Source organism: Cutibacterium avidum ATCC 25577, assembly GCF_000227295.1.
Classification (GTDB): Bacteria; Actinomycetota; Actinomycetes; order Propionibacteriales; family Propionibacteriaceae; genus Cutibacterium; species Cutibacterium avidum.
Genome location: NZ_JH165054.1, coordinates 572775 through 619995, shown reverse-complemented (window position 1 = coordinate 619995; position 47221 = coordinate 572775). Strand labels below are relative to the sequence as shown.

43 protein-coding genes and 1 tRNA gene are annotated in these 47221 nt (G+C 63.7%); 27 read left to right on the top strand and 17 right to left on the bottom strand.

The window, feature by feature from the left end; genetic code table 11:
• Positions 1–540: SH3 domain-containing protein (locus tag HMPREF9153_RS02815; RefSeq protein ID WP_004809154.1), on the bottom strand; the 540-nt coding region annotated here is incomplete at its 3' end.
• 466 nt (positions 541–1006) lie between these two features.
• On the opposite strand from HMPREF9153_RS02815, the gene HMPREF9153_RS02810 reads away from it, so the two are divergent.
• Positions 1007–1080: transfer RNA gene (locus HMPREF9153_RS02810), tRNA-Lys, on the top strand.
• Positions 1081–1211: 131 nt separating this feature from the next.
• The gene (locus HMPREF9153_RS02805) at positions 1212–1991 is read left to right on the top strand and encodes an HAD-IIA family hydrolase (protein ID WP_004809151.1); all 780 of its coding nucleotides are present in this window, start codon (positions 1212–1214) and stop codon (positions 1989–1991) included.
• 69 nt (positions 1992–2060) lie between these two features.
• Here the strand turns inward: HMPREF9153_RS02805 and HMPREF9153_RS02800 are convergent, their stop codons facing one another.
• The 3 genes from HMPREF9153_RS02800 to HMPREF9153_RS02790 form a co-directional block, all read right to left on the bottom strand.
• Positions 2061–3563: a patatin-like phospholipase family protein gene (locus HMPREF9153_RS02800; protein WP_004809150.1), complete on the bottom strand. Its 1503-nt coding sequence runs from the start codon at positions 3561–3563 to the stop codon at positions 2061–2063.
• A gap of 50 nt (positions 3564–3613) precedes the next feature.
• Positions 3614–4579 (bottom strand): L-lactate dehydrogenase, encoded by a 966-nt coding sequence (locus tag HMPREF9153_RS02795; RefSeq protein WP_004809149.1) that lies wholly within the window; start codon positions 4577–4579, stop codon positions 3614–3616.
• Positions 4580–4712: 133 nt separating this feature from the next.
• Positions 4713–5678 carry a lactate/malate family dehydrogenase gene (locus HMPREF9153_RS02790; protein WP_004809148.1) on the bottom strand — a complete coding sequence of 322 codons (966 nt, stop codon included), beginning with the start codon at positions 5676–5678 and terminating at the stop codon, positions 4713–4715.
• A gap of 147 nt (positions 5679–5825) precedes the next feature.
• Between HMPREF9153_RS02790 and HMPREF9153_RS02785 the strand changes: the two genes are divergently transcribed.
• Positions 5826–6761 (top strand): cation diffusion facilitator family transporter, encoded by a 936-nt coding sequence (locus HMPREF9153_RS02785; RefSeq protein WP_004809147.1) that lies wholly within the window; start codon positions 5826–5828, stop codon positions 6759–6761.
• A gap of 96 nt (positions 6762–6857) precedes the next feature.
• Entirely contained in the window at positions 6858–7316 is a 459-nt protein-coding gene (locus HMPREF9153_RS02780; protein ID WP_004809146.1) for a deoxycytidylate deaminase, read from the top strand.
• A 124-nt stretch (positions 7317–7440) separates the two neighbouring features.
• On the opposite strand, the gene dhaM is transcribed toward HMPREF9153_RS02780, so the two are convergent.
• From dhaM to HMPREF9153_RS02760, 4 genes are all read right to left on the bottom strand, one after another.
• Positions 7441–7872 carry a dihydroxyacetone kinase phosphoryl donor subunit DhaM gene (dhaM, locus tag HMPREF9153_RS02775; RefSeq protein ID WP_004809145.1) on the bottom strand — a complete coding sequence of 144 codons (432 nt, stop codon included), beginning with the start codon at positions 7870–7872 and terminating at the stop codon, positions 7441–7443.
• A complete protein-coding gene (dhaL, locus tag HMPREF9153_RS02770) occupies positions 7869–8522 on the bottom strand; it encodes a dihydroxyacetone kinase subunit DhaL (protein WP_004809144.1) in 654 nt (217 codons plus the stop codon). Before dhaL ends, dhaM begins: the two co-directional genes overlap by 4 nt.
• Positions 8510–9511 carry a dihydroxyacetone kinase subunit DhaK gene (gene dhaK, locus HMPREF9153_RS02765; RefSeq protein ID WP_004809143.1) on the bottom strand — a complete coding sequence of 334 codons (1002 nt, stop codon included), beginning with the start codon at positions 9509–9511 and terminating at the stop codon, positions 8510–8512. The genes dhaL and dhaK overlap by 13 nt, the downstream gene beginning before the upstream one ends.
• A gap of 91 nt (positions 9512–9602) precedes the next feature.
• The gene (locus tag HMPREF9153_RS02760; protein WP_036979564.1) at positions 9603–10880 is read right to left on the bottom strand and encodes an MFS transporter; all 1278 of its coding nucleotides are present in this window, start codon (positions 10878–10880) and stop codon (positions 9603–9605) included.
• A 203-nt stretch (positions 10881–11083) separates the two neighbouring features.
• Here HMPREF9153_RS02760 and HMPREF9153_RS02755 point away from each other — a divergent pair, with 203 nt between their 5' ends.
• The 3 genes from HMPREF9153_RS02755 (at position 11084) to HMPREF9153_RS02745 (ending at position 15131) form a co-directional block, all read left to right on the top strand.
• Complete coding sequence (locus HMPREF9153_RS02755; protein WP_004809141.1) at positions 11084–11971, top strand: 1,4-dihydroxy-2-naphthoate polyprenyltransferase; 888 nt, start codon at positions 11084–11086, stop codon at positions 11969–11971.
• Positions 11972–12145: 174 nt separating this feature from the next.
• Positions 12146–12844 (top strand): ABC transporter ATP-binding protein, encoded by a 699-nt coding sequence (locus HMPREF9153_RS02750; RefSeq protein ID WP_016666158.1) that lies wholly within the window; start codon positions 12146–12148, stop codon positions 12842–12844.
• A gap of 1 nt (position 12845) precedes the next feature.
• Positions 12846–15131, top strand: a complete 2286-nt coding sequence (locus HMPREF9153_RS02745) for an ABC transporter permease family protein (RefSeq protein ID WP_004809138.1) — start codon at positions 12846–12848, stop codon at positions 15129–15131.
• A gap of 102 nt (positions 15132–15233) precedes the next feature.
• On the opposite strand, the gene HMPREF9153_RS02740 is transcribed toward HMPREF9153_RS02745, so the two are convergent.
• From HMPREF9153_RS02740 to HMPREF9153_RS02730, 3 genes are all read right to left on the bottom strand, one after another.
• Entirely contained in the window at positions 15234–17021 is a 1788-nt protein-coding gene (locus tag HMPREF9153_RS02740; protein WP_004809137.1) for an ABC transporter ATP-binding protein, read from the bottom strand.
• Positions 17022–17164: 143 nt separating this feature from the next.
• Entirely contained in the window at positions 17165–18913 is a 1749-nt protein-coding gene (locus HMPREF9153_RS02735; protein WP_004809136.1) for a TM0106 family RecB-like putative nuclease, read from the bottom strand.
• A 1-nt stretch (position 18914) separates the two neighbouring features.
• Complete coding sequence (locus tag HMPREF9153_RS02730) at positions 18915–19694, bottom strand: demethylmenaquinone methyltransferase (RefSeq protein WP_004809135.1); 780 nt, start codon at positions 19692–19694, stop codon at positions 18915–18917.
• Between HMPREF9153_RS02730 and ccmA the strand changes: the two genes are divergently transcribed.
• Both ccmA and HMPREF9153_RS02720 read left to right on the top strand, forming a co-directional pair.
• Positions 19684–20337: a heme ABC exporter ATP-binding protein CcmA gene (gene ccmA, locus HMPREF9153_RS02725; RefSeq protein WP_171023514.1), complete on the top strand. Its 654-nt coding sequence runs from the start codon at positions 19684–19686 to the stop codon at positions 20335–20337. The genes HMPREF9153_RS02730 and ccmA overlap by 11 nt on opposite strands.
• Positions 20334–22067: a DUF6297 family protein gene (locus HMPREF9153_RS02720; RefSeq protein WP_004809133.1), complete on the top strand. Its 1734-nt coding sequence runs from the start codon at positions 20334–20336 to the stop codon at positions 22065–22067. The genes ccmA and HMPREF9153_RS02720 overlap by 4 nt, the downstream gene beginning before the upstream one ends.
• Before the next feature lie 25 nt (positions 22068–22092).
• Here HMPREF9153_RS02720 and HMPREF9153_RS02715 read toward each other — a convergent pair whose 3' ends face one another.
• Positions 22093–23280: an isochorismate synthase gene (locus HMPREF9153_RS02715; protein ID WP_004809132.1), complete on the bottom strand. Its 1188-nt coding sequence runs from the start codon at positions 23278–23280 to the stop codon at positions 22093–22095.
• Between the two features lie 263 nt (positions 23281–23543).
• On the opposite strand from HMPREF9153_RS02715, the gene HMPREF9153_RS02710 reads away from it, so the two are divergent.
• The 18 genes from HMPREF9153_RS02710 to HMPREF9153_RS02625 all read left to right on the top strand — a co-directional run bounded on the left by HMPREF9153_RS02710 (position 23544) and on the right by HMPREF9153_RS02625 (position 43651).
• On the top strand, positions 23544–24821 hold the full coding sequence (locus HMPREF9153_RS02710) for a geranylgeranyl reductase family protein (protein WP_095666472.1): 1278 nt from the start codon (positions 23544–23546) through the stop codon (positions 24819–24821).
• A 121-nt stretch (positions 24822–24942) separates the two neighbouring features.
• Positions 24943–25302, top strand: a complete 360-nt coding sequence (locus HMPREF9153_RS02705) for an NADH-quinone oxidoreductase subunit A (RefSeq protein ID WP_015582128.1) — start codon at positions 24943–24945, stop codon at positions 25300–25302.
• A gap of 90 nt (positions 25303–25392) precedes the next feature.
• On the top strand, positions 25393–25950 hold the full coding sequence (locus HMPREF9153_RS02700) for a NuoB/complex I 20 kDa subunit family protein (RefSeq protein ID WP_004809129.1): 558 nt from the start codon (positions 25393–25395) through the stop codon (positions 25948–25950).
• Positions 25947–26777 carry an NADH-quinone oxidoreductase subunit C gene (locus HMPREF9153_RS02695; RefSeq protein WP_004809128.1) on the top strand — a complete coding sequence of 277 codons (831 nt, stop codon included), beginning with the start codon at positions 25947–25949 and terminating at the stop codon, positions 26775–26777. The genes HMPREF9153_RS02700 and HMPREF9153_RS02695 overlap by 4 nt, the downstream gene beginning before the upstream one ends.
• Positions 26777–28078 carry an NADH-quinone oxidoreductase subunit D gene (locus HMPREF9153_RS02690; protein ID WP_004809127.1) on the top strand — a complete coding sequence of 434 codons (1302 nt, stop codon included), beginning with the start codon at positions 26777–26779 and terminating at the stop codon, positions 28076–28078. Before HMPREF9153_RS02695 ends, HMPREF9153_RS02690 begins: the two co-directional genes overlap by 1 nt.
• On the top strand, positions 28075–28860 hold the full coding sequence (gene nuoE / locus HMPREF9153_RS02685; RefSeq protein WP_004809126.1) for an NADH-quinone oxidoreductase subunit NuoE: 786 nt from the start codon (positions 28075–28077) through the stop codon (positions 28858–28860). Before HMPREF9153_RS02690 ends, nuoE begins: the two co-directional genes overlap by 4 nt.
• The gene (gene nuoF / locus HMPREF9153_RS02680; protein ID WP_004809125.1) at positions 28857–30191 is read left to right on the top strand and encodes an NADH-quinone oxidoreductase subunit NuoF; all 1335 of its coding nucleotides are present in this window, start codon (positions 28857–28859) and stop codon (positions 30189–30191) included. The genes nuoE and nuoF overlap by 4 nt, the downstream gene beginning before the upstream one ends.
• Positions 30188–32626, top strand: coding sequence for an NADH-quinone oxidoreductase subunit G (locus HMPREF9153_RS02675; protein WP_004809124.1), 2439 nt, complete (start codon positions 30188–30190; stop codon positions 32624–32626). Before nuoF ends, HMPREF9153_RS02675 begins: the two co-directional genes overlap by 4 nt.
• The gene (gene nuoH, locus HMPREF9153_RS02670; protein ID WP_004809123.1) at positions 32623–33945 is read left to right on the top strand and encodes an NADH-quinone oxidoreductase subunit NuoH; all 1323 of its coding nucleotides are present in this window, start codon (positions 32623–32625) and stop codon (positions 33943–33945) included. Before HMPREF9153_RS02675 ends, nuoH begins: the two co-directional genes overlap by 4 nt.
• A complete protein-coding gene (nuoI, locus tag HMPREF9153_RS02665; RefSeq protein ID WP_004809122.1) occupies positions 33945–34520 on the top strand; it encodes an NADH-quinone oxidoreductase subunit NuoI in 576 nt (191 codons plus the stop codon). The genes nuoH and nuoI overlap by 1 nt, the downstream gene beginning before the upstream one ends.
• Positions 34517–35377 (top strand): NADH-quinone oxidoreductase subunit J, encoded by an 861-nt coding sequence (locus tag HMPREF9153_RS02660; protein ID WP_004809121.1) that lies wholly within the window; start codon positions 34517–34519, stop codon positions 35375–35377. Before nuoI ends, HMPREF9153_RS02660 begins: the two co-directional genes overlap by 4 nt.
• Complete coding sequence (gene nuoK, locus HMPREF9153_RS02655; RefSeq protein ID WP_003866464.1) at positions 35374–35673, top strand: NADH-quinone oxidoreductase subunit NuoK; 300 nt, start codon at positions 35374–35376, stop codon at positions 35671–35673. The genes HMPREF9153_RS02660 and nuoK overlap by 4 nt, the downstream gene beginning before the upstream one ends.
• Positions 35674–35683: 10 nt before the next feature.
• Positions 35684–37570 carry an NADH-quinone oxidoreductase subunit L gene (gene nuoL, locus HMPREF9153_RS02650; RefSeq protein ID WP_004809120.1) on the top strand — a complete coding sequence of 629 codons (1887 nt, stop codon included), beginning with the start codon at positions 35684–35686 and terminating at the stop codon, positions 37568–37570.
• Between the two features lie 17 nt (positions 37571–37587).
• A complete protein-coding gene (locus HMPREF9153_RS02645; RefSeq protein ID WP_004809119.1) occupies positions 37588–39081 on the top strand; it encodes an NADH-quinone oxidoreductase subunit M in 1494 nt (497 codons plus the stop codon).
• Positions 39078–40694 (top strand): NADH-quinone oxidoreductase subunit NuoN, encoded by a 1617-nt coding sequence (gene nuoN / locus HMPREF9153_RS02640; RefSeq protein WP_004809118.1) that lies wholly within the window; start codon positions 39078–39080, stop codon positions 40692–40694. The genes HMPREF9153_RS02645 and nuoN overlap by 4 nt, the downstream gene beginning before the upstream one ends.
• Before the next feature lie 191 nt (positions 40695–40885).
• Entirely contained in the window at positions 40886–41860 is a 975-nt protein-coding gene (locus HMPREF9153_RS02635) for a polyprenyl synthetase family protein (protein WP_015582130.1), read from the top strand.
• 38 nt (positions 41861–41898) lie between these two features.
• A complete protein-coding gene (gene cobF, locus HMPREF9153_RS02630; RefSeq protein WP_004809116.1) occupies positions 41899–42681 on the top strand; it encodes a precorrin-6A synthase (deacetylating) in 783 nt (260 codons plus the stop codon).
• 97 nt (positions 42682–42778) lie between these two features.
• A complete protein-coding gene (locus tag HMPREF9153_RS02625) occupies positions 42779–43651 on the top strand; it encodes an HpcH/HpaI aldolase/citrate lyase family protein (RefSeq protein ID WP_004809115.1) in 873 nt (290 codons plus the stop codon).
• Positions 43652–43671: 20 nt separating this feature from the next.
• On the opposite strand, the gene HMPREF9153_RS02620 is transcribed toward HMPREF9153_RS02625, so the two are convergent.
• The 5 genes from HMPREF9153_RS02620 to HMPREF9153_RS02600 all read right to left on the bottom strand — a co-directional run bounded on the left by HMPREF9153_RS02620 (position 43672) and on the right by HMPREF9153_RS02600 (position 47061).
• Entirely contained in the window at positions 43672–44163 is a 492-nt protein-coding gene (locus tag HMPREF9153_RS02620) for a hypothetical protein (RefSeq protein WP_004809114.1), read from the bottom strand.
• Between the two features lie 19 nt (positions 44164–44182).
• On the bottom strand, positions 44183–44488 hold the full coding sequence (locus tag HMPREF9153_RS02615) for a hypothetical protein (RefSeq protein ID WP_004809113.1): 306 nt from the start codon (positions 44486–44488) through the stop codon (positions 44183–44185).
• The gene (locus tag HMPREF9153_RS02610) at positions 44485–45879 is read right to left on the bottom strand and encodes an ABC transporter permease (protein WP_171023515.1); all 1395 of its coding nucleotides are present in this window, start codon (positions 45877–45879) and stop codon (positions 44485–44487) included. The genes HMPREF9153_RS02615 and HMPREF9153_RS02610 overlap by 4 nt, the downstream gene beginning before the upstream one ends.
• A gap of 97 nt (positions 45880–45976) precedes the next feature.
• Complete coding sequence (locus tag HMPREF9153_RS02605) at positions 45977–46819, bottom strand: ABC transporter ATP-binding protein (RefSeq protein WP_016666142.1); 843 nt, start codon at positions 46817–46819, stop codon at positions 45977–45979.
• Positions 46819–47061, bottom strand: coding sequence for a hypothetical protein (locus HMPREF9153_RS02600; RefSeq protein ID WP_004809110.1), 243 nt, complete (start codon positions 47059–47061; stop codon positions 46819–46821). Before HMPREF9153_RS02600 ends, HMPREF9153_RS02605 begins: the two co-directional genes overlap by 1 nt.
• Positions 47062–47221 lie beyond the last annotated feature (160 nt).

Genomic DNA, 47221 nt, shown 5'->3' with positions numbered 1-47221 from the left:
CTTGACGGTGGTGGTGCTCAGGTAGCGGGAAGCCACCCAGCGATGGACGCCGTTGTAAACGACCTCGCTGAATCCCTGGGAGGTCCGACCGGTGAGGCCGACCTTCTCGCCGGGGGAGAGTATCCCCACCTTGGTGGTCTGCATGGAGTGCCCTGCTCGGACATTGACGTACGTCGTCGCCTGGGCGAACCCAACCGGAGAGCTGGATGCGGAGGGGTTCGAGGTCGAAGGGCGCCAGGCGACCGATGACAGGTAGTGATGGTCAACGTAAGCCGTGTGGCCGCGGTAGGCGACCGGGACCCACCCATTTACGGGCGTGCCGGTTTGATTAAGCTGCTGGCCTCTCTCGAGCACGCCCAGGATCCTTCCGTGGACGCCTGCCTGGGACCTGATGTTGACGGCGGTGCGAGCCGACACACGGGCCATGACCGCGGTCTTGGAGGCTTGTGCCTGGGGGGCGAAGAACTGACTGCCGCTGATGGCGAGACCAGCGGTGGCCAGAGTCGCGACCCCGGCCCGAAGTGGGCGCACTACACCCATGGAACTGACTCCTTTCGGCGTGTGGACCCGCCTCCATTCGAGGAGCTCCTGACTCTTCCCCGGATCCGTCCACCGATCCAGTCAGGAACGCCTCTCGTGACAAGGACATTCAAGGTGGCGAAAACGGTTTCGTCCACTCAGTTGGGGGGCTTATATGTCCACGTCAACGCGACACGCCGAGGAAGGGCTGAGAATCTCAAAGATGTTATTCAGGATTCGAGAGAACTGCCGAAGGTTTTCTAATCTGCATTGACTAGGGGCGATACCGTTGGCATTAGTAAGGGTGTCGGGAGGCGGCGTCGTCAGAATGGCGAGTCTAAGGACCTTCTGCCAACTCTGAAGTAACGGTTGACACTTGTGGGTAGGCATCGTCAGGCCTCGTGGAAGGCATGTTGGACAGACCGTGGACAGCGGCAGGTTCCTCGGCCACCTCGCACCGACATGGGCGTGTCGCTACACTAGGGGAGCCCCCGTAGCTCAGTTGGTTAGAGCAGCGGACTTTTAATCCGCGGGTCCTGGGTTCGAGTCCCAGTGGGGGCACTGGACCACAGCGAATCTGATGGCTGCCATGTGGTGGGCATCGTGTCGCACCCATGGCGCCTCTCTGCACAGAGGTTCTCTTTACCACGCATCCTTCCTGTGCAAGCCCTCCCCCCGATAGTCTTGGCCTCATGAGAGATCCTGCAGACATCGAGTGCTGGCTGACCGACATGGACGGCGTGCTCGTCCACGAGAACCATGAGGTGCCTGGCGCCAGCGATCTCATCAATCGATGGGTCGACACCTCGAAGCGATTCTTGGTTCTGACCAACAATTCCATCTTCACTCCGCGGGACCTGGCTGCTCGGATGCAGGCTTCGGGCCTGACGGTGCCGGAGGACAACATCTGGACCTCTGCGCTCGCGACCGCGCATTTCCTGGCTGACCAGCATCCCGGTGCCCGCCTCTACGTCATTGGTGAGGCAGGGTTGACGACGGCTCTGCATGAGGCCGGGTTCATTCTCACCGACACCGACCCCGACTATGTCGTCCTCGGAGAGACCCGTACCTACTCCTTCGAGGCGATCACCAAGGCCGTCCGGTTCATCGTCGACGGTGCACGGTTCATCTGCACCAACCCGGATGCCACTGGACCGACCAAGGAAGGCCCACTGCCCGCCACCGGCGCGGTCGCGTCGATGATCGAGGCTGCCTCGAAGCACAAGCCGTACATCGTCGGAAAGCCGAACCCGATGATGTTCCGCTCTGCCCTGAACCGTATCGAGGCTCACTCCGAGACCACCGCCATGATCGGTGACCGTATGGATACCGACATGGTTGCCGGTATGGAGGCTGGTCTGCTGACGGTCTTGGTGCTCTCGGGCATCACCAGGCGTGAGGACGTTGACCACTACCCCTACCGCCCGAACATCATCCTCGACTCGGTGGCGGACCTTAACGAGCTCATCTGAGCTGGTCATCTGACACTGCGATGGCGGTGAACCGCAGGTTCGCTGCCGCGTCGTTCGTGCCGAACGTCCTCACACCTGCCAGGGGATGACGACGTCCTCCGGAGCTGCCGGGTGCCCGTGGCCCTCGAGGACGTATCCCCATGTCTCGATCTCCTCGGGGGCCAGGTCGATGGACATTCGAGCCGCGACGTCGCGCAGATGATCCTTGACGCGCTGCAACTCGTTCATCTCGTCGCGGGTCGACTCCTCCTTGAGCCAGGCCTGCTCCAACTCCCAACCACGTACGCGAGTGCGAACCGCATCCTTGATGAGCTCGTGGTCATCAGAGCTGGCCTTGACGTGCTTCTCGGCCGAGCACATCCAGCCGTAATCCCGGTTGATGCGTAGCAAACCAGGATCAACCGTCATGGAGTCGTGAACGGAGAATTCCGGGCCGATGACGACGGCACCGGCGTTGAGGGCATAAGCGACCTCGTCGCGTTCGGTCTCGTCGGTGAGAATCGACACCGATCTGGTCACCAGGTCAAGCATGTTGCGCGAGCCGTAATCAGACTCCCTGCTCGCTCCCTGTGGCGAACAAGTGATGACATATGGGTTCGTGACGCCAAGGTGACCGATGGCCATCTCAGCGGGCACGTTCTCCCGCAGACCGCCGTCGACGTAGTGTTCTCCGTCGAGGTCGACCGGACGGAACACCCCAGGAATCGAGCACGATGCGAGCACGCCACGGGAGACGTCGAAGGTCGAGGAACCGATGGGGTTGTTGTCCCGGTCGACGAGCTCTCCGGACTCGGTCATGTAGCGCAGTTCCCCGGACTCCAAGGCGACGGTGGCAATGCGGACCGACATCCCTGAGGTGGTCAGCAACTCTGATTTGAAGAAGTCCCGATCGAGAAGCTTGGCGAGGATGGGGCCGGCGCGGTAGGTCGACGCGGAGGTCTCGGCGCCCCGGACGATGGTGGAAATGTCGCCGCCGTCCAGGCTCAGCCGCGACAGGGTGGACAACAACTGCAGGATGACCCCCGGCGTCCAGGAGTCGGCAGGGATGGGGTCGTCACGGGTGGCGATCTCCAGAGTCCACGCCTGGCCGGTGAGCCGGTCGTCGTCGCGGCCCGCGACCGGCTCTGCCGGGTCGGGGACCCTCGTCTGCTCCCCACCTCGGTGGAAGGACAGGCTCATCCATGGGCGCGGGCCCTTGGCCTTGGCGGCCTCACGATTGAGCAGGGTCATCCATTCCGGGCCCTTCTCCAACAGCTTCGCGAACCACGCCCGCGGGGTGAACATGTCGGACTGGTCGGTCATCTCCAGCCACATCGCTTCCAAATGACGCAGTGCAGCCGCCTGCTTGGCAGGATCCGTCCATTGAGCCAGGGTGCAGGCCACGATCGATCCGGCCGAGGTCGCCACCATTGCGGTGGGGGCGATGCCGACGACGTCATAGAGATGTCGCAGTGCCCCCATCTGGAAGGAGGCCTTGGACCCGCCCCCAGCGAGGACGAGCCCCTGCTGGGGGGACCGGCTTCCGAGCCCGAAGGCGAGAGTGGGAATGCCGAGCCATGAGGGGAATTCCATGGTTCGATCCTATGGGCCGCAGCCAATATTCACGGCACGAACGGTCACCCTTAGGAGGCGGCTGCGATGGTCTCCTGAATGGCTGTGATCGTGGCGTTCAGATGCTCCTGTTCCCAGTCGTCCAGCGGTACCTCGAGGATTCTCTCGACACCCTTGACACCGATGACGCAGGGCACGCTCATGGAGACGTCGCCGTCGTGGCCGTACTGACCGTGCAGGGTGGTGCAGACCGGGTAGACGGCGTGCTCGTCGAGGAGGATGGACCGGGCGATTGTCAGTGCCGACTGACCGATGCCGGCGCTCGTCCAACCCTTGAGGTTGAATACGTCGGTTCCGGCGTCGTTGATGCGTTCGGTGAGCTCGTCACGGTCCATTGGGTCGGAGTCGAAGAGCTCCGCCAGGCCGTCGAAACCGACACCACCGACGTTGACCCCGGAGAACATCGGGAAGCCCGAAGGTCCGTGCTCGCCGATCATGTAACCGCGCACGTAGTCAGGATCGACCCCGAGGTGGTCGGCGACGACCCGACACATGCGGGCCGAGTCGAGGATCGTCCCGGTACCCAGCACGAGGCCCCGGGGATGGTCGAACTCGGTGCTGGCGATGTGGACCACGGCGTCCAGCGGGTTGGAGCAGATGATGATGGCCGCGTCGTGGTTGCGGCGGGTGATCTCCGCCATGGTGGCGCGGATGATCTTGCCGTTGGTGGCGGCCAGCTCGCGGCGCGCGGCGCTGGTGGCACCGCCCTTTCCGGCAGTGATGGAAGGGCCGGCGGTGATGATGATGACGTCCGCGTCGGCCAGGTCGTCGTAGCCGCCGGCATGGACGTCAACATTGGTGACATTCGGGAGCGCGGTGGCGTGGTGCTGGTCGAGAGCCTGCCCGGCAGCCATGTCCTCGTTGACGTCGATGACGCAGATCTCACCGAAGAGGCCGCTCATCATGGCGTCGGAGAGCACGGCGTCACCGACCCGGCCGACCCCGATGATCCCGAGCTTGTGTGGCTTGATGGGCATGGATACCTCCTGAAGTCGTCGCGAAGTGCAATACGCACCAACGCTCCCATCATTCACCCGGGAGGTTTCAATCTCGTGACGGCCTGGCGCGTTGCGGTGACCACAGTGGTCCCTGTGTGGTGCTCCACCGGCGTCAGGACGCAATGGCCACGGTGTCCTGAATGGCCTTGACAGTCGTCGCCAGATGTTCCTGCTCCCATTCGCTGAGGGGCACCTCGATGATCTGCTCGACGCCGTGGGCTCCGATGATGCACGGGGTGCTCATGGAGACGTCGCCGTCGTGGCCGTACTGGCCGTGCAGGGTGGTGCAGACCGGGTAAAGGGACCGCTCGTCACGTACGATGGCTTGCGCGATCGTCATCGCGGCCTGCCCGACTCCGGCATTCGTCCAGCCCTTGAGGTTGAATACGTCGGTTCCGGCATTGTTGGTGCGGGTGGCGATGTCGTCGGGATCCAGCGGAGTGACGCCGAAGACCTGCGGCAGGTCGTCGAAGCTCACGCCACCGGCATTGACCCCGCTGACGAGCGGGAATCCCGAAGGTCCGTGCTCGCCGATCATGTAACCGCGCACGAATTCCGGGTTCACACCGACGTGGTCTGCGATGAGACGGCACATCCGCGCCGAGTCCAGGAGGGTGCCGGTGCCCATGACGAGCCCCTGCGGGTGGTCGAACTCGGTGCTGGCGATGTGAACGTTGGCGTCCAGCGGGTTGGAGCAGATGATGACCGCGACGTCGTGGTTGCGCTTGGTGATCTCGGTCATGATCTCGCGGATGATCCGGCCATTCGTGGCGGCCAGCTCGCGGCGATCGGCGCCGGTGGCAGGACCCTTGGACGGATCGATGGACGGTCCAGCTGCGATGACGATGACGTCGGCGTCCGTCAGGTCGTCGTGGTCGCCGGCAATCACCGTTGTGTTGGGCATGTTGGGGACTGCGGTGGCGTGGTGCTGGTCGAGAGCTTGGCCTTCAGGCAGTCCCTCTTTGATGTCGATGAGGACGATGCGACCGAACAGCCCACTTGCCATGGCGTCGAAGAGCACCGCTTCCCCGACGCGGCCGACGCCAATGATCCCCAACTTGTGTGGCTTGATGGACATTGCGAACCCCTTCGATCGTCCTCGTTATGTCCATCCATGATGCACCTCGAACGATTCATTGATGCGGCGTCTCGCCAATGCCCGTTCCTTGCGAAGAACACAGGAAGAACACAGGAAGAACACAGGATGGGCTGGGAGAATGTCTGAGTGACGACAATTCCCGACATCTCCGAGGCACCGCCGCGGCATCGGCCGCCAGACGATCTCAGCCGTTTCGCATGGCTGTCGATCGCTGCGGCCGCTGTGACGATCCTGCTGAAGACCCTCGCCTGGCGTATCACCGGGTCGGTCGGGCTCCTCTCGGACGCTGCGGAATCCCTCGTCAACCTCGTTGCTGCGATCATCGCCCTGGTCGCCCTCAAGGTGTCGATCCGTCCGCCGGACAAGAACCATCCCTTCGGGCACTCTAAGGCTGAGTACTTCTCCGCCGGTGCCGAGGGGATGATGATCTTCATCGCGGCTGCGGTCATCATGTACACCGCCGTGCAGCGGTTCATCCATCCCCGGTCCATCGAGGACGTCGGTATCGGTCTGCTGGTCTCGGTGCTGGCCTCGGTCGTCAACGGGTTGGTCGCGTGGGTGCTGCTCAAGAATGGTCGGCAGCGTCGATCCATGACCCTCATCGCCGACGGAAAACACATGCTGACCGACGTGTGGACCTCGGTCGGGGTCCTGGTAGGAGTTGGTCTGGTCTGGCTGACCGGCTGGCAGCGGCTTGACCCGATCGTCGCCTTCGCAGTCGGCGTGAACATCCTCGTCACCGGGGCCAAGCTCGTCGGCCAGTCCGGTACGGCCTTGCTTGACGTCTCCCTGCCCAAGGAGGACAACGAGGCAATTCGGGACTTCCTGGACGCCCACTCCAACGACCACGTCAAGTTCCACGCGGTGCGTACCCGGGAGGCCGGCTACCGGCGTTTCCTCGAGTTCCACATGCTCGTGCCGGGATCCTGGACGGTCAAGCAGGGTCATGACGCCATGGAGGACCTCATTGACGAAATCCTCGATGAGTGGCCTGAGATGCGGGTCAGCGGCCACCTGGAACCGATCGAGGACCCCCGCTCCTATGAGGATATGGACGTCTGATTCCATGGGGCCGGTCATGACTAGGGTCGGTCATGGTGGTTCACCGGAGAAGCGTCTGGTAGACGTGGAACGACGGACGAATGAGAGGAGTCCGAGATGGCTGAGGTCAACGGCGAGGTCGTGACGGTGCCTGATTGGGACGAGTACTTCCTGGGCATAGCTGAGGCCGTCGCGGCCCGGGCCAAGTGCACCCGTCGTCGTGTTGGTGCCCTTCTCGTCCACGAACACCGCATCATCGCCACGGGCTACAACGGTGCCGCTCCCGGTCGTCCGGACTGTCTGGAGGGAGCCTGCCCGCGCGGTCGGCTGGGGTACGGGGAGGTACCCGCCTTCTCCGACTACGACGTTCCCGGTTCCCCGGGGTTCTGCATCGCCATCCATGCCGAGGTCAATGCACTGCTCTTCGCCACCCGCGACACCGCCGGGGCGACGGCCTATGTCACCGACAAGCCATGCCCGGGATGTCGAAAGGCGCTCGCGGCTGCGGGCGTGGTGAGGGCGGTGTGGCCGGACGGTGAGCTCGACCAGGACGGGCTCGTCAACTGGGAGCTGTGACGGCGTCGTGGCCGCGCTGGCCCCCCGCCAGGGCGTTGTGCTCTCCAGAATCGAAAAGCTCTCAAGAAATGCGAGACGGTGGTGCCCGGATGAACCGGACACCACCGTTGCTCTGAGAACGGACTCAGTCGTTGGAGATCTGGGAGATCTTCGGCTCCAAGGCCTTCTCCGCCTCGGCGGCGACGACCTCCAACTCGGCCCCCGTCGACGCCATGACGGCCGCGACGACAGCCCCCTCGACCAGCGGGGCGGTGGAGATCTTCACCTTGCTGGCGATCTCGGGATCGAGGAATTCCAGGGCCATCTCGGCCGACAAAATCGCCGATCCCAGATCCACCAGTACGAGGATCCCGTCGCAACTACCAATCTTCTCGATGGCGGCGCTCACAGCAGCCGCGTCGGTGCCCAAGGTGGTGTCGTCGAGACCGGCGGCAACCTCGATGGGCGGAGTATCCGGACCGGGCAGCATCTGGGATGCAAGATCGGCCGCAGCACGTCCCAGCGGTCGGCTGTGGGAGACGATGACGATTCCAACGCCCTGGTTCGATTCACTCATGATTCAGCTCCTGACAGGCAGCGTGCGGCGGACCCCACGAGCATGGCCATTGAGGTGGCTCCTGGGTCCTGGTGTCCCCTACTTCGTTCTCCAAGATAGGAGGCCCTGCCTCGACGAGCCACCATCTCGATGGTCGCATCGCGGCCCTCATTGGCGGCTTCCGCCGCCTTGGCAAGGGCCTCGGCGGCAGAACCACCGTCGGCGGCGACCTTCTTGACGGCATCAACGGCGGGGGACAGCGCATCAACCAAGGTCTTGTCGCCGACCTCAGCCTTACCGCGAGCCACGATGCCGGCCAGGCCGGCATCGAGGGCATCGGCAAGCAGCTGAGCAGTGGGCTCGCCGTCAGTCTTGATGACCGTCGACAGACGCAGGAAGAAGGTGCCGTACAGCGGGCCGGAAGCACCACCAACGGTGCTCACCAGCGTCATCCCCGCCTTCTTGAGCAACTCGGCGGCAGAGGCGAAGGAATTCGGGTCAAGGGCGGCAACTGCGGTCATTCCGCGGGCCATGTTCGAACCGTGGTCGGCGTCACCGATCTGGCGATCCAGGTCAGTGAGCTCATTCGCGTGCTCCGAGATGACCTCCGAGTAGTCCTTGAGCCACTCGGAAACGGTCGCGGCAGAAATTTCAGGCATCAGCATCCCCATCGAAGTCCAGGAGTCTCCACCGGGGCATCCCACAGCGTCAGGAGATCGTCGTCAGCGGAGAGCAAGGTCAAGGAACATCCTGCCATCTCCAGGCTCGTGATGTGGTTGCCGACCAAGGTGCGGGCAACCTTGACACCCTTGCCCTCCAGGATCTTGGCGATCTCTCCCCACACCAAGTACTGCTCGATGAGCGGGGTTCCACCCATGCCGTTGAGCATGGCGATGACGGGAGCTCCGGTGAAGTCACGGTCTGCCAGGATGGGCTCGACGATCTGGGCAGCGACCTCGGTGGCCGTCCCCAGCTTGACTGTCTCGCGACCGGGCTCGCCATGGATACCGACGCCGGACTCCATCTCGTCGTCACCGAGGTCGAAGGTGGGCTTGCCGGCTGCCGGCACGGTGCAGGAGGTGAGGGCGACGCCGAAGGAGCGGCCACCGTCATTGATGTGCTTGGCGAGCTCGAGCAGAGCGTCGAGATCGCGTTTCTCCTCGGCAGCGGCACCGAGAATCTTCTCGGCCAGGACCGTCAGGCCCACGCCACGACGACCGGCGGTGTACAGGGAGTCCTGCACGGCGACGTCGTCGGCGATGACGACGGACTCGACGCGGGTGCCGACCTCCATCGAGGCCAGCTCGGCAGCCATGTCGAAGTTCATGACGTCACCGGTGTAGTTCTTGACGATGTGGAGCACCCCGGCACCACCGTCAACGGCCTTGGTGGCCTCGGTGATCTGGTCGGGAACGGGGGAGGTGAACACCTCGCCGCAGCAGGCGGCGTCGAGCATTCCGTGACCGACGTAGCCGGAGTGCAGCGGTTCGTGGCCGGATCCGCCACCGGAGACCAGGCCAACCTTCCCGCTGACAGGGCCGTCGGCGCGTAGCACGATGCGGTGTTCGAGATCGACCTTCAGGGAATCGGGGTGGGCGGCTGCCACGCCGCGCAGGGAATCAACGACGACGTCCTCAACAGCGTTGATGAGTTTCTTCATGGGACCAGTGAACCATCTTGGCCCTGAATTTCCAGAGGGGGCTCTAGAGAAAGGTGGACTGTGTTCACCTGTGGTCGCACCACTGAACGGCTCACTTCGTCTGCTGGACGTAGTCGATCGTCACCGTGCCACGTACCTGACGCAGCCAGGGAGCCCGCTTGGAGGGATCGAAGACCACCCGGATCTTGTCGTTGTGCATGATGACGGCGGTGATGACGACGAACGTGATGCCCAGGCTGATGGCTCCCCATGCGACGGTGGAGCGCGGGCCGATGGCGTTGCCGATCCATCCGACGATGGGGGAGACGAACGGGGTGCCGCCCATCACCAGGGTGGCCCACAGGCTCATGACACGTCCGCGCATCTGCGGGGTGACCGAGGTCTGCACCATGGCGTTGGCGGTGATGAGGGTCGAGATGGCTCCCCAGCCGACGAAGATCTTGAGCACGGCGAAGATGCCGTAATTCGGGGCCAGGGCGGACAGACCCATGCTGACGCTGTAGACGAGCAGGGCCAGCTCGACCCAGCGCAGTCGCGGCTTGCGTCGAGCCGCTCCCAGTGCGGCGGCCATTGAGCCGATACCCATGAGGGAACCGAGCAGACCGTACTCACCAGATCCCTTGCCGAAGGCCTGAGTCGCCATGACCGCATCGGAGATGTTGAAGTTGAAACCGAAGGTTCCCATCATGAACCCGATCGCCAGCAGGATGACGAGGTCGGGGCGACGCTTGACGTACCGGACGCCGTCTCGCACTCGTGCCTTCTCGGACGATGGTGGGGACGTGTGAAGACGGTCAGCGTTGATGAGCAACAGGGTTGTGATGAACCCGATGAAGCAGAGGACGTTGATGGCCATCACCCAGCCGACTCCCACGGTGGCGATGAGCAGACCGCCGAGGCCAGGTCCGAACAGGCGGGCTCCGTTGAAGGAGGCCGAGTTAAGGCTCACGGCGTTGGGCAGGTTCTTCAGCGGGACGAGCTCGGAGACAAAGGCCTGGGTGGCAGGGCTGTAGAACGCGCCGGCGATGCCGTCCATGGCCGAGATGACGAAGACCATCCACAGCTGCACCGCCCCGGTGAGCACGAGGGTGGACAGGATCGCGGCGTCGATGGCCATGACGATCTGGGCGGTCACCATGATGCGGCGCTTGGACATCCGGTCAGCCAGGGCCCCGGCCCAGGGGGTGATGAGGAGGATGGGGGCGAAGTTCACCGCCATCACCCAGCCCAGCATGGCCGCGTTGCCGTGGGTGAGGATGATGAGCACCAGCCATGACTGGGCGGTACGGGCCATCCACTGTCCCATGTTCGTCATGAGGGTGCCCGAGAAGTAGATCCGATAGTTCGGAACCGTCAGGCTGGCGAACATGGTTCTCACGGGGACTCCTGCCAAACTCGATGGGATTGTGGGGTAAGAGAGATTATGTACCGCTTCCGTAGCTTCTGCTGATGCGGGGCTGAATGTGCAGCGGCGATATGGTCGCCCATGGTGCATGTCCCGGGAAGATCTGCGGGTCAGCACCGTCATGACGTGAATTTCACGTCTTCACCGTCTATCCCAGGAGTTTGTCTATGGCCACAACAGCCGAATGGCTCGAGGGGGCTCGTCCGCGCACCCTTCCCACTGCGATCGCACCGGTGCTCGCTGGAACCGCGATTGCCATCGCCGACGGCGGTGCGCGCTGGGGGCTGGCGACGCTGTGCCTGGTGGTGGCCCTGGGGCTGGTCATCGGGGTGAACTTCGCCAATGACTATTCCGACGGCATTCGCGGCTCCGACGGTGAGGATCGTGTCGGTCCGCTGCGGCTGGTCGGTTCCGGGGTGGCCGAGCCCTCCCACGTCAAGGCAGCAGCCTTCGGGTGTTTCGGTGTCTCGGCGGTGGCCGGTCTGGTCATCACCATCAGTACCGGACACTGGTGGTTTCTCATCCTGGGCTTGGCGTGCATCCTTGCGGCCTGGTTCTACACCGGAGGATCTCACCCCTACGGATATGCCGGGCTGGGGGAGGTCTTCGTCTTCGTCTTCTTCGGATTGGTGGCCGTCGGCGGCACGGTGTACGTCCAGACCGATCACGTTGGTGCCGCGGGGTGGGTGACGGCCAGCCTCATTGGTTTCCTGGCGTGCGCGGTACTGGTGGCCAACAATCTGCGCGACATCGACGGTGACCGGACTAGTGGCAAGCACACCCTGGCCACCAAACTGGGGCACCAGGGGACCCGCGTCTGCTACCTCGCTTTGGTGTTCCTGGCCGGCGTCGGCGTCATCGTCGTCGCGGCCCTGACGACCTGGTGGGTTCTGTTGGGGCTGGGGATGGTTGTATTTCTGGTGCCAACAGTGCGGGCCATGATTGATCGAGTCACCGGGATGTCCCTTGTCCCTGTACTGCGTAACACAGGGTTGGCGGAGTTGCTGTGCGCTGTGGGATTTCTGGTCGGGGCGATGCTGGATCGGCCGTTGTGACCCACTCTTGACAGGCCGTCTTAGGTTAGGTGAACCTAAGTATCACGCGCCGCAGAGCAGCGGGCGATCAAGAATAGAGGTTTTAGCCATGTCCGTTAACAGGAAAATAACGAATGATTCGTCGTTCTGGTGGAAAGATCATGATGAAGCCTCATCTTATGGATTGGGTCATCGGTGCTGACATCGAAACGGCAAGACCTTGAGGGGGTGGCTCACCCCCTCAAGGCCAATGATCTTCACCTTTCCTATGTTAAGGGTGATGAGGTACTCAACGGTGTCGACCTTGTACTCCACACCGGTGAGCTGATACTCGTTCGCGGAGTGAGTGGTTCTGGAAAGACAACCCTGCTCAATGTGCTCTCTGGGCTTTTGTCCCCATCGCGTGGGACGGTGTGCATCAACGGAGTGGATATCACGAAAGTGTCAGAATCACAGCGAGACGCCATTCGTCTTCATGAAATGGGGATGGTTTTTCAGCATCATGGACTCGTCCCCGATTTTACGGCCCGGGAGAATATCGAGCTTGTTCTGCGGGCGCGTGAGATTAAGAATTCTGCGGCCATTGCCATGGGTGCCCTCGAAGAGGTGGGGGTCGCTGAATTGGCAGATCGTCGCCCCGCAGAGATGTCTGGTGGGCAGGCTCAGCGGGTGGGGATCGCCCGTGCGATTGCTGGCGGTCATCGAATCGTGCTCGCCGATGAACCGACTGGCCAGCTCGACCGGGCCAATACTGACATGATCTTCAAGGTCTTGCGTCACATCGTCACCGACGGTGCTGATCGTGCAGTCCTGCTGTCCTCCCATGATCCGCGAGCCTGCGACTATGTCGACCGGGTTCTCGACATGGAGGACGGGGTTCTCGAGGAGGTATGAGATGTGGGTCGTCCACGTCACCCGGCTCGTCGTGTCGAACTGGCGGACGTGGCTTCGCGTCATTCCGCTGGCTCTGGTCGTTGTAGCTCTGACTGTCTCCAGCGGCATCACCAATGCTCGGCAACTGTCCGATGAACAGAAGAACATCGCGAGCTACGGCTCCACCAGCGGTCTCTTCTCGCTGCAGGAAGACGTGCCTCCAGGTACCCCCGTACCGATACCCCGTAATAACACGTTGCAGGCATCGGCGCCCTTTCCCCAGCTCTACAGCAATATCAACCTTGTACAGTACGATGACGTCGCCTACCAAGAGATGCCCATGGCCGGTTTGGCCACGCAAAGTCGCTATCGGCTGACCTCGGGTCGCTGGCCGGCGAAGGCCGGGGAGGTTCTGGCCACCAGTACTCTTGGCGCCGATGATGGATCGCGGTTGTCTGCCAAGGCAGGTGATCTCCACCTCACGGTCACCGGCCATGTCGAAGCCGTCTACGATCGGGCTGCGACCTTGGTTCTTGCGGCTCCAGGCACATGGCAGTCATGGCGGATTTCCCGCGATGACGCTGGACGTGCCGGTATCAGGGGCAATGGGCAAATTGGGTTCACCTCCCAGGAGCCCGGTGACGTATGCAGTCTCCTCGCCGAGACCCTGAAGCTTGCAGGTGACTGCGATACCACACAGACCCGTTCTGCCGGCGAAGCTCACGGGCTGACGCCGAAGGCATTCGTGGATCAGAACCTGGCATGGCTGGTGTGTGGCCTGCTGGGGGCAGTCGTGTCCGGCGCGGCACTGACGGCCCTACTCAGACGCATCGCATCCCCCCTTCTGGCTATCGGGGTACGCCGTCGATCGGTATCGGCCATGAGTAAGACGGTGGCCCTCCTCGTTGCAGAAACCGTCTCGCTGATGTCTGTGGCCCTGGGCCAGGCGGTGGTCGCTGCGGCGCGGTGGTACATGGCCCCCAGGGCTTCTGCTCCGTTGGGGCCTTGGCGATTCCCCACGGTCCCGTTGGTGATGGCATTGGTCATCGGGGTACTTCCTGCGGCCATGGTGAACATGGTTCCCTCCCGTCGTAAGACCGTGAAGCGGCGAGGGATCAACATGAACACGGCTCGTCGGCTGGGGTGGGCGGCTCTGGTACTGGGCTGCGCAGTGTGCCTGTGGGGTCTCCTGGGGGCTGACGCAACCTTCACCGCGGTCGCTGTGGTCGCTGGGATGTGTGCAGTGGCCGGTGGTTTGGGGGCACCCTTCGTGCTCTCTCGTCTGGTCCGGACACATCGCCCCGTAGGCCGGGCTCTTGCTGCTCATCGAGCTCTTTCCAGCCGGGGCGGGTGGCATTGCGTCTTCGCAGGTGTGGCGGCGGGTCTGGTCACCGCAACCGCTACCGGGCTTCTCATCGTTTCAGCGTTGTTCTCCCAGGCCAACGCGCAGACGAGCACCGGTATGCCCCCGGGGATGGCCTTGCTCCATGTCTCGATGGAGGGTGTGCCCGCCCTGGAGTCGGCTCAGGTCAAGCAGTTTTCCGATGCCCTGGAAGGCGCCAAAAACATCACCGTCCACCAGGTCGATGACGCCAACATCAGCGGATCATGGTGGTATTTCTCCAAGGTTGACGATGTTGCGGTCGTCACAAAGCTTGACGACGCCCAACGTGACGTCCTTGTATCAGGCGGGTACTTGACCAATGATCCCTCCAGGGCCGACCCGGCACACACCGTCGGGCTGACGGATGATCTGAGCTGGGTCAAGCGCATCTCCGTGCGTCCGAAAGCAGGAATACCACGAGGCGCTGGATCGGCGATTCTGTTCACAGGGCTGACCCCCGATCAGGATCGACTGACCAACGAGTGGGCGCAGGCGCACGGGTTGGGGGAATTTTATGTCATGGCCCCCCGAATCCTCGGTGATGTCCCGCTGCCAACGATCACCATCGTCGCGACCGTCACCTTCATCGTGTTGTCGGCCATCATGGCGGGCCTGTTGGCGAAGGAGGAGAGAGCCGCCAATAGTGATCTGGTGACCAGCCTCAAACGCATCGGATTGGGCAGGCGTTGGGTGGACCAGGTCATCCTTGTGGAGGTGGCTACCACAATGCTGGCCGCCCTGATATGCGGGGTGATCTCCTCGGTTGTCGCGGTGTGGCTCACAGGCAGGATCCTGTCGGGAGCCTTGGACCTGCTTGGGGCCGCGTGGTGGGTCTTCGGTGCGTTGGCCGCCGGGATGTTCGGTGGATCCTTGCTGGGGGCCGCCATCCATCGCCGTTACCACTTCGACATGAGAGCTACCTGATCCACGACCCCGTGACACCGCTGCGGCCCGGCCCAAAACGCGTCGGGACGATTCGCCGTTCGTGGCGCGGCTGCGTCGGTGCCATCGTCGGCGCGGTCCTCATTACAGTTTGATGCCGAATCGCTCCAGCCTCTTGCGGTCGGCCTTCGAGCTGGATGCCTGTAGGGCCAACAACTCGGCGTAGATACCTCCGGAGGCGGCCAGCTCGGCCGGGGTGCCGATCTCGTCGACGCGACCGGCGTCCAGGGTGACGATCCGGTCCACGCTGGAGATCGTCGAGAGGCGGTGGGCGATGATGAGGCTGGTGCGGTCGGCCATGAGGGATTCCAGACCGGCCTGCACCCACCGCTCGGACTTGGTGTCCAGGGCTGAGGTGGCCTCGTCGAGAACGAGGATCGGGGCGTCCTTGAGCAGGGCCCTGGCAATCGAGATGCGCTGCTTCTGGCCACCGGAGAGCTTGATACCGCGCTCCCCGACGAGGGTGTCGTACTGCTGGGAGAACCGCTTGATGAAGCGGTCGGCGTAGGCGCGGTGAGCAGCGTCGCGGATCTGCGCGTCGGTGGCCTCGGTGCCGTAGGCGATGTTCTCCCGGATCGATCCGGAGAACAGTGCCGGATCCTGGAAGACCACTCCGATACGGCGTCGCAAGGCATCCGGGGTCACCTGAGAGATATCGTTGCCGGCCACCATGATGGCGCCCTCGGTGACCGGGTAGAGGCCGAGCAGCAGGTTCACCAAGGTGGACTTTCCGCCCCCGGATTCGCCCACAAGTGCCACCTTCTCGCCGGGACTGACGTCGAAGGTGACATGGTCGATGACCCGATTGGTGCCGTCGTAGCTGAAGACGGTGTCGTTGAAGGAGATCATCGGGACGCCCGGCTCGGGCTCGCGGATGGTCGTCGTGGCGGTCTGCGGTACGTGGGCCGGACGGGTCTCCATGACGGAGAAGTAGTCCTTGGACCCGGCCACGGCGCGCTGGGCGACGTCGATGATGTAACTCATCATCTGCACCGGCTGGCGAGCCATCGTCATGAGCTGGATGAGCAGGATCATGTCCCCGACGCCGAAGTATCCCTTGGCGGTTCGGACGAAGATGATGGCGTAGATACCGAAGAAGATGACGTTGAGGACCACCCTCCGCACGGTGTCCATGAGGTGCCAGTGGTTGGACTGCTGGCGGGTGGCGTCGACGGTGGCGTCGTAGTGGTCGTTGAACTGTTTCTGCTCGCTGGCCTCGGTGACGTAGGACTTGACGACGCGAATCTGGGAGACGACCTCCTGGAACCGCCCGCCGGCGGTGTCGATGTGGTGGTTGATGACGTCCTGATGGGTCTGCCAGTTGCGTGACGTCAAGGCCGTCAACCAGACGTAGATCGGGAAGACGATCGCCAACAGCACGGCCAACGGCCAGTAGTAGACCGCTGAGATGACGAGGACGGCGCCCGTCGTCAGCAATAGGGTGAAGAAGTTGTTCGAGAAGGCCTTGGCGAAGTCGGTGACATTGGTGATCGATCGGGTGAGCTTGGAGGTGATCGATCCGGTGAGCTCCTCGTCGAACCAGGACTGCGGCAGCTCCAGCAGCTTGCTGAAGTACCGGGTCGACAGGATCTGGCGCATCTTGGCGCTCATGATGTCGCCTAGCCATCCGTTGACGTTGGTGAGCAGGGAGTTGACGACGTCGAGGACGAGGATGACCACCGCGAGAAGCATGATGTCGCGGATGTGGTGGTCGTTTCCGCGCACGCCTGCCACGGCGAGGTCGGTGGCCCGGGCGATGACGAAGGGTACGGCCAGCTGAGTGATTGCGACGATGACAGCCGAGATGACGACCCCGAGGTAGAACTTCCACAGCTGCGAGGTGAATCGAAGGATTCGTGTCAAGGAACGCATGGGTCTCCAGATGAGCGGATAGGGATCGTCAGGGACGTGTCAACAAAACCGTATACCTTTGCCATGCCAGGATCATCTTTGCCTGACCTCATGCCGATGGCGACACCCGTCACGGCGAAACGTCGTGACCAGGCGTCCCAGGATTACTCGGAGGGCCTCTCGGCAAGCCAACGGCGAACAGCGAGGGTAGCCTTCACGTCGTCCTCGTTGTATTCCATGACTCGGGTTCTGGAGGATTCGCGGACCTGCGGATCGGGGTCATGGACGGCGAGGTCCCACCAGGTCTGGGAGTTGAGGCCGCCCGGGTCCGGGTCACGCCAGGAGAACCCGGCGCCGGCGTTGGCAACGACCTTCAGACCAATCCCGTTGACCCCGAAGAAGTGCGCCTTGATGGTGGTGAAGAGGTCGACGAAACAGCCGGAGTCCAGCAGCCGACGTACCGCTTGACGAGTCTCCACGTTCTGGCAGACGTGGCCGAAATGACGCAGATGGACGATCTCGTAGTCGGAGTAGTGGACCACGATCGTCTCCGGGTGGGCCGAGACGATCTCGTCGAGCCAGGCGATGGCGCGGGCAGCCAGTGCGTTCTCGTCGTCGTCACCCATGTCAGCGAACTCGCTGAAGGCGACGTAATAGGGCACGTCGCCGGTCGTCGAGTCGAGCAGGCGTTCAGGATCACTGACCTCGAAACCCCACAGATAGACCCGACCATCCGGAGAGGTCTCGATGTCGAAATCGAGTTCCAGTCGGGACGAGGCTACCTCGATGGGTCCCTCATCGTTGCGCTCCAGCAGGACTCCCTGACGGATGAGGCGCGCGCGACGGGCGGCCGCCCGGAGCCGTTGTTCGGGTCGGGGACGGTGTTGAACCTCAGGCAGGTAGACCGGCAGCAGCTCGTCCAGGTCGGCGTCGGCCAGGTCGTCGACGGTGGAAACCCCGAGACGACGCAGGGTCGAGATCTCCCGGACGTCCAGGGGAGCCTTGGAGATGTGCAGGGAGAGATCGGCATCGTCGAGACGTGGCTCACAGATGGCCCACCACTGACAGGACTCGCACTCACGCACGACGATCGGGGCGACCATCGGCTCGCCGCCGGCGATGACGTGCTCGGCCACCGACACTCGGAAGGTGTGCTCGTGGTCGTATCGGTCCAGCACGCTGCGGCGACGCCATCCTGAGGCGGCCGAGCGCGAGAAGGTGCGAATGAATTTGTGGTCGAGATCGAGCCAGGAGACGGCCAGGGCGTCGTCGAGGATCCCAACCTCGTCGTGGCCGACCAGCCCCACGAGACGTCGATGGCTGGGGCACTCGTCAGGGGTGGCGACCAGACCCAGGTCCTCGAGGAGCCTCCAGTGATGGGCGGCCTGGATGAGGGCGCGTTCCCGGCCCGCGCGGAAGGTCTGGTCCAGTGACATCCGCGCGTGGCGAGGATCCGGATCATTCAGGGGGGACACCCAGGTGAATTCCGCCAGGGTGTGGTGGCTCTCCAGCACCAGGTGGTCCTTGACGATGACCGGCAAGTATCCAGGCCCGCCGTCGGCACGCTTGCCGGCCAGCACCAAGGTGTCGGGGGAGCCGGTGCGGTGTTCCTGCGGGGACGACGGCAACTCAGGGCAGACGATGACGGGTGCGCCGGCGTCCATAGCCCTGCGAGTGGCGACCCGGCGACCGGCCACGCTCAAGGTGGCCGAGCGCAGATCGGCGGCGTCCGTGACGGCTGCCAGGGCGTCACAGATGACCGTCAGGTGAGCCTCCGCCCCTGCGAAGAGCTCGTCGTCACGCGGATCGCCGACCGGTTCTGACAGGGTGGGGTCATAGGCGTTCTGGGTCTTGACCGGGCAGCTGCGAGCTGCCCAGGCGTCGAGGAGGATCGGGGAGGAGGGACCTTTCACCTCAGGCCATCTCCTTCTCGTCACTGCCCTTCCAACCACGATGCAAGGCGACGACGCCGCCACAGACATTGCGCCACGCAATGGCCTGCCAGCCGGCCTCGGCCATCATGTCTGCCAGATGAGGCTGGTCGGGCCAGGCGAGGATCGACTCGGCCAGGTAGTCATAGGCATCCCGGTTCGAGGAGGCCAGCTTGGCCATGGCCGGGATCGCCGCCAGCAGGTACTTGGTGTAGACGTGGCGGAACGGTGCCCAGGTGGGGTAGGAGAACTCGCAGATGACGACCCGGCCGCCAGGCTTGGTGACGCGCAGCATCTCGCGCAGTGCCTTTTGTGGGTCCTCGACGTTGCGCAGACCGTAGGAGATCGTCACGGCGTCGAAGGAGTTGTCGGCGTAGGGCAGGCAGGTGGCGTCCCCGGCGACGAAGTGCAGATGGGGCTGGCGCTGCTTGCCGACGACGAGCATTCCGGTGGAGATGTCGGTGGGGTAGACCTGTGCTCCGCGGGCGGCGAACGTGGCTGAGGAGGTGCCGGTTCCGGCGGCCAGGTCGAGGATGACCTGGCCCGGCTCAGGTTCCACCGCATCGACGACGAGGTCGCGCCAGGTGTCGGCCGCCCCCATCGTCATGATCTGGTTCATGAGGTCATAGCGCTTTGCCACCCCGTCAAACATTGAAGCGACATCGGCGTGGTGCTTGTCAAGGGTGGCTCGGGTCGTCAACACGCGCCCAGTCTTCCACACGGTTTGGGGTCGGCCTCGACGGTGCGGGAGAATGGCCAGCATGGCATCTCGCTCCACCGTCCTCGTGGCCAAGGACATTTCGAAGTCTTATGGCGACCGAACCATCGTTGATCACCTGTCCCTCACCGTCCGTGAGGGTGAGGCCGTCGCACTCACCGGCCGCAACGGCGCTGGCAAGTCGACGGTGTTGAGAATGCTAGTGGGGGCGGATCGTCCCAGCTCGGGAACGATCGAGGTGCTCGGCAAAAAGGTGTCCGAGACGAACCCCGAGTTTCGTCGCAACGTTGCCACGGTCATCGATGACCTGGACTTCTTCCCTGATCTGTCGGTGGTCGAGCACCTTGATCTGCTCGCCCGCGCTCACGGGCTCGTTGACGCCGACGCCCTCGTCGACGAGGTGCTCGAGGAGGTGCAGCTCGTTCCGCAGTCCGGCCAGCTGCCCGGCACCCTGTCGTCCGGCCAGCGACGTCGTCTCGGCCTGGCTACGGCCCTGGTGCGTCCGCGCAAGCTCCTCGTTCTCGACGAGCCGGAGGCCCGGCTGGACGTCGAGGGGGTTGCCTGGCTCGGCAAGAGGCTGCGCGAGGAGATGAACCACGGTCTGGCGATCATCATGGCCAGCCACGAGCCAGCTCTCGTCCAGACCCTCGGCGCTCGCATCGTCGAGCTGGGAGGCCCGCGCGGATGAGTCGGCGCAACAGCAAGCATTCCAAGCCCCGTCCCAGGAATCCGCGGCCGGAGCAGGCCGTGATGGCGGAGGCGGTGGCCGCCCCCGATCCGGAGTTGGTCATCACCCATCGTCCCGACGAGTTCTTTGCAGGCCAGGCCGATGAACGTCAGCTCTCCCTCCTCATGGGCGACTGGCGCAAGGGCCGGACGACACGCAACATCTGGCAGGCCATCGGCGATGCCTATGTGCTCGTCTTCTCCCTGGTCGTCGTGCTCGCGATGATCATCAGCCTCATCGTGCAGGCCCAGGGCCAGGCATCCGGCTGCACCTCGACGGGGTGTCAGACCGCTCGTGGCCTGCTGCCGTGGGCTGCACTGTCCGGTGTCCTGGCCTTCGCTCTGGCTGCTGCCCGAGTGTTCGGCCCGGTGCTCGCCTCGGCAGCCGAGGGCTTCTGGCTCATGGACGCGCCGATCAGCCGGGCGCGGTTCCTGGCCAAGCGCCTGCGTGCGGCGGTGCTCGTTTCGGTCATCGGCGGTGCCGTCCTGGGGGCCCTGGTGGCAGCCCTCACCGGTGGGTCCGGAAAGGCCGTCATCGCCTGGACCCTCGCGACGGCGCTCGGAGCGGCTGGTGTCGTCTCCTTCTCGGCCGCCGAGCAAGGAGCCGAGCGCACCTGGCCGGTCAAGGTCGTCGAGGCCCTAGCTGGTTTGGCTGGTCTGGCCGTCCTGTTGGGAGTCATCTCGACGGCGTCGGGCTGGTACGCAGTACCGATGTCCAGTGACGCCAACCTCGTATCTGCCTGGGCGGTGGCCGGGGGCGGAGCGGTGCTCCTGGTCGTCTCCTACGTCATCGCCCGGATGCGTCTCAATCGGATCCGACGGGCTCGTCTCATGGCCGGCGGCTCTCTGGCATCGGGCATGCAGGGTGCTGCCTTCGCCCTTGACTTCGCCCTCATTCGCGACATCCTTCAGGAGCGCGAGGCCATCGAGCGTGGTCAGGTCCGACCCACCCGTGGACGTGGTGAGGGACTCAGCTCCCTGGTGTGGCGCGATGTGCAACGTCTCATGCGTTTCCCCAAGCCGTTGTTCACCCTCGTCGTGACGGCCGTGGTGCCCTACGCGGTGTCGGCCCTCGGTTTCGGGGCGTTGACGGTCCCGGTCTCGGCTCTGGTGCTCGTCGCGGCCCTGGTTCCCTTCTTCACCAGCCTGCGCGTGCTGACACGAAGCAAGGGTCTGGTGCGCTGCCTGCCCTTCACGACGAGTCAGGTCATCTCAGCTGCGTCAGTGGTGCCTGCGGTCGCTGCTGTCATCTGGGCGATCGCGGTCATCCCGGCCTTCCACGGTGTCGGTTCGACGACGTCGCGGCCATGGGATCAGGCCATCATGGACGGCTTGGTGACGGCTGCTGCCGGTCTGGCGGGTGCCATCCGCTGGGTGAGTGCGAAGCCGGCTGACTACTCCTCGCCGATGGTTGCCACCCAGGCCGGTGCCATGCCACCGGGGCTGATGTTCAACCTCATCCGTGGTTTCGACATGGTTGCCCTCATCACCATTCCGGTGGTGCTCGGATGGTCGCCGTGGGTGTCGGTGTTCATTGCCGTCGTCGTGTTCGGATTCCTCCGCATGGGAGGTATGAACCAGCAGGATCTGGCGGAGATGCGTGAGGAATCGCAGCGTCAGCTGGCCGAGGCTCGCGAGGAGGCCCGTGGTGACAAGGTCGAGAAGAAGGTCATCGAGCGCAAGCGTCGTTGAGAACCATGGAGACGCCCTACCACCCTCAGGATTCCGTGGGGCTGTCCGCCCCGATGGGGAAGATGTCTCGCAGGATGTTGAGGCGGTGCTCGGCCTCGGATGACAGGATCTCGGTGTCGTCGTCATGCCCGATGGGGTGCCCGGAGAAGATGTGGACCAAGGACGGGTCGGTGCCGTCGATCTGACCGCCCCGACAATCGGTCACCCATTGGCCATTACCCAAGGAGTCGACCCATCCGGTCGGTCCGGAGACACGGCCACGATCGACGTGCTCGACCTCGGCGAGGACGCACTTCGCGCGGTGCGGCGGCAGGCCAGTGACGAATGCCGGTGGGCACAGGGCATCGACGAGGGCCAGGCAGGATCCCTGACCGGGGGAGTGGACGCCGGTGACGTCGGTGACGAGGTAGTTGGACGCCTCGGTGAACACCGCTCCCGGACAGTCGGGGATGTGGAGGGTGTCACAGAACTGTTCCAGGCGCTCGCAGGTGCGCGTGACGATCTCGGCGTGGTGAGCGGCCAGCGGTCCCTCGTTCTGCAGGGCGGAGAGAAGGGCCTCGTGATTCTTGTCGGTGGCAGGGGAGTGGGTCAGCACCCGGGAACTCACCAGGGACTTGCTGAAGCCGACGGTGAGCTTCGAGGTGGAGCCGACTGATCCCTCGACGAGGTAGGTGTACGAGTTGGGGAACTGACGGCGGAGGGTCTCGACGATCCATCGAGGATCAATGGGTGAGGCCGCGTGGGCCTCGACGTCACGCATGAGAACGATTTGCTCGAGGTCGTCAGGGCTCATGATGTCCTGGACCTGCCGGGCGATGCGACGCCAGCTCTCCGCGGTGACGACGCCGTCTGGCATCGTCATGGTGCCGGGGGAGTGCGGCACGGTTTGCTGACGAGGTGGATCATCGTTAACCGATCCCCAGGACAGTTGGGTCAACCAGGAGTAGTCAGGCCAACGGCCGATGATTGTTTTGGGCAGGATCATGACCGAGCGTGATGACGAGCGGTCGGGATCGAAGGCGAAGGATCCGAAGGCGACGGGGCCGGTCGCCTCGGCTCCTGGCATCTCAGTCTCGTGCTCGAGATCGTCACAGAGAGCCTCCCACCAGACGTCGGCGGCAGTGGGGGAGTCGGTCTCGAACCGGGTGATCTCTCCCAGGCCGACCATGCCGTAATTGCGGTGCAGGAAACACACCGAGTCGTTGGGCGTCATGTAGTTCTCGAGTGGGCCGGGGTCCGGAATCGAGACGGTGCGGGCGCGTAGACGCGTGGAACCTGGATTGAGGATCACCTTCGCAGGATAACCGAGCGCGTGCTGTGTGGTAGGCGCTGTCCACGGCGGGTCGGGGGTGTTTACTGTTTGCGGCATGGAGAAGGGTGTGGGATTCGGGCCCCGGCCGGAGTTTCCCACGAGTCACACCGTCTAGACTCGCCGGTGCACATCGCCGGGATCCCGGCACGATATCCATGGTTTTCATAGGAGGGGCCCACGTGACGAGCCAGATCGAGTCCGACGTCGTCGTCGTCGGTGCTGGGCCTGGTGGCTCGGCCACAGCTGCGCACCTTGCCCGTAGAGGACTGCACGTCACCCTGTTGGAGAAGGCGACCTTCCCACGCGACAAGGTCTGCGGTGACGGCCTCACCCCTCGTGCCGTCAAGCAGCTCATCCGGTTGGGGATCGATGTCTCCGAGGAGGCCGGCTGGAAGCACACCGAGGGGCTGCGGATTCATGGTGGACGCATCGCCTCCTTCGTCCTTCCCTGGCCCGAGCTCGCCGATTACCCGAACTTCGGCATGGTCTGCCGTCGCACCGTTCTCGACGAGCGGCTGGCCCGCCACGCCGAGTCCCAGGGCGTCACCCTCGTCGAAGGAGCCAATGTCACCGAGCCGATCCTTGCCCCCAATGACCGTATCCGCGGCGTCCGGACTGCCGACGGCAGGGTGTACTCGGCACCCGTCGTCGTCGCAGCTGACGGCAATTCTTCCCGCCTCGGCCTGGCCATGGGACTTCACAAGCGCGATGACCGCCCGATGGGTGTGGCGGTGCGCGCCTACTACCGCTCCCCGCTGTCCGAGGCGCGCAACCTGGAGAGCTGGCTGGAGTTGTGGGACGGCGCTCCGCACGAATCAGACTTGCTGCCTGGATATGGCTGGGCATTTCCCGAGGGTGACGGAACGGTCAACATCGGTCTGGGAATGCTCAATTCTTCTGATGCTTTCGGCCACACCGACTACCGCTCCCTCATGAAGCGCTGGCTGTCCCACATGCCAGCCGAGTGGACCCTCGACGAGGAGCACCGTGAGGGGCCGATCCGGGGCGCCGCGCTGCCGATGGCCTTCAATCGTCAGCCGCACTATCTCAATGGTCTGTTGCTGGTGGGTGACGCAGGCGGCATGGTCAATCCCTTCAACGGGGAGGGCATCGACTACGCCATGGAGGCTGGAGAAATGGCCGCTGACGCCATTGCCGAGGCTCATTACCGGGGTCACGGCACGCCGGCCGCCGAGAAGGCGCTGCAAGGGTATCCGCGCGCCCTGCAGGAGCACTTCGGCGGCTACTACCGACTCGGGACGATCTTCGTCCGGCTCATCGGTGACCCGCGGGTCATGAAGATCTGCACGACCTATGGCCTTCCGCGTCGTCGAATCATGAAGTTCGTCAACAAATTGTTGGCGAATCTCACAGATTCCAAGGGCGGAGACCTTGATGACCGTATCATTAACGTTCTGACGAGGATTGCCCCGTCAGTGTGAGCTCAGTGGCCGCTGGTGTCCGTCTGGCGACGCATTATCAGAATTTAGGTTACCCAAAGTACCCGACCGCCAGATGGGCGTCGTAAGGTCTGAGCCAACGGTGCTGACCAAAGGTGGTGAGATGAACGGATACGCCCCCCTGGTGGGGATGATCATCCTGGGTGCGGTCTTCGTACTCGCGACGATCGCAGTCAACGTCCTTCTTGCGGTGAAGCGACCCAACCGCGCCAAGCACGAAATCTACGAGTGCGGCATCGAGCCGACGCCACAACCAGCTGGTGGCGGAAAGTTCCCCGTCAAGTTCTTCGTCGTCGCAATGCTCTACATCGTCTTCGACATCGACATCATGTTCCTCTACCCGTGGGCCGTCGATTTCAACCATCTCGGCGTCTTCGCCCTGGTCGAGATGGTGCTGTTCGTCGCGATGGTGTTCATCCCTTACCTCTACATTCGCCGCCGTGGCGGCCTGGACTGGACCTGATCTCCCGTCGCGGCTCGCAGGCCGCGCCCAATCAACGTTCGAGCGGCCCGCTGCCGCGTCAGTCAACGTCTGAAAGGAAGGACGCACGAGATGGCTGAGTACGACGCCGATGTCCCAGCTGGAATCGTGATGACCTCGATGGAGGCCATCGTCGGATGGCTGCGCAAGACCTCCTTCTGGCCCCTGACGATGGGCCTGGCCTGCTGCGCCATCGAGATGATCTCCTATGGCGGTCCGCGTGCCGACGCCGCCCGCTGGGGCCACGAGGTGTTTCGTGCCTCTCCCCGTCAGGCTGATCTCATGATCGTCTCGGGTCGCGTGAGCCAGAAGATGGCTCCGGTGGTTCGTCAGCTCTACGACCAGATGCCCGAGCCCAAGTGGGTCATCTCGATGGGCGCTTGCGCCTCTTCTGGTGGCATCTTCAACAACTACGCCGTCGTTCAGGGCTGTGACCACATCGTCCCGGTTGACGTCTACCTGCCAGGCTGCCCGCCCAGCCCGGACATGCTCATTGATGCCGTGTTCAAGATCCGTGAGCAGATCCAGCACTGGCCGCTGATGGGTCACATGTCCGAGGTCGAAGCGACCAAGGAGAAGCGGGCCCTCGAGGCCCCGACCACCCTCGAGCAGAAGGGGCTCATGCGATGAGTGATAAGCCGACTCCGCGCGGTGCCGCCGGCGGCTCGGACTCCGGGGACCGTATTCCCGACGGCCGCAACTTCCTCGATGCCAGCAATCCCGACCAGGCCCACACCCCGGCCAAGGGCACTCAGTGGACCCAGGAGGATCGTCGCATCGACACCCGTAAGGGCATGTGGGGGGCAACCTCCGGGCCGGGTGACACCTCCGGTTATGGCGGTATCGTCCGCACCGTCGAGATGCCCGGTAGTTCCGAGCGTCCCTATGGTGGCTGGTTCGACGAGGTCGCTGATCGGATGGAGGAGCTGGTTCCGGACTTCTCGGACGGCCTGACCCTCGTCGATCGCGGCGAGATTACCTTCTTCGTCCGTCCTGAGAAGCTGCTGGAGCTCGTCAAGGTGCTGCGTGACGACGCGGCCCTGCGCTTCGAGAGCTGTTCCTGTCTGACCTGTGTGCACTACCCGCACATGGAGGGTCGTGAGATGCACGTCGTCTACGGCCTGCTGTCGATGACCCACAACCGTCGCATCCGTCTCGAGGTCGCACTGGCTGATCCCGGCCAGAAGGACGTGGCACGAACCGGTCACAGCGACGTCGACTCCCTGCCCCACGTTCCCAGCATCGTCTCGATCTACCCGCACGTGGACTTCCAGGAACGCGAGGCCTGGGACATGTTCGGAGTCATCTTCGACGGCCACCCGGCCCTCACCCGCATCCTCATGCCCGACGACTGGGTCGGCCACCCGCAGCGCAAGGACTACCCGCTCGGCGGCATCCCGATCGAGTACAAGGGTGCTGTCGTGCCACCGCCGGACCAGCGCAGGAGCTACAACTGATGAGCGAGAACCACGAGTACTTGTCCCAGGGCGGCGACTGGGTCCAGATCGTCGACGAGGCTGCCGAGAGGGGCGACGAGACCGTCGTCGTGAACTTCGGACCGTCCCACCCGTCCACCCACGGCGTTATGAGGCTCATCATCGAGCTCGATGGTGAGTCGGTGACCGACCTTCGCGTCGGTATCGGATTCCTCCACACCGGTATCGAGAAGAACATGGAGTTCCGCACCTGGACCCAGGGTGTGGCCTTCATGACGCGATGCAACTACGTCGCGAACTTCTTCAATGAGCTGGCGTACTGCCTGGCCGTCGAGAAGCTGCTGGGTGTCACCGACGACATCCCGGAGCGGGCCAAGGTCCTCCGCGTCATGATCACCGAGCTCAACCGTATCTCCTCCCACCTCATCGCGGTGGGCACCGGCGGCCTGGAGCTCGGCGCCTCCTCGGTGGCCGAGGTCGGCCTGAGGGAGCGCGAGATCATCCTGGAGTTCAACCAGGCCGTCACCGGTCTGCGCATGAACAACGCCTGGATTCGTCCTGGTGGCGTCGCCAGTGACCTGCCGGAGACCGGGCTGGACCAGCTGCGTGACCTCATCAAGCGCATGGAAAAGTACCTTCCGGAGATCGGCCTGTTCTGCAACGAGAACCCAATCTTCAAGGCTCGTACCACGGGCATCGGTTATGCCGACCTGTCCACCTGCATGGCCCTCGGCGTGACGGGGCCGGCCCTGCGAGCCACCGGCCTGCCGTGGGATCTGCGCAAGACCCAGCCCTACTGTGACTACGACACTTACGACTTTGACGTCGCTACGTGGGACACCTGCGACTGCTACGGCCGCTTCCGTATTCGTCTCGAGGAGATGGACCAGTCGGTGCGCATCCTCAAGCAGTGCCTCAAGCGTCTTGAGGATACCCAGGGCGACCGTCACATGGTGGAGGACCCGCACATCGCGTGGCCGGCAGAGCTGGCCCTGGGCCCCGACGGTCAGGGCAACTCCAACGAGCACATTCGCCACATCATGGGCGAGTCGATGGAGGCCCTCATCCACCACTTCAAGATCGTCACCGAGGGATTTCGGGTGCCTGCCGGTCAGGTTTACCAGGCCATCGAGGGTGCCGGCGGTGAGCTCGGCTGCCACCTCGTCTCGGACGGCGGGGTGCGGCCGTACCGCTCCCACCTGCGCGACCCCGGATTCATCAACGTGCAGTCCCTGCCCGCCATGTGTGAGGGCGGAATGCTTTCCGACGTGGTGCCGTCCCTGGCATCCCTGGACCCCGTCATGGGAGGAGTCGACCGATGAGCGATCGCGAACCCGTCAACCTGGGATATCCCTACGTCGAGTCCTTCCACTCGGACTTCTCGGGGACCGGCGGAGTCGACCAGTCCGACCGTTCCACCAACATCGACGAGCACACCATCGAGGAAATGCGCCAGATTGCCTCGCGGTACCCCGATCCCCGCTCGGCCCTGCTGCCGATCCTGCACCTGGTGCAGTCGGTGGATGGACGCGTCTCCCCGGTCGGCATCGAGACCGCAGCTGAGGTGCTGGGCATCACCACCGCCCAGGTCTCCGGGGTGGCGACTTTCTACACCATGTACAAGAAGCATCCAGCCGGACAGCACCACATCGGTGTCTGCACCACCGCGCTGTGCGCCGTCATGGGCGGCGAGGAGGTGCTCGCCCGGGTCGAGAAGAAGCTCGGCATCAAGGAGGGAGAGACGACCCCTGACGGCAAGTTCTCCCTCGAGCGTGTGGAGTGCAACGCCGCCTGCGACTTCGCCCCGATCATGATGGTCAACTGGGAGTACATGGACAACATGACCCCGATCCGCGCCGAGGAGATCCTCGACGCGCTGGCCCGCGACGAGGAGGTTCACTCCACCCGTGGTGCGAGGATCACCAGTTGGCGTGAGGCCGAGCGAGTGCTCGCCGGCTTCCCCGACGGTCGGGCCGACGAGGGCCCCAGCGCTGGTGAGGCGTCCCTGCAGGGTGTGCGACTGGCCAAGCAGAACGGCTGGCAGGCTCCGGACCCGAACGATCTGCCCGTTCCTGCTGAGCCCGTGGAGGAGGAGAAGAAGTGACCGATCCACTGACCCCGGTCCTGTCGGCCAACTGGGATGACGAGCGCAGCTGGAAGCTGCTCAACTATGAGCGTCAGGGAGGCTACGCCGGACTTCGCAAGGCCTTGACGATGCAGCCTGACGAAGTCGTCTCGCTGGTCAAGGACGCCAATTTGCGTGGCCGTGGTGGCGCCGGATTCCCCACCGGCATGAAGTGGTCCTTCGTGCCCAAGGACAACCCGAACCCGACTTACCTGGTCGTCAACGGTGACGAGTCCGAGCCGGGCACCTGCAAGGACATGCCGCTCATGATGGCCTCCCCGCACACCCTCGTCGAGGGAGTCATCATCGCCGCCTACGCCATCAAGGCGAAGGTGGCCTTCATCTACATCCGTGGCGAGGTGCTGCACGTCATCCGACGCGTTCAGCAGGCGGTGCGTGAGGCCTACTCGGCCGGATACATCGGCAAGAACATCCTTGGTTCCGGTTATGACCTCGACGTCGTCGTCCATGCCGGTGCCGGAGCCTACATCTGTGGCGAGGAGACGGCCCTGCTGGACTCCTTGGAGGGACGCCGTGGTCAGCCCCGTCTGCGTCCGCCGTTCCCCGCTGTCGCCGGTCTGTACGCCAGCCCGACGGTCATCAACAACGTCGAGTCCATCTCGACGGTGCCGTCGGTCCTGCGCAACGGCAAGGAATGGTTCAAGTCAATGGGCACCGAGAAGTCCGACGGTTTCACCATTTACTCGCTGTCGGGACACCTGGCCCATCCCGGCCAGTACGAGGCCCCCATGGGGATCACCCTGCGTCAGCTGCTCGAGATCTCCGGCGGCATGCGCGAGGGTCACGAGCTGAAGTTCTTCACCCCCGGTGGCTCCTCGACCCCGCTCCTCACTCCCGACGACCTCGACACCCCGCTCGACTACGAGGGGATGATGGGGGCCAAGTCGATGCTGGGCACCAAGGCCCTGCAGTGTTTCGACGAGACGACCTCGGTGGTTCGTGTCACGCTGCGGTGGCTGGAGTTCTACAAGCACGAGTCCTGCGGCAAGTGCACCCCGTGCCGTGAGGGAACCTGGTGGGTCGTCCAGATGCTGCGTCGCATCGAGGCCGGTGAGGGCCAGGAGGGTGACGTCGACAAGCTGATGGACATCGCCGACAACATCGGCGGTCGTTCCTTCTGCGCCTTGGCCGACGGTGCCGTGGGCTGTCTGCGAGGAGCCATCGGCCACTTCCGCGAGGAGTTCGAGGCCGGCTGCCGTGGCATCCCCGCCTGGCAGTACCTGCCCTACGAGCGCAGCTCGATCTTCACCGACGCCGATCGCCGAGTCCTGGAGGGGGCCGGAGCATGAGCGAGAACAAGCCCGTCGAACTCGTCACCTGCACCATCGACGGTCAGCAGGTGAGGGTCCCCAAGGGAACCCTCATCATCCGCGCAGCCGAGTCCATCGGCACTGCCATCCCCAGGTTCTGCGATCATCCGCTGCTCGACCCTGCGGGTGCCTGCCGCGAGTGCCTCGTCGAGATTCCCGACGCCGGAAATGGTCGTGGTTTCCCCAAGCCGCAGCCGTCGTGCACCATGCCGGTGGCCGAGGGAATGATCGTCAAGACCCAGGTCAGCTCCGAGATGGCCCGCAAGGCCCAGGAGGGGATGCTGGAGTTCCTCCTCATCAATCACCCGCTGGACTGCCCCATCTGTGACAAGGGCGGCGAGTGTCCGCTGCAGAACCAGGCCATGGCCAACGGACGTGGTGAGTCCCGTTATGGCGGAATCAAGCGCACCTACCCCAAGCCGATCAACATCTCGGCCCAGGTGCTGCTGGACCGCGAGCGGTGCGTGTTGTGCCAGCGCTGCACCCGGTTCGCCGACCAGATCGCAGGAGATCCCTTCATCAACCTGCAGGAGCGCGGGGCCGTCTCCCAGATCGGGGCCTACGAGGGCGACGACTTCAACTCCTACTTCTCGGGCAACGTCATCCAGATCTGCCCGGTGGGAGCCCTCACCAGCGCCGAGTACCGCTTCCGTTCCCGCCCCTTCGACCTCGTCTCGACGGTGACGACCTGTGAGCACTGCGCCGCCGGTTGCCAGCTGCGCACCGACCACCGTCACTACGAGGTCAAGCGTCGCAATGCCGGAAACCTGCCCGAGGTCAACGAGGAGTGGAACTGTGACAAGGGCCGCTTCGCCTTCCGCTATGGCCGTGACGACGACCGAGTGACGACCCCGCTGGTTCGACACGACGGAGTCCTGGAGAAGGTGTCCTGGGCCGAGGCCTTGCAGACGGCAGCTGCCGGACTCGAGAAGGCCGGCACCAGCGTCGGCGTCCTCACCGGCGGGCGTCTCCCGGTGGAGACCTGCCTGTCCTGGTCGCGGTTCGCGCGTGTCGTGCTCGGTACTAACAACGTTGACTTCCGTTCTCGTCCGCACTCCGCCGAGGAGGCCTCCTTCCTGGCCGCCACGGTCGCCGGACGCAGCCTCGCGGAGTCGGTGACCTATGCCGACCTCGAGAAGGCGTCGCGGGTCGTCCTGGTGAATCTTGAGCCTGAGGACGAGTGCCCGATGATCTTCTTGCGACTGCGCAAGGCGTGGCGTCGCAAGAAGGTCGCCATCACCGTGGTAGGAACCCACTTGTCCAATGGCTCGGCGAAGATGGGGGCCGAGTTGGCCCGCTGCTTGCCCGGTCAGGAGCCCCAGGTCGTGGAGCAGCTGGTCTCAGACGGCACGATCAGCGAGGGAACCATCGTGCTGGTGGGGGAGAGGGCCGCCACCCGGCCCGGAACCCTCTCTGCCATCGCCTCCCTCGACTCGAAGGTCCGGGTCGCCTGGGTGCCTCGTCGTGCCGGTGAGATCGGCGCGATCGAGGCCGGCCTGCTGCCGCAGCTGCTTCCCGGTGGACGTCTCGTCGACGACGCCGATGCTCGCGTGGACATCGCGGTCGCGTGGGGAGTCGACAACCTGCCGACCAAGCCCGGCCTCGACACCGCCGGCATGCTGGCCGCTGCCCGCGGCGGCAATCTCTCGGCCCTCGTCGTCTCGGGGGTGGAACTGGCTGACATGCCCGATCCGGCAGGAGCCCGCGAGGCCGTTGAGAACTGTGGTTTCGTGGTCTCCCTGGAGCAGCGGTTCTCCGAGGTGGCCGAGAGGGCCGACGTGGTCCTTCCGGTCTGCTTGTTGGAGGAAACCTCGGGAACCTTCCTCGACTGGGAGCATCGCCCCGGCCGGGTGCGCGTGGTCAACAAGCAGGCTGCCACCCCGATGAACGAGATCCGCGTCCTCGACGCCCTGAGCTCGCAGCTGGGATCGGTCTCCGGACTCGCCACCGTCGCCCAGGCCCACAAGGCCTGGCGAGATCTCGGTCAGTGGCAGGGCGGGCATCCGAAGATGGAGTCGACCTCCCCGGTCGTGCCGCAGGCCCCCATGGTCGAGCCGGGATCCGTCGGTCGCGTACTGGAGACATGGCGTCAGCTGCTGGAGGGATCGGCTAGCCTCACGGGCGCCGATGCCCTGGTGGCGACCGCACCGGCTCCCGTCGTCGTCGTCAACCCGCTGACGGCGGATCAGCTCGGCGTGACAGACGGGCAGCTCATCGACGTCGCCGGGCCCATCAGCCTGCGACTCCCGGTCAAGATCGACGCGACGATGTCGGCCGAGGCGGTGTGGATCCCGTCGCTGCGTGGCGACTCGACCTTCCCGCAGAGCCGTACCACCGTCCCCGACGCTCCCGGAACCTTCGTCTCGCTGAGTGCCGTTGAAACCGAAACTTCCCGAGAGGCAGGTGTGGCATGAGTCCCCTCGAGGCCACCATCGACCCGGTGTGGCTCATCATCGTCAAGGTCGTCATCCTCTTCGTGATCCTGCTGGCCTGGACCATCTTCAACGTGTGGTTCGAGCGCCGGGTGCTGGCCAAGATGCAGAACCGCATCGGCCCGATCATGAACTCGGCGTGGGCTGGTGGTGTGTTCCAGGCCGTCGGTGACGGTTTGAAGCTCATCTTCAAGGAGATGCTCACCCCGAAGGGTGCCGACAAGATCGTCTTCAATCTGGCGCCGGTGATCGCGGGCATCGCCTGCTTTGCGTCCTGGTCCGTCATCCCGCTCGGTGGTGAGGTGTCGATGTTCGGTCACACCACCAGGCTGCAGATCACCGACGTGCCGGTCGCCGTGCTCTTCATCCTTGCGGTGGCGTCCATCGGCATCTACGGTGTGGTGCTGGCCGGTTGGTCGTCGGCAGGTACCTATTCCTTGCTCGGTTCGTTGCGCTCCAGTGCCCAGATGATCTCCTACGAGGTCGCCATGGGCCTGTCCCTGGTGACGGTGTTCATCTTCTCGGGGTCCATGTCGACCTCCGGGATCGTCGAGTCCCAGGCCAGTCACCTGGTCATCGGCGGATTCGACACCCACATCGCCGGGCACTACTGGCTCCTGCTCATCCCGAGCTTCATCATCTACGTCATCACGATGTTCGGTGAGTCCAACCGTCTGCCCTTCGACCTACCGGAGTGTGAGTCGGAGCTCGTCAGCGGTTACATCACCGAGTATTCAGGTTTCCCCTATGGCATGTACTTCCTGGCGGAGTACATCAACATGGCGACCCTGTCGGCGGTCTGTACCACGTTGTTCTTGGGCGGCTACCGCGCTCCGTGGCCGCTGAATTACTTCGGCGTCATCGATTCGGGCTGGTGGGGTCTGTTGTGGTTCTTCCTCAAGACCCAGCTCGTCATCTTCTTCTTCGTGTGGGTGCGTGCCGCGATCCCGAGGTTCCGTTATGACCACTTCATGGATCTGGGTTGGAAGGTCCTCATCCCGGTGTCGCTGGGGTGGGTCCTGCTGGTCGCTGCCTGGCGCACCGTCATCAATCAAGGATGGGGTCGAAACCCGGTCTTTTTGGTGGTCGTCGGCGTCATCCTCGTCGCTCTCATCGTGTGGGCGTTCATGGGTGGTAAGACCGATTCCACGGCCGATGAGGCTCCTGACGAACCCTTCGACGCTTTCGCCGGTGGTTATCCGGTACCGCCATTGCCACATCAGGTGCAGGCCCCATTGGCCGGGGCTGCAACGGCCACCACGGTGGCTCGACGAGACCACGACGAGAACGGAGGTCTGTGATGGGAGCCTGGTCCGGATTCGGGATCACCTTCGAGACGATGTTCCGCAAGTCCTTCACCCAGGGATACCCGGAGAAGGGCAAGGAAAAGCCGATGCCACCGCGCATGCATGGCCGTCACCAGCTCAACCGCTGGCCTGACGGGTTGGAAAAGTGTGTGGGTTGTGAGCTGTGTGCATGGGCGTGTCCGGCTGACGCCATCTACGTCGAGGGGGAAGATAACACTGACGAGGAGCGTTACTCGCCTGGTGAGCGTTACGGTCGCGTTTACGAGATCAACTATCTGCGCTGCATTTTGTGCGGAATGTGCATCGAGGCATGCCCAACTCGTGCCCTGACGATGACGAACGATTTCAAGATGGCCGACACCTCGCGTGCCAAGCACATTTGGACAAAGGACGAGTTGCTGGCTCCCCTCAAGGAGGGCATGGAGCAGCCACCACACCCGCGCCGTCTCGGTGATGGCGAAGATGACTACTTCAACGGTCTTCCTCCCTCTGGGCAGGACGACGTACGGACCGGTTCGGCCACCGGCTCCCATCAGGCCCAGCGCAACGACGAGGGGGCAGCCCGATGACTGCTTCCCTGCTCGCCGCTCCCCTGAGTGGGCTCGTCCCGATGGTGACGGCTTCCCAGTGGGCGTTCTGGTTGTTGGCCCCGATCATGGTGCTCGCAGCCCTGGTCATGGTCTTCGCCAAGAAGCCCGTCCACTCGGCCCTGTCCTTGGCCGTCGTCATGATCTGTCTGGCCGTTCAGTATGCCAGTCAGGAGGCGCCATTCCTCTTCGTGGTGCAGATCATCGTCTACACCGGTGCCATCCTGATGCTCTTCCTCTTCGTCGTCATGCTCGTCGGCGTCGACTCCACCGATTCCCTCAAGGAGACCCTCAAGGGACACAAGGTGGCGGCCATCATCGCCGCGCTGGCCTTCCTGGTGCTGCTCATCCTGGCCGTCGGCAACGCTGTGACGACCGGCGTGATCGGCACCGATCAGTCGATCGGCCTGCGAGAGGCCAATGCCGCCGGCGGTGACAACGTCAAGTCCATCGCAGAGCTGGTGTTCACCAAGTATGTGATCGTCTTCGAGGCCACCTCGGCCCTGCTCATCACCGCTGCCGTCGGCACCATGGTGCTGGCCCACGGCGAGGCCGACAAGAAGAAGTCCCAGCGTGAGCGGGTCACCGACCGCATGGCGGCCTACGCCGAGCACGGTGCTCACCCCGGCGTTCGTCCGAACTCCGGTGTGTACGCCCGCACCAACCAGATCGGTGCTCCGGCCCTGCTGCCTGACGGCACGGTCGCCCAGGATTCGATCTCGGGAACGTTGGCCACCCGCGGCGCCATCATCGACGCCGGCGAGTTGAAGGCTCCGACCCATCGGGCCTTCGCCTCGATCAGTGCCGCCCGCCACGAGGCGCAAGGAGAACTCGAATGAACCCGAATGACTACCTGGTGCTCTCGGCGATTCTCTTCGCCATCGGCATCCTGGGCTTCCTGACGAGGCGTAATGCCCTGGTGGCCTTCATGTCGGTGGAGCTGATGCTCAACGCCGCGAACCTCGCACTGGTGACCTTCTCCCACGTCCACGGTTCTCTCGACGGACAGGTCGGGGCGTTCTTCGTGATGATCGTGGCGGCTGCCGAGGTGGTCGTCGGTCTGGCGATCATCGTCACCATTTTCCGTTCCCGTCGCACCACTTCGGTGGACGACACCAACCTGCTGAAGTTCTGAGGGAGGTACCGTGACTGTCCTGGAAACCGGCCTGTTCAACGTGGCCTGGCTCATGATCGCGGTGCCGCTGGTCGTCTCCGCACTGCTGCTGGTGCTCGGACGCCGCAGCGACGCCTGGGGGCATCTGTTGGCCACCGTGGCCCCGATCGTCTCCTTCGTCATCGGGTTGGTCCTCTTCATCGACCTGGTGGGCCGCGATGCCGCGTCCCGTGCTGTCGAGGTGGGGGTCTACCAGTTCATCGACGTCGGATCATGGGATCTGAGGGTTGACCTGTTGGTCGATCAGCTCTCCATCCTGTTCGTCCTTCTCATCACCTTCGTGGGCTCCCTGATCCACATCTACGCGATCGGATACATGGCCCACGACACCGATCGACGTCGTTTCTTCGCCTACCTCAACCTCTTCATCGCCGCGATGCTGACGCTGGTGCTGGCCGACAACTACCTCATCCTGTTCGTCGGCTGGGAAGGCGTCGGTCTGGCCTCCTACCTGCTTATCGGCTTCTGGTTCGGTCGTCCGGCCGCCGCTCGCGCAGGTAACAAGGCCTTCATCATGAATCGCATCGGCGACCTCGGTCTGACGATGGCGATCTTCACCATGCTCGCCCAGTTCGGCAGCGTGCGTTTCGCCGACGTCTCGGCCAAGGCCTCCGGGATGACGTCAACCTGGGCCACCCTGCTCGGCTTCATGCTGCTGCTGGCGGCCTGTGGCAAGTCGGCCCAGGTTCCGCTGCAGGCCTGGCTGCTCGACGCCATGGAGGGGCCGACCCCGGTCTCGGCCCTTATCCACGCCGCGACGATGGTCACCGCCGGCGTCTACCTCGTCGTGCGGTCCCACGCCATTTACGCCGAGACGGGAGCAGCCTCGCTGGCCGTCGCGATCGTCGGTACCGTCACCCTGCTGTTCGGCGCCTGGATCGGTTCGTCCAAGAAGGACGTCAAGAAGGTCCTCGCCGGATCGACGATGAGTCAGATCGGCTACATGATGCTGGCCGCGGGCCTCGGCCCGGCCGGTGCCGCCCTGGCGATCTTCCACCTCATCACCCACGGCTTCTTCAAGGCCAACATGTTCCTGGGAGCCGGCTCGGTGATGCACGGTACGGGCGACGACACCGACATGTACCACTTCGGGGCACTGTCGAAGGTCATGCCCGTCACCTTCTGGACCTTCGCCTGCGGTTACCTCGCCATCATCGGCATCCCCGGTACCTCGGGCTACTTCTCCAAGGACCACATCATCGAGGCCGCCTTCGACAAGGGCGCGGTCTTCGGTGTGCTGGCCCTCATCGGTGCCGGCATCACCGCCTACTACATGACCCGCCTCATGGTGCTGACCTTCCTGGGATCCAAGCGGTGGCGTGAGGACGTCCACCCGCACGAGTCCCCGGCCGTCATGACGATCCCGCTCATCGTGTTGGCCATCCTGTCGATCTTCGCAGGTGCCTTGATGAACAACTGGATCGGCGACTGGCTGGCCCCGGCCACCGGTGCTGAGGTCGAGCACGTCGGCATGTGGCACATGGGCATGATCGGCATCATTACCCTCGTCGTGGTGATCCTCGGCATCCTGGCCGGTTGGCTGCTCAACCGTCACGACGTGCCGAGCGAGGAACCCGCCACCCACGATCCGCTGCTCATCGCTGGTCGTCACGATCTCTACGGCGACGATGTCAACGACGTCGTCGTCGTGAAGCCGGGGCGCTGGCTGGCCGGTGGGGTCGAGGGCTTCGACCGTGCGGTCGTTGACGGGCTGGTCAACGGCGCAGGCTCGGTGACCACGGCCTGTTCCCAGATCGTCCGCAAGGTCCAGAACGGTTATGTACGTAGCTACGGCCTCATGATGGTCGTCGGCGTGCTGGTCGTCGGACTCGTCGTCGTCCTGGGCCGGATGGCCTGAGCGCAGGAGGAGCTGACATGTCTTTCCCGATCCTCACCGTGATCGCCCTGCTGCCGATCGTCGGCGGCATCATCACCATGATGATGCGCGGAGCCGCGGCCCGAACCACCGGCATGGTGTTTTCCCTGGTCACTCTGGTGCTGGGTGTCTACGCCTTCATCCGCGGAGTCAACGGCACTGATCTGTCGGAGACCCACCGCTGGATTCGCGCCATCGGCGCCTGGTATGCCCTGGGTGGCGACGGGCTGTCCCTGACGATGATCCTGCTGGTCGTCATCCTCGTCCCGGTGGTGCTGCTCGCCGAGTGGCACGTGGACGACGAAGGTAAGGCGCGTTGGTCAACCGGAGCTTTCTTCGGCCTGGCCCTCATGCTCGAGGGACTGGCGATCTACTGTTTCGCCGCCACCGACGTCCTGCTGTTCTACCTCATGTTCGAGGCCACCCTCATCCCGATGTACTTCCTCATCGCCGGATGGGGAGGTCCGCGACGAGGCCGTGCCGCCATGAAGTTCCTGCTGTACTCCCTGGCCGGTGGCCTGGTGATGCTGTTCGCCGTCATCGGCGTCGGTGTCCACGGTGGTTCCTTCCTGCTGAGCGACCTGGCCAAGGTGGACTTCTCCGGGGCCATCGGAAAGGAGCTGTTCGTCGGCTTCTTCATCGCCTTCGCGATCAAGGCCCCGATGGTTCCGGTGCACACCTGGCTGCCTGACACCGCCGAACAGGCGACCGCCGGAACGTCCGCCCTGCTCGTCGGTCTGCTCGACAAGATCGGCACCTTCGGAATGCTGAGGCTGTGCCTGGGCCTGTTCCCGGCCGCCTCCGACTGGGCCACCCCGTTCGTGCTCACCCTGGCGATCATCTCGGTGCTATGGGGTGCCATGATGGCCGCCACCTCGAGTGACCTCATGAGGTTCGTCTCCTACACCTCGGTGAGCCACTTCGGCTTCATGGTCATCGGCATCTTCGCCCTGACGACGACCTCGATCACCGGCTCGATCTTCTACATGTTCAACCACGGCTTCTCCACCGCGGCACTGTTCCTGGTGCTCGGATTCCTGGTACGTCGCGGCAGGACGGCGAAGGTCGACGCCTACGGTGGCGTCCAGAAGGTCGCCCCGGTGCTCGCCGGGACCTTCCTTTTCGCCGGGCTGGCCACCCTGTCGCTGCCGGGCACCGGAAACTTCGTCAGCGAGTTCATGGCCCTGGCCGGTGCCTGGGCGCGTCACCCGATCTACGTCGCCGTCTCCACCATCGGCATGGTGCTGGCTGCCGTCTACGTCCTGGTGACCTACCGACGTACCATGACCGGTCCGGTGCAGGGAGTTTCCGAGAAGGTCAGCGACCTCAATGGTCGGGAGAAGCTGGTGCTCGCGCCGCTCATCATCCTGCTGCTGGTGTTCGGCTTCTTCCCACGGCCGATGTTGCACGCCATTGAACCGGCAGCCACCGCGACCATGACCCAGGTTCACGCCACCGATCCGGCACCCGTCGTCAAGGAGGGCCTCAAGTGAATCCCGTCCTGTTGATTCCCGCGCTCGGGTGTCTCGCGCCCCTTGACGTCGTGGCCCCGCACATCGAGTACGGACCGCTGATGCCGGTCTTCGCCCTGATGGCTGGCGCCTGCCTGGCAGTGTTGGTGGAGGCCTTCGTGCCCCGCTCAGGTCGCCGTCCGACCCAGATCATCCTGACGGTAGCCGCCCTCGCCGTGGCCATCGCCTCGACGCTGACCACGATCGCCAAGGGCACCCGGATCGTCGCCGGTCAGGGAACCCTGGCCCTCGACGGTCCGACCCTGGCCACCTGGATGGTCCTGCTCGTCACGAGCCTCGGTGCCGTGGTGCTCTTCGCCGAGCGAGTGGGTGGTACCCAGACGGCCTTCGTGGCGAGCGCCTCGTCGGCGCCTGGATCTCCGCTGGAGGCCAAGGCCGAGCAGGAGCATCGTGAGCACACCGAGGTCTACCCGCTGCTGATGTTCGCGGTGCTGGGCATGATGTGCTTCGCCGCCTCCGACGACCTCATCATGATGTTCGTCGCCCTGGAGATCTTTTCCCTGCCGCTGTACCTGCTGTCGGGGATGTCTCGTCGTCGTCGGCTCCTGTCCCAGGAAGCCGCACTGAAGTACTTCCTGCTGGGCGCACTGTCCTCGGCCCTGTTCCTCTACGGCATCGTCCTGCTGTACGGCTGCGCAGGCAGCTTCAAGCTGGGCGCCATCGCCGCGGTCGGCGTCACCCAGGTGGGCTCGTCAAGGCTCATCATCGCCGGCATGGTGCTGGTCGCCGTCGGACTGCTGTTCAAGGTCGGCGCTGTTCCGTTTGCCTCCTGGACTCCTGACGTCTACACCGGAGCCCCGACCCCGGTCAGCGGCTGGATGGCGGTGGCGACCAAGCTCGTCGCCCTCGTCGGTCTGATGCGTGTGCTCTACGTCGGTCTGGGCGCCATGAGATGGGACTGGCAGATCATCCTCGCAGTGGTCGCCGTGGCGTCCATGGCTGTCGGCGCGGTCGTCGGTCTGGCCCAGACTGACATGAAGCGTCTGCTGGCCTACTCCGCGATCGCTCACGCTGGCTTCGTGCTGGTGGGCGTCGTCGGTGCCTGGACGATCCAGACTGGGATGACTCCGGGGCATACCGGTTCGGTCTCCTCGGTGCTGGTCTACATGACGGCCTACGGTCTGTCCTCGATCGGTTTCTGGCTCCTCATCCTCATGGTGCGTCGTGCCGGTGGTGAGTCGACGGAGATCGACTCGTGGGCTGGTCTCGGTCGCAAACACCCGTGGTTCGGTGTTCTCGTCGTCATCTTCGTGCTGAGCTTCGCCGGCATCCCGCTGACGGCCGGCTTCACTGGCAAGCTGGTGGTCTTCCTGGCCGGTTGGCGTGGCGAATATGCCTGGCTGGTGCTCCTCGGAGTGCTCTTCTCCCTCGTAGCGGCGGCCTTCTACCTGCGCATCATCGTCGTGGTCTTCTTCCGCAACCCGAAGGATGAGGACGATCCCGTCGAGGTCGCAGAGCCGTCCATCGCCGGGTGGATCACGCTGATCATTTGCGCGGTCTTCACCATCGTCATGGGTGTTGCCCCGCAGCCGATCATTGACCTGTTCAACCAGGCGAGCACCTTCCTGCGCTGAGTTGTTCATGAGGCCGGGGTCGCTGTTCAGAAGGGTTGCGACCCCCGGCCTGGTCACACCTGTGGGCCATCCCAACCGCATCCCGGCAAGACGCGAGGCCCGTCTAACCAGTAATGTGGAACACGGTCGTGTCACGGAGAGACGACGGCCGGACGAGCACCGAGCACACGCCCGGTCGGAAGAGGAGAACTGTGTCGTACAGCGCCAGCAGCGAGTTCACCGATCTGGTGACCGCCAAACTTGCCCTCATCGAGGATGAGCTGGGTCGCCAGGCCGGCGCCGACACGCCTTTCGTCACCGAGGCGGCCAACCACATCATTTCTGCCGGAGGCAAGCGGTTTCGCCCCCTGCTAGTGGTGCTGTGCTCCCAATTCGCTGACGAGGTTGACGACACTGATTTAGTGCGTGCCGCCGTCGTCATGGAGTTAACTCATGTCGCCTCGCTGTACCACGACGATGTCATGGACGAGGCATCCAAGCGGCGCGGTGCACCTTCTGCGAACCTGCGTTGGGGAAACTCGGTGGCCATTATGGTCGGCGATTACCTCTTCTCGCGCGCATCTTTGGCGGTGGCTGAGCTTGGTGTCGATTTCGTCCGACTACAGGCCCTGACCTTCTCCCGTCTGGTGCAGGGTCAGATCGCTGAGACGCGTGGCCCCTCTGAGGGGGAGGATCCGTTGGCCCACTACCTTAAGGTGGTTGCTGACAAGACGGGTTCCCTTATCGCAGCCTCGGCAGTATTTGGTGGCATGGTGTCCCACGCTTCTCCCGAGATCATTTCCGCCCTGGAGCAGTTCGGGGAGGACATTGGCGAGGTCTTCCAGCTCGCTGACGACCTTATCGACATCACCTCAACGGCGACCGGCAAGACGCCGGGCACCGATTTGCGCGAGAAGGTTCCGACCCTGCCGACCCTCATGCTGCGTGCTTCCGAGGACCCGGCTGACGATGAGCTGAAGAAGATGCTCGACGCCGACCTGTCCGACGACGCGGTGCTGGCCGACGTGCTCGAGAAGCTGCGCGCCAACCACGTCGTCGAGGAGGCTCGTGCCGAGATCCAGCGTCGCGCCGATCGCGCTCGTACCCACCTGGCCCCGCTTCCTGACGGGGATGCCAAGATAGCCCTGATGGCCCTGTGCGATGAGGTCGTCTCCCGATCGTCCTGACAGAGCCAGGTCCGAATCCATCAACTTCAGGAGGCATCGTGTCTCGCCACCTCGACCTCATCGGCATCGGCCCCGGCAACCCGGACTGGTTGACTCTGGCCGCCGTTGACGCCATCCAGCACCTCGACGTCCTCTTCGTCGTCCTCAAGGAACATGATGTCGACGACCTCGTCGAGTTCCGACGTCAGGTATTGCGCCGTCACCGTCCGCAGGCCGACACCGACGGCCTGCGGATCGTCGAGCTGCAGGACCCGCCGCGCCCTTGGAAGACCGCCGAGAATTACAAGGAAGCTGTCGCCCTGTGGCGTCGCCAGCGACTCGACCAGTGGACCCACGCCGTCGCCGACAACCTTGCTGACGGTCAGCGGGGTGGATTCCTGGTGTGGGGAGACCCGGGCCTGTTCGAGTCGACCCTGGCCATCGTCAAGAAGCTCATCGCAGCGGTTGACGCCGACGGGGGAGTACCCGTCGAACTCCACGTCATTCCCGGGATCTCCAGCTCCCTGTCCCTGGCCTCGCGTCATCAGATCCCGCTTAACCGTCAGGGGCGCCCGCTGCAGATCTCCCCTGCCCGCCTGCTGGCCGACGGGATGCCCGAGGGGGTTGACGACGTCGTCGTCATGCTGGACGGTCGCCAGACCTTCAGCTTCATCGACCCGACCGGTATCGACATCTACTGGGCGGCATACATCGGTACCCCTGACGAGATCCTCATCAGTGGTGACCTGGCCGAGGTCCGAGACGAGATCCTCGCGACTCGCGCCGACGCCGAGAAGCGTCTGGGGTGGGTCTTCGACACCTACCTGTTGCGTCGTCGCTGAGGGGCGTTCCCCGGCCCGGTCGACATGGGACTTATTCCGATCTGAACCTGCCTCCCCGACGCGCCACATCCGTGGTGTGTGCGGCAGGATGGGGCACATGGATAGTGCACTGCGTCCCCGTCGATCCGTTCTGTTCATGCCCGGCGCCAACGCCAGGGCCTTGGAGAAGGCCCGCGGCATTGACTGCGACGGCATCATCATCGATCTGGAGGACGCCGTGGCCCCCGACCTCAAGGTCGAGGCCCGGGAGCGTGCCGCCGAGGTTGTCAGGGAACATCCCTACGGCCACCGGGAGGTCGCGATCCGCGTCAACGGGATGGACACTGAGTGGTACCGCGATGACATTGAGGCTGCTGTTGCAGCCGGTCCTGACGCCATTGCTGTCCCCAAGGTTGGCTCGGGTGAGCAAGTTCGCACCATCGTCGCTGATATGGAGGCTGCCGGTGCTGGTGAGGGCATGAAGCTGTGGGCCATGATTGAGACTCCGCGGGCTGTGCTCGACTGTTGCGAGATTGCCGGGGCCTCTGATCGTCTTGCCGTACTTATCATGGGCACCAATGATCTGACCAAGGAGTTGCGTGCCTCTCACGTCCCTGGCCGGGCTCCGGTGTCGACGGCTCTTCAGATGTGCATTCTGGCTGCTTGTGCGGCAGGTGTTGTCATCCTCGATGGGGTCTACAACGATGTTCGTGACCTCGAGGGGTTCACTGCCCAGTGTCGTGAGGCCCGGGTCATGGGTTTTGATGGCAAGACGCTTATCCATCCTGGCCAGGTGGCTCCGGCCAATGAGGTCTTCGCACCTGACGCTGAGCAGGTCGAGGAGGCGCGAGGCATCATCGACGCCTGGGAGAACGGTAACGGGTCCGGGGTCGTCACCTATCAGGGACGAATGATCGAGAACCTTCACGTCGAAACCGCTCGTCGCGCCCTCGCGATGGCCGAGGCGATTGCAGCACGCGGCCAGGAGTGAGCCCCAGACCTGGTGGCAGGTCAGCCCAACTCGCGATGCTTTCTCAACCCGAACAGAACGGTTCGACCGTCGGTGGACGGCGGTATGAGAAATAGGATGTGGGCAAGATACAACCACCCGATGAGCTGCACTGTGCCGGCGAGCGAGGAAGGGAACAGGCGCTGGGCTAACAGGATGGCGCATCCCGCAACAGCCGATCCCAAGGAGCCGGCAGCAGCGTTGAGCGATACAGCCAGGGGACTTGACGTGTTGCGAACGAGTAAGGAGATCCGCAGTAGCGTGATTTCCCAGCATGCCACAGCGTCGGGACTCGTCGCGCGCAGCGACAGTAAATGGCCGGACTCGTGAACGAAGAATGAGCCGAGGACACCGACGACGAGAATCGCCAGGAGCTTCGCGAAGAGTGATCCGTTGGCTCCATTGACTGCGCAGAATATCCAACCGAAGCCGAGGACAGCGCCAGGGGCGGATCCGGTGAGAACGAGGTGCCTAGCCAACGGCCACAGGCTCACGTCTCGGGGGTGCGCCACCTCATTGGATGAGCGACTCACGATAGGCCTTGAGCCGGACATAGATGAATGAAACCAGGAGGGTGAACGCGAAGATCACGGCTGCGATGATGCCCAGCCGCGGCAAGGACGCCACACCCATCGTCGCGTCCACATTGCCTTGAGCGTTGGGGGCGGATTTGAAATAGACCGACCCGAATAGCCCGGTCCGATAAGCCGATTCTTCATGTACCGAAAACATGAGGACGAGGATTGTCCCGACAGCCAGCGCCAGCGTCACGACGATGGTGATGAGGAGGCTTGTCAGGTAGACCTTGGGATTCTTCATCGGGCTGCCTTTCGGTGATCGGAGATGGTGAGGATGCTGTGGATGACGAGGAGAACGGCGCACACGAGTCCCAGGCCGATGGAAACCGCGGTGGGGAGATGAAGGATGCCGCTGAAGACAACGAGCACCATTCCAATGGTCAACACGATCGCGCAACCGAGCAAGATCGACAGGGGATTGTCGTCGCGAGCCGGGACGAGGATCCCGACCCCTGTAGCGACCAATGCTGAGCCGCACACGCCTGCGACGGCGATAGCTGTGGAGGGAGACGGTTGACCAGTGAACACGTCGATCAATACTGCGGCTACAAGTAGCGGACAGATGAAAGCAGCTTGAGCTGCCACCATTCGCAGGTAGAAGCGAGGTGCCGGTAGCCGGGGCTCGAGGGTGAGGAAAGTTGGAGCGAGGGTGGCGTACTGGAAGAATCCACCGATCGTCATGGGTTCCACCCCCCACACTGCTGAAGGACCGGCGACACGGGTCGCCAGGAGTACGACGAATCCCACCGAGAGCACGGTAGCTTGCAGGCTGTACCGGCTACGAAACAGAGCCCGAAACTGAGGCGCAGCGTTGCCCATGTGGTTGGTGAGGCCACTTAGGGGAAGCATCACGAAACGATGCCGCACCTCCAGCGGTGACGTCGGCAAGACCGTAACTGGCATGAGACTCAAGACGAGCAAAACGACGAGACAACTGATCACAGCTAGAGAGCCGTGGCGCAGGCCGATGTCGCGGAAGACGAGGGTCCAGACGGTGAATGGTTCTGGTGACGAGGTGATGTCAGCGAGCAGGGAGGGCATTGCCCGCCACACTGCGAAGACGACGAGGAAGAGGAACACTGCGAGGATCGGTTGGCGGGCGGGGCGCAGCGGGGTGTGGGTGAGAGCCAGGTCGCAGGCGCGGTGTGACATTTCCAGGACCGTGTACGTGGCGATTGCCGGCATCACGATGCAGGTGATGAACCCCGGCACAGCTCCAATTCCGAAGTTCACCAGGGTCGAGATGCTGGTGGCGAACATTCCGATGATGACAATGAGCAGGGTGGTGACTCCGTCGAGGACCCCCACAGCGCGCTGTCGTTCCCGGTTTGTGATCGGAAGGTGGTGGGTGATCGCCATCATGGTGCCGGCATCAGCCATAAGCACCTTGACGATAAGGAAGCCGATTGCGGTCCACAGTACCGAGGACAGAGAATTGACAGTCAGGACGAGGTCTCGGGTAGTGGCCTCACCTCTCACCCCATGGGTGAGGACTACCGAGAGGATGGTCGCGGTGAGAAGGAAGAGCACGATGCAGGCTAAGGCGCCGAGACGGGCAGCACGTGACTTCAGGATGCCTTTTCCCACGACGACACGGACCAGGTAGGCCCCCATGAGGTGCACGAGGGTCATGGTCCGCGACAGATCCGTGCGGAGCCCGGATCGAGGCGCCGGTGCGACGGTGGGTCGATCCGTTGAAGCCTCGTCCGCCTGGGCCACCCTGGCGGTGTCAGTCGCGACCATCGCCGTCGCCTTCCAGCCCCATGTACCCGACGATGAGATCGCGGATGGTGGCATGTCGGGCGCGCAATTGGTCGACGGTGGAGAACTCGACGAGGTTTCCGTAGTCAAGCATGGCGACATGGGTAGCGCAGCGGTCCAACATGGCGAAATCGTGGCTGCAGATGATCTGGGTGCCACCTTGCCGGATGTGGTCGAGGAGGGCATCCTCGATCGTCATCTGGGCCTCGATGTCAATACCGTTGAGCGACTCGTCACTGATGATCACAGGTGAGTGCGCCAAAAGAGCCGCCGCGATCTGGGCCTTCTTGAGCATGCCGTGGGAGTAACTCTCCATGAGGTCGTTGTGACGGCCAGCCATCCCCAGACGTTCGAAAATATCAGCGGTCGCCTCACGTAGGTCTCGGTTCTTGAGGGGGGCTGGAGATCGCAGGGACAGACAGTACGAGATGAACTCCGCCCCGGTGAGGAACTGCGGTAAGTGATCGTTGTCGGCGCAGTAAGAGATTGCCCGGCACGCTTCTTGGGAACCGCAGGGGTGGCCGAGGATTCGGGTTGTCGCTGTCTTCGGGGGAGTGAGGATCCCCTGCAGAATCTTGCACAGCGTGGACTTTCCAGATCCATTCGGGCCGATCACCGCGAGGCAGGCCCCTTGGGGTACTGAGATATTGACGTTGTTGAGAACCGGGCGATCGGAGTATTGAAAATCTAGGTTCTCAATCTCGATGGCGGGCCCGTGGGAAGAGGATTGTTCCTCGGCCAACGATGCCCCCGTGGGGGCCGGCCCCCCTCGCGAGGAGGAGAGCCGGCCAACATCATGGGATGGACGCATCAGCGTACACACTCCATGGACACGGAGACGCCGGACTTCACCCACTTCCAGTGGCCGGTGAACTTGCCGTGCTGGTTGACGACGCACCAGACAGCCATACCGGCGAGAATCGTTGCTCCCAGACCGATGATCACAGCGATGAACACCAGCCACCAGGCATCGTGACGGATGAGAGCGGAATCGAACTTGTTCTTCAGGATCTCTGAGGTTGACTGTAAGGCAAGGGATTGTGATTCGAGCATGACGTGACTCTCTTTTCTGATGTCGAAAACGTCTCTTGATTCTCGCCGCGGCCGCAGCTAATCACAGGTTAACTCGTACCTGGGTCACAGGTTGAGTGCCTTTTTGGCGTATTTCTGTTAACTTCGCCACATTTAAACAATCCTGTTAGATCATTTTCAG

Coding starts and splice junctions, on each gene's coding strand:
- HMPREF9153_RS02790 (WP_004809148.1), bottom strand. CDS start 5,678: ATGTCCATCAAGCCACACAAGTTGGGGATCATTGGCGTCGGCCGCGTC.
- HMPREF9153_RS02800 (WP_004809150.1), bottom strand. CDS start 3,563: ATGGAATTCCCCTCATGGCTCGGCATTCCCACTCTCGCCTTCGGGCTC.
- nuoE (WP_004809126.1), top strand. CDS start 28,075: ATGAGCGATCGCGAACCCGTCAACCTGGGATATCCCTACGTCGAGTCC.
- dhaM (WP_004809145.1), bottom strand. CDS start 7,872: ATGAGTGAATCGAACCAGGGCGTTGGAATCGTCATCGTCTCCCACAGC.
- HMPREF9153_RS02795 (WP_004809149.1), bottom strand. CDS start 4,579: ATGCCCATCAAGCCACACAAGCTCGGGATCATCGGGGTCGGCCGGGTC.
- HMPREF9153_RS02645 (WP_004809119.1), top strand. CDS start 37,588: ATGTCTTTCCCGATCCTCACCGTGATCGCCCTGCTGCCGATCGTCGGC.
- HMPREF9153_RS02720 (WP_004809133.1), top strand. CDS start 20,334: ATGAGTCGGCGCAACAGCAAGCATTCCAAGCCCCGTCCCAGGAATCCG.
- HMPREF9153_RS02675 (WP_004809124.1), top strand. CDS start 30,188: ATGAGCGAGAACAAGCCCGTCGAACTCGTCACCTGCACCATCGACGGT.
- HMPREF9153_RS02610 (WP_171023515.1), bottom strand. CDS start 45,879: ATGACCCTCGTGCACCTCATGGGGGCCTACCTGGTCCGTGTCGTCGTG.
- nuoK (WP_003866464.1), top strand. CDS start 35,374: ATGAACCCGAATGACTACCTGGTGCTCTCGGCGATTCTCTTCGCCATC.
- HMPREF9153_RS02700 (WP_004809129.1), top strand. CDS start 25,393: ATGGCTGAGTACGACGCCGATGTCCCAGCTGGAATCGTGATGACCTCG.
- HMPREF9153_RS02705 (WP_015582128.1), top strand. CDS start 24,943: ATGAACGGATACGCCCCCCTGGTGGGGATGATCATCCTGGGTGCGGTC.
- nuoH (WP_004809123.1), top strand. CDS start 32,623: ATGAGTCCCCTCGAGGCCACCATCGACCCGGTGTGGCTCATCATCGTC.
- HMPREF9153_RS02715 (WP_004809132.1), bottom strand. CDS start 23,280: ATGACGCCCAACGACTCGGTGTGTTTCCTGCACCGCAATTACGGCATG.
- dhaK (WP_004809143.1), bottom strand. CDS start 9,511: ATGAAGAAACTCATCAACGCTGTTGAGGACGTCGTCGTTGATTCCCTG.
- HMPREF9153_RS02690 (WP_004809127.1), top strand. CDS start 26,777: ATGAGCGAGAACCACGAGTACTTGTCCCAGGGCGGCGACTGGGTCCAG.
- HMPREF9153_RS02625 (WP_004809115.1), top strand. CDS start 42,779: ATGGATAGTGCACTGCGTCCCCGTCGATCCGTTCTGTTCATGCCCGGC.
- HMPREF9153_RS02805 (WP_004809151.1), top strand. CDS start 1,212: ATGAGAGATCCTGCAGACATCGAGTGCTGGCTGACCGACATGGACGGC.
- nuoI (WP_004809122.1), top strand. CDS start 33,945: ATGGGAGCCTGGTCCGGATTCGGGATCACCTTCGAGACGATGTTCCGC.
- ccmA (WP_171023514.1), top strand. CDS start 19,684: ATGGCCAGCATGGCATCTCGCTCCACCGTCCTCGTGGCCAAGGACATT.
- HMPREF9153_RS02755 (WP_004809141.1), top strand. CDS start 11,084: ATGGCCACAACAGCCGAATGGCTCGAGGGGGCTCGTCCGCGCACCCTT.
- HMPREF9153_RS02605 (WP_016666142.1), bottom strand. CDS start 46,819: ATGCGTCCATCCCATGATGTTGGCCGGCTCTCCTCCTCGCGAGGGGGG.
- HMPREF9153_RS02600 (WP_004809110.1), bottom strand. CDS start 47,061: ATGCTCGAATCACAATCCCTTGCCTTACAGTCAACCTCAGAGATCCTG.
- HMPREF9153_RS02660 (WP_004809121.1), top strand. CDS start 34,517: ATGACTGCTTCCCTGCTCGCCGCTCCCCTGAGTGGGCTCGTCCCGATG.
- HMPREF9153_RS02760 (WP_036979564.1), bottom strand. CDS start 10,880: ATGTTCGCCAGCCTGACGGTTCCGAACTATCGGATCTACTTCTCGGGC.
- HMPREF9153_RS02740 (WP_004809137.1), bottom strand. CDS start 17,021: ATGCGTTCCTTGACACGAATCCTTCGATTCACCTCGCAGCTGTGGAAG.
- HMPREF9153_RS02780 (WP_004809146.1), top strand. CDS start 6,858: ATGGCTGAGGTCAACGGCGAGGTCGTGACGGTGCCTGATTGGGACGAG.
- HMPREF9153_RS02730 (WP_004809135.1), bottom strand. CDS start 19,694: ATGCTGGCCATTCTCCCGCACCGTCGAGGCCGACCCCAAACCGTGTGG.
- HMPREF9153_RS02695 (WP_004809128.1), top strand. CDS start 25,947: ATGAGTGATAAGCCGACTCCGCGCGGTGCCGCCGGCGGCTCGGACTCC.
- dhaL (WP_004809144.1), bottom strand. CDS start 8,522: ATGGGGATGCTGATGCCTGAAATTTCTGCCGCGACCGTTTCCGAGTGG.
- HMPREF9153_RS02615 (WP_004809113.1), bottom strand. CDS start 44,488: ATGAAGAATCCCAAGGTCTACCTGACAAGCCTCCTCATCACCATCGTC.
- HMPREF9153_RS02745 (WP_004809138.1), top strand. CDS start 12,846: ATGTGGGTCGTCCACGTCACCCGGCTCGTCGTGTCGAACTGGCGGACG.